This window comes from Kitasatospora sp. NPDC056273 (assembly GCF_042268845.1).
Taxonomy (GTDB): Bacteria; Actinomycetota; Actinomycetes; order Streptomycetales; family Streptomycetaceae; genus Kitasatospora.
The window spans coordinates 1-55,115 of record NZ_JBHJSJ010000056.1 but is presented as its reverse complement, the minus strand read 5'-3'; the positions used below and the strand labels follow the sequence as shown (position 1 = coordinate 55,115).

Annotated in this window: 53 protein-coding genes and 2 pseudogenes (1 of these 55 running past the window's edge); 22 read left to right on the top strand and 33 right to left on the bottom strand. The window is 72.7% G+C overall.

Annotated elements, in window-relative coordinates:
- From pstC to ACFCY1_RS34055, 5 genes are all read left to right on the top strand, one after another.
- Window positions 1-596: the 3' portion of a phosphate ABC transporter permease subunit PstC gene (pstC, locus tag ACFCY1_RS34075; RefSeq protein ID WP_049661130.1), read on the top strand. Its footprint begins 436 nt before the window's first position; 596 of the gene's 1,032 nt are visible here — the last part of the coding sequence; its start codon lies off the left edge, out of view; it ends in the stop codon at window positions 594-596.
- 64 nt (window positions 597-660) lie between these two features.
- A complete protein-coding gene (pstA, locus tag ACFCY1_RS34070; RefSeq protein WP_375877094.1) occupies window positions 661-1,881 on the top strand; it encodes a phosphate ABC transporter permease PstA in 1,221 nt (406 codons plus the stop codon).
- 38 nt (window positions 1,882-1,919) lie between these two features.
- On the top strand, window positions 1,920-3,725 hold the full coding sequence (locus ACFCY1_RS34065; RefSeq protein ID WP_079272017.1) for a phosphate ABC transporter substrate-binding protein PstS: 1,806 nt from the start codon (window positions 1,920-1,922) through the stop codon (window positions 3,723-3,725).
- The gene (locus ACFCY1_RS34060; protein WP_375877093.1) at window positions 3,722-4,645 is read left to right on the top strand and encodes a sortase; all 924 of its coding nucleotides are present in this window, start codon (window positions 3,722-3,724) and stop codon (window positions 4,643-4,645) included. Before ACFCY1_RS34065 ends, ACFCY1_RS34060 begins: the two co-directional genes overlap by 4 nt.
- Before the next feature lie 23 nt (window positions 4,646-4,668).
- Window positions 4,669-5,595 (top strand): phosphate ABC transporter ATP-binding protein, encoded by a 927-nt coding sequence (locus tag ACFCY1_RS34055; RefSeq protein WP_082346115.1) that lies wholly within the window; start codon window positions 4,669-4,671, stop codon window positions 5,593-5,595.
- A gap of 28 nt (window positions 5,596-5,623) precedes the next feature.
- Here the strand turns inward: ACFCY1_RS34055 and ACFCY1_RS34050 are convergent, their stop codons facing one another.
- Window positions 5,624-6,469: an HAD family hydrolase gene (locus ACFCY1_RS34050; protein ID WP_074002012.1), complete on the bottom strand. Its 846-nt coding sequence runs from the start codon at window positions 6,467-6,469 to the stop codon at window positions 5,624-5,626.
- Between the two features lie 161 nt (window positions 6,470-6,630).
- On the opposite strand from ACFCY1_RS34050, the gene ACFCY1_RS34045 reads away from it, so the two are divergent.
- The 3 genes from ACFCY1_RS34045 to ACFCY1_RS34035 all read left to right on the top strand — a co-directional run bounded on the left by ACFCY1_RS34045 (window position 6,631) and on the right by ACFCY1_RS34035 (window position 10,383).
- Window positions 6,631-6,837, top strand: coding sequence for a hypothetical protein (locus ACFCY1_RS34045; protein WP_117488863.1), 207 nt, complete (start codon window positions 6,631-6,633; stop codon window positions 6,835-6,837).
- A gap of 29 nt (window positions 6,838-6,866) precedes the next feature.
- Window positions 6,867-7,754 carry an LLM class flavin-dependent oxidoreductase gene (locus tag ACFCY1_RS34040; RefSeq protein ID WP_074002014.1) on the top strand — a complete coding sequence of 296 codons (888 nt, stop codon included), beginning with the start codon at window positions 6,867-6,869 and terminating at the stop codon, window positions 7,752-7,754.
- A gap of 160 nt (window positions 7,755-7,914) precedes the next feature.
- The gene (locus tag ACFCY1_RS34035) at window positions 7,915-10,383 is read left to right on the top strand and encodes a hypothetical protein (RefSeq protein WP_375877092.1); all 2,469 of its coding nucleotides are present in this window, start codon (window positions 7,915-7,917) and stop codon (window positions 10,381-10,383) included.
- Window positions 10,384-10,489: 106 nt separating this feature from the next.
- Here ACFCY1_RS34035 and ACFCY1_RS34030 read toward each other — a convergent pair whose 3' ends face one another.
- Genes ACFCY1_RS34030 through ACFCY1_RS34015 form a run of 4 tightly spaced genes read right to left on the bottom strand, consistent with a single transcriptional unit; the run spans window position 10,490 to window position 14,352 of the window.
- Window positions 10,490-11,017, bottom strand: coding sequence for a hypothetical protein (locus ACFCY1_RS34030; RefSeq protein WP_375877091.1), 528 nt, complete (start codon window positions 11,015-11,017; stop codon window positions 10,490-10,492).
- The gene (locus ACFCY1_RS34025) at window positions 11,014-11,625 is read right to left on the bottom strand and encodes a hypothetical protein (protein WP_375877090.1); all 612 of its coding nucleotides are present in this window, start codon (window positions 11,623-11,625) and stop codon (window positions 11,014-11,016) included. The genes ACFCY1_RS34030 and ACFCY1_RS34025 overlap by 4 nt, the downstream gene beginning before the upstream one ends.
- Window positions 11,622-13,904, bottom strand: coding sequence for a hypothetical protein (locus ACFCY1_RS34020; protein ID WP_375877089.1), 2,283 nt, complete (start codon window positions 13,902-13,904; stop codon window positions 11,622-11,624). Before ACFCY1_RS34020 ends, ACFCY1_RS34025 begins: the two co-directional genes overlap by 4 nt.
- Before the next feature lie 13 nt (window positions 13,905-13,917).
- The gene (locus ACFCY1_RS34015; protein ID WP_375877088.1) at window positions 13,918-14,352 is read right to left on the bottom strand and encodes a hypothetical protein; all 435 of its coding nucleotides are present in this window, start codon (window positions 14,350-14,352) and stop codon (window positions 13,918-13,920) included.
- Between the two features lie 214 nt (window positions 14,353-14,566).
- Between ACFCY1_RS34015 and ACFCY1_RS34010 the strand changes: the two genes are divergently transcribed.
- The 4 genes from ACFCY1_RS34010 (at window position 14,567) to ACFCY1_RS33995 (ending at window position 18,147) form a co-directional block, all read left to right on the top strand.
- The gene (locus ACFCY1_RS34010; protein WP_049652877.1) at window positions 14,567-15,544 is read left to right on the top strand and encodes an ABC transporter ATP-binding protein; all 978 of its coding nucleotides are present in this window, start codon (window positions 14,567-14,569) and stop codon (window positions 15,542-15,544) included.
- On the top strand, window positions 15,528-16,427 hold the full coding sequence (locus tag ACFCY1_RS34005; RefSeq protein WP_049652874.1) for an ABC transporter permease: 900 nt from the start codon (window positions 15,528-15,530) through the stop codon (window positions 16,425-16,427). The genes ACFCY1_RS34010 and ACFCY1_RS34005 overlap by 17 nt, the downstream gene beginning before the upstream one ends.
- Window positions 16,428-16,436: 9 nt before the next feature.
- Window positions 16,437-17,354, top strand: a complete 918-nt coding sequence (locus tag ACFCY1_RS34000; protein ID WP_375877086.1) for an ABC transporter ATP-binding protein — start codon at window positions 16,437-16,439, stop codon at window positions 17,352-17,354.
- Between the two features lie 76 nt (window positions 17,355-17,430).
- Window positions 17,431-18,147: an ABC transporter permease gene (locus ACFCY1_RS33995; RefSeq protein WP_049652868.1), complete on the top strand. Its 717-nt coding sequence runs from the start codon at window positions 17,431-17,433 to the stop codon at window positions 18,145-18,147.
- An 89-nt stretch (window positions 18,148-18,236) separates the two neighbouring features.
- On the opposite strand, the gene ACFCY1_RS33990 is transcribed toward ACFCY1_RS33995, so the two are convergent.
- The 11 genes from ACFCY1_RS33990 to ACFCY1_RS33940 all read right to left on the bottom strand — a co-directional run bounded on the left by ACFCY1_RS33990 (window position 18,237) and on the right by ACFCY1_RS33940 (window position 30,891).
- Complete coding sequence (locus tag ACFCY1_RS33990) at window positions 18,237-19,478, bottom strand: CynX/NimT family MFS transporter (RefSeq protein ID WP_375877084.1); 1,242 nt, start codon at window positions 19,476-19,478, stop codon at window positions 18,237-18,239.
- A 64-nt stretch (window positions 19,479-19,542) separates the two neighbouring features.
- Window positions 19,543-20,265 (bottom strand): FadR/GntR family transcriptional regulator, encoded by a 723-nt coding sequence (locus tag ACFCY1_RS33985; RefSeq protein ID WP_049652863.1) that lies wholly within the window; start codon window positions 20,263-20,265, stop codon window positions 19,543-19,545.
- A gap of 465 nt (window positions 20,266-20,730) precedes the next feature.
- Entirely contained in the window at window positions 20,731-21,576 is an 846-nt protein-coding gene (locus ACFCY1_RS33980) for an HAD family hydrolase (RefSeq protein ID WP_375877083.1), read from the bottom strand.
- 49 nt (window positions 21,577-21,625) lie between these two features.
- Entirely contained in the window at window positions 21,626-22,900 is a 1,275-nt protein-coding gene (serS, locus tag ACFCY1_RS33975; protein WP_375877082.1) for a serine--tRNA ligase, read from the bottom strand.
- A gap of 507 nt (window positions 22,901-23,407) precedes the next feature.
- Window positions 23,408-24,343: a prephenate dehydratase gene (gene pheA / locus ACFCY1_RS33970; RefSeq protein WP_049652857.1), complete on the bottom strand. Its 936-nt coding sequence runs from the start codon at window positions 24,341-24,343 to the stop codon at window positions 23,408-23,410.
- Window positions 24,344-24,503: 160 nt separating this feature from the next.
- Window positions 24,504-25,820 (bottom strand): iron uptake transporter deferrochelatase/peroxidase subunit, encoded by a 1,317-nt coding sequence (gene efeB, locus ACFCY1_RS33965; RefSeq protein WP_375877081.1) that lies wholly within the window; start codon window positions 25,818-25,820, stop codon window positions 24,504-24,506.
- Between the two features lie 14 nt (window positions 25,821-25,834).
- The gene (locus ACFCY1_RS33960) at window positions 25,835-27,871 is read right to left on the bottom strand and encodes a FixH family protein (protein WP_375877080.1); all 2,037 of its coding nucleotides are present in this window, start codon (window positions 27,869-27,871) and stop codon (window positions 25,835-25,837) included.
- Between the two features lie 13 nt (window positions 27,872-27,884).
- Window positions 27,885-28,400 (bottom strand): copper chaperone PCu(A)C, encoded by a 516-nt coding sequence (locus ACFCY1_RS33955; RefSeq protein WP_053112532.1) that lies wholly within the window; start codon window positions 28,398-28,400, stop codon window positions 27,885-27,887.
- Window positions 28,397-29,056 carry an SCO family protein gene (locus tag ACFCY1_RS33950; RefSeq protein ID WP_049660017.1) on the bottom strand — a complete coding sequence of 220 codons (660 nt, stop codon included), beginning with the start codon at window positions 29,054-29,056 and terminating at the stop codon, window positions 28,397-28,399. Before ACFCY1_RS33950 ends, ACFCY1_RS33955 begins: the two co-directional genes overlap by 4 nt.
- 78 nt (window positions 29,057-29,134) lie before the next feature.
- A complete protein-coding gene (locus tag ACFCY1_RS33945) occupies window positions 29,135-29,881 on the bottom strand; it encodes a YcnI family protein (RefSeq protein WP_375877079.1) in 747 nt (248 codons plus the stop codon).
- A 185-nt stretch (window positions 29,882-30,066) separates the two neighbouring features.
- The gene (locus tag ACFCY1_RS33940; RefSeq protein WP_375877078.1) at window positions 30,067-30,891 is read right to left on the bottom strand and encodes a hypothetical protein; all 825 of its coding nucleotides are present in this window, start codon (window positions 30,889-30,891) and stop codon (window positions 30,067-30,069) included.
- Window positions 30,892-31,120: 229 nt separating this feature from the next.
- Here ACFCY1_RS33940 and ACFCY1_RS33935 point away from each other — a divergent pair, with 229 nt between their 5' ends.
- The gene (locus ACFCY1_RS33935; protein WP_375877077.1) at window positions 31,121-31,771 is read left to right on the top strand and encodes an ATP-binding protein; all 651 of its coding nucleotides are present in this window, start codon (window positions 31,121-31,123) and stop codon (window positions 31,769-31,771) included.
- Window positions 31,772-31,802: 31 nt separating this feature from the next.
- Here the strand turns inward: ACFCY1_RS33935 and ACFCY1_RS33930 are convergent, their stop codons facing one another.
- The 7 genes from ACFCY1_RS33930 to ACFCY1_RS33900 all read right to left on the bottom strand — a co-directional run bounded on the left by ACFCY1_RS33930 (window position 31,803) and on the right by ACFCY1_RS33900 (window position 37,613).
- Complete coding sequence (locus ACFCY1_RS33930) at window positions 31,803-33,062, bottom strand: ABC transporter permease (RefSeq protein WP_375877076.1); 1,260 nt, start codon at window positions 33,060-33,062, stop codon at window positions 31,803-31,805.
- Window positions 33,059-33,787, bottom strand: coding sequence for an ABC transporter ATP-binding protein (locus ACFCY1_RS33925; protein WP_049657146.1), 729 nt, complete (start codon window positions 33,785-33,787; stop codon window positions 33,059-33,061). The genes ACFCY1_RS33930 and ACFCY1_RS33925 overlap by 4 nt, the downstream gene beginning before the upstream one ends.
- Window positions 33,784-35,331, bottom strand: a complete 1,548-nt coding sequence (locus tag ACFCY1_RS33920) for a peptidoglycan-binding protein (RefSeq protein WP_375877075.1) — start codon at window positions 35,329-35,331, stop codon at window positions 33,784-33,786. The genes ACFCY1_RS33925 and ACFCY1_RS33920 overlap by 4 nt, the downstream gene beginning before the upstream one ends.
- A gap of 39 nt (window positions 35,332-35,370) precedes the next feature.
- The gene (locus ACFCY1_RS33915) at window positions 35,371-35,946 is read right to left on the bottom strand and encodes a hypothetical protein (protein WP_375877074.1); all 576 of its coding nucleotides are present in this window, start codon (window positions 35,944-35,946) and stop codon (window positions 35,371-35,373) included.
- Complete coding sequence (locus tag ACFCY1_RS33910) at window positions 35,943-36,866, bottom strand: hypothetical protein (RefSeq protein ID WP_074002027.1); 924 nt, start codon at window positions 36,864-36,866, stop codon at window positions 35,943-35,945. Before ACFCY1_RS33910 ends, ACFCY1_RS33915 begins: the two co-directional genes overlap by 4 nt.
- A 99-nt stretch (window positions 36,867-36,965) precedes the next feature.
- The gene (locus tag ACFCY1_RS33905; RefSeq protein WP_375877073.1) at window positions 36,966-37,292 is read right to left on the bottom strand and encodes a hypothetical protein; all 327 of its coding nucleotides are present in this window, start codon (window positions 37,290-37,292) and stop codon (window positions 36,966-36,968) included.
- Window positions 37,293-37,388: 96 nt separating this feature from the next.
- The gene (locus ACFCY1_RS33900) at window positions 37,389-37,613 is read right to left on the bottom strand and encodes a response regulator transcription factor (RefSeq protein WP_049657156.1); all 225 of its coding nucleotides are present in this window, start codon (window positions 37,611-37,613) and stop codon (window positions 37,389-37,391) included.
- A 238-nt stretch (window positions 37,614-37,851) separates the two neighbouring features.
- Here ACFCY1_RS33900 and ACFCY1_RS33895 point away from each other — a divergent pair, with 238 nt between their 5' ends.
- Both ACFCY1_RS33895 and ACFCY1_RS33890 read left to right on the top strand, forming a co-directional pair.
- Window positions 37,852-38,082 (top strand): hypothetical protein, encoded by a 231-nt coding sequence (locus ACFCY1_RS33895; protein ID WP_049657159.1) that lies wholly within the window; start codon window positions 37,852-37,854, stop codon window positions 38,080-38,082.
- 20 nt (window positions 38,083-38,102) lie between these two features.
- Window positions 38,103-39,443, top strand: coding sequence for an amidase (locus ACFCY1_RS33890; protein ID WP_375877072.1), 1,341 nt, complete (start codon window positions 38,103-38,105; stop codon window positions 39,441-39,443).
- Here ACFCY1_RS33890 and ACFCY1_RS33885 read toward each other — a convergent pair.
- Window positions 39,440-40,081, bottom strand: a complete 642-nt coding sequence (locus ACFCY1_RS33885; RefSeq protein ID WP_074002030.1) for a TetR/AcrR family transcriptional regulator — start codon at window positions 40,079-40,081, stop codon at window positions 39,440-39,442. The two genes, ACFCY1_RS33890 and ACFCY1_RS33885, sit on opposite strands and share 4 nt — an antisense overlap.
- A 165-nt stretch (window positions 40,082-40,246) precedes the next feature.
- On the opposite strand from ACFCY1_RS33885, the gene ACFCY1_RS33880 reads away from it, so the two are divergent.
- Both ACFCY1_RS33880 and ACFCY1_RS33875 read left to right on the top strand, forming a co-directional pair.
- Window positions 40,247-41,113: an alpha/beta hydrolase gene (locus ACFCY1_RS33880; protein ID WP_375877071.1), complete on the top strand. Its 867-nt coding sequence runs from the start codon at window positions 40,247-40,249 to the stop codon at window positions 41,111-41,113.
- Window positions 41,110-41,718: a TIGR03086 family metal-binding protein gene (locus ACFCY1_RS33875; RefSeq protein WP_074002032.1), complete on the top strand. Its 609-nt coding sequence runs from the start codon at window positions 41,110-41,112 to the stop codon at window positions 41,716-41,718. The genes ACFCY1_RS33880 and ACFCY1_RS33875 overlap by 4 nt, the downstream gene beginning before the upstream one ends.
- 112 nt (window positions 41,719-41,830) lie before the next feature.
- Here the strand turns inward: ACFCY1_RS33875 and ACFCY1_RS33870 are convergent, their stop codons facing one another.
- The gene (locus ACFCY1_RS33870; protein WP_158077691.1) at window positions 41,831-41,974 is read right to left on the bottom strand and encodes a hypothetical protein; all 144 of its coding nucleotides are present in this window, start codon (window positions 41,972-41,974) and stop codon (window positions 41,831-41,833) included.
- A 203-nt stretch (window positions 41,975-42,177) separates the two neighbouring features.
- Between ACFCY1_RS33870 and ACFCY1_RS33865 the strand changes: the two genes are divergently transcribed.
- Window positions 42,178-42,999 carry a protein phosphatase 2C domain-containing protein gene (locus ACFCY1_RS33865; RefSeq protein WP_063780134.1) on the top strand — a complete coding sequence of 274 codons (822 nt, stop codon included), beginning with the start codon at window positions 42,178-42,180 and terminating at the stop codon, window positions 42,997-42,999.
- Between the two features lie 59 nt (window positions 43,000-43,058).
- Here ACFCY1_RS33865 and ACFCY1_RS33860 read toward each other — a convergent pair whose 3' ends face one another.
- Window positions 43,059-44,018, bottom strand: coding sequence for a pirin family protein (locus ACFCY1_RS33860; protein ID WP_049651061.1), 960 nt, complete (start codon window positions 44,016-44,018; stop codon window positions 43,059-43,061).
- Between the two features lie 124 nt (window positions 44,019-44,142).
- Complete coding sequence (locus ACFCY1_RS33855; protein WP_049651062.1) at window positions 44,143-44,646, bottom strand: SseB family protein; 504 nt, start codon at window positions 44,644-44,646, stop codon at window positions 44,143-44,145.
- A 213-nt stretch (window positions 44,647-44,859) separates the two neighbouring features.
- Between ACFCY1_RS33855 and ACFCY1_RS33850 the strand changes: the two genes are divergently transcribed.
- A complete protein-coding gene (locus ACFCY1_RS33850; RefSeq protein WP_074002033.1) occupies window positions 44,860-46,689 on the top strand; it encodes an acyl-CoA dehydrogenase in 1,830 nt (609 codons plus the stop codon).
- A gap of 326 nt (window positions 46,690-47,015) precedes the next feature.
- Window positions 47,016-48,323, top strand: a complete 1,308-nt coding sequence (locus ACFCY1_RS33845; RefSeq protein ID WP_375877070.1) for a M18 family aminopeptidase — start codon at window positions 47,016-47,018, stop codon at window positions 48,321-48,323.
- Window positions 48,324-48,397: 74 nt separating this feature from the next.
- Here the strand turns inward: ACFCY1_RS33845 and ACFCY1_RS33840 are convergent, their stop codons facing one another.
- Window positions 48,398-50,227: an NHL domain-containing thioredoxin family protein gene (locus ACFCY1_RS33840; RefSeq protein ID WP_375877069.1), complete on the bottom strand. Its 1,830-nt coding sequence runs from the start codon at window positions 50,225-50,227 to the stop codon at window positions 48,398-48,400.
- Between the two features lie 301 nt (window positions 50,228-50,528).
- Between ACFCY1_RS33840 and ACFCY1_RS33835 the strand changes: the two genes are divergently transcribed.
- Window positions 50,529-52,325, top strand: a complete 1,797-nt coding sequence (locus tag ACFCY1_RS33835) for a DUF262 domain-containing protein (RefSeq protein WP_375877068.1) — start codon at window positions 50,529-50,531, stop codon at window positions 52,323-52,325.
- Between the two features lie 16 nt (window positions 52,326-52,341).
- Here ACFCY1_RS33835 and ACFCY1_RS33830 read toward each other — a convergent pair whose 3' ends face one another.
- Both ACFCY1_RS33830 and ACFCY1_RS33825 read right to left on the bottom strand, forming a co-directional pair.
- Window positions 52,342-52,812: an NUDIX domain-containing protein gene (locus ACFCY1_RS33830; RefSeq protein ID WP_375877067.1), complete on the bottom strand. Its 471-nt coding sequence runs from the start codon at window positions 52,810-52,812 to the stop codon at window positions 52,342-52,344.
- Between the two features lie 3 nt (window positions 52,813-52,815).
- A complete protein-coding gene (locus ACFCY1_RS33825) occupies window positions 52,816-53,559 on the bottom strand; it encodes an XRE family transcriptional regulator (protein WP_375877066.1) in 744 nt (247 codons plus the stop codon).
- Window positions 53,560-53,750: 191 nt separating this feature from the next.
- On the opposite strand from ACFCY1_RS33825, the gene ACFCY1_RS33820 reads away from it, so the two are divergent.
- A complete protein-coding gene (locus ACFCY1_RS33820; RefSeq protein ID WP_375877065.1) occupies window positions 53,751-53,945 on the top strand; it encodes a hypothetical protein in 195 nt (64 codons plus the stop codon).
- Between the two features lie 525 nt (window positions 53,946-54,470).
- Here ACFCY1_RS33820 and ACFCY1_RS33815 read toward each other — a convergent pair.
- The 3 genes and pseudogenes from ACFCY1_RS33815 to ACFCY1_RS33805 all read right to left on the bottom strand — a co-directional run.
- The gene (locus ACFCY1_RS33815) at window positions 54,471-54,602 is read right to left on the bottom strand and encodes a helix-turn-helix domain-containing protein (protein ID WP_375877095.1); all 132 of its coding nucleotides are present in this window, start codon (window positions 54,600-54,602) and stop codon (window positions 54,471-54,473) included.
- A gap of 30 nt (window positions 54,603-54,632) precedes the next feature.
- Window positions 54,633-55,007, bottom strand: a pseudogene (locus ACFCY1_RS33810) (recombinase family protein); the annotation flags it as partial.
- Between the two features lie 12 nt (window positions 55,008-55,019).
- Window positions 55,020-55,115: pseudogene (locus tag ACFCY1_RS33805) on the bottom strand (IS982 family transposase); the annotation flags it as partial.

The window sequence follows — 55,115 nt, the reverse complement described above, 5'->3', positions numbered from 1 at the left end:
GCATCGTCTACGGCCTGTGGGGCCTGTTCTTCCTGCAGCCGCGGATCATCGGCTTCGTCCGCTGGCTGGCCAACCACCTGGGGGAGTACATCCCCTTCCTCAAGGTGCGGACCGGCGACATCGGCACCTCGTACACCTCGTCGACCTTCATCGCCGGCGTGGTGGTCTCCCTGATGATCATCCCGATCGTCACCTCGCTCAGCCGGGAGGTGTTCTCCCAGGCCCCGCAGGGCGAGCGGGAGGGCGCGTACGCGCTCGGCTCGACCCGGTGGGGGATGGTCCGCGCGGTCGTCCTGCCGTTCGGCAAGGGCGGGGTCATCGGCGCGGTGATGCTGGGCTTCGGCCGGGCGATGGGCGAGACGATCGCCGTCGCGCTGATCATCTCGCCGAACTTCAAGGCCATCACCCACATCCTGGAGAACGGCGCCAACTCGATCTCCGCGCTGATCGCGCTGCGCTTCGGCGAGTCGGACGCGCTGTCGCTCTCCGCGCTGATGGCCGCCGGCCTGGTGCTGTTCGCGCTCACCCTGCTGGTCAACGTGCTGGCCGGGATCGTCATCAACCGCTCGCGCTCCGGCGCCGCGACGGCGGACTGAGCATGACCGACCGTCAGTCCGCCCACAGGGCACGCAGCCGTCCGCACCGTGAAGGGACCATCCGATGACCACGCTCGACCTGCCGCCGGTCGCGGCGTCCGGGCCCGCCGGGCCCGCCGCGGCCGGGACCCCGGGCCCCGAGAAGAAGCTGCGGATCGGCGGCGTCACCCGCGACGACGTCCTCACCGTGGCGGGTGCGGCGGTCGGCTCGCTCGCGCTGGACTGGGTGCTATACGAGCGGGTGCTGCCGTTCAGCGGCGCCTTCGGCTTCCTGCTCTGCTGGTACCTGCTCTTCCTGGCCGGCTACTACCTGCTCGGCCGGCTCCAGTGGAACCCGATGATGGTGCGGGACCGGCTGGTCGCCGTGGTCGCCTGGAGCTCCGGGCTGCTGGTGGTCGCGCTGACCGCCGACCAGATCGGCTACGTCGCCAGCCGGGGCTGGGAGGCGGCCCAGCACCTCAACTTCTTCACCGAGTCGATGGAGCGCACCGGCCCGCTCGACCCGCTCACCTCCGGCGGCGCGCTCAACGCGATCGTCGGTTCGCTCGAACAGCTGGGCCTGGCCTCCCTGTTCGCCGTTCCGCTGGGCATCGCCGCGGCCGTCTTCATGTCCGAGGTCGGCGGCCGGGCGGCCCGCCCGGTGCGCACCCTGGTCGAGGCGATGACGGCGCTGCCGTCCATCGTGGCCGGCCTGTTCGTCTACGGCATCGTGATCCTCACCTTCGGCTTCGAGAAGAGCGGCTTCGCGGCCTCGCTCGCGCTCACCGTGATGATGATGCCGATCGTCACCCGGGCCGCCGAGGTGGTCATCCGGCTGGTGCCCGGCACCCTGCGGGAGGCCTCCTACGCGCTCGGCGGCAGCCAGTGGCGCACGGTGTGGAACGTGGTGCTGCCGACCGCCCGGCCCGGTCTGGTGACCGCGGTGGTGCTCGGCATGGCGCGCGGCGTCGGCGAGACCTCGCCGGTGCTGCTGACCTCCGGCTTCACCCCGCGGTTCAACGCCAGCCCGTTCGACGCGCAGCAGGTGTCGCTGCCGCTGTACATCTGGAACTACGTCAAGCAGCCGTACGACGGGATGATCGCGCGCGGCTTCGCGGCCGGCCTGACCCTGATGGCCGTGGTGCTGATCCTCTTCGTCACCGCGCGCATGCTCGGCGGCCGCCGTCCCGGGCAGCTGACCCGGGCCCAGAAGCGCCGGATCAACCGGGAGGCCCGCCGCCAGGAGGCGGCCGCCCTCGGGGGCATCGCCCGTCCGTACGCCCTCCACTCGCAGGCGAAGCACTGATGTCCAGACCAACCACCCTCCGTACCAGAGGAGTTCACATGTCCAGGGGCCTCAGTCGCTCCGTGGCCCGGCTGCTGGCGGGGACGATGTCCCTGATGCTCGCGGCGGCCTCCCCGCTGCTGGGGCAGTCCCCGGCGTTCGCGGCCTCCGTCTCGCTGAGCGCGGACGGCTCCAGTTGGGCCGGTCCTGCCATCGACCAGTGGCGGCAGGACGTCTCCCCGCAGGGCATCCAGATCAACTTCAGCCCGGTCGGCTCCGCGGCCGGTCGCACCGCCTGGTCGAACGGGCAGGACGACTTCACGGCCTCGGACGTGCCGTTCCGCTCGGGGCAGGACAGCGGGGTGGGGCAGGGCGGCCAGGCGTCCGGGACCGGAAGCGCGGAGAAGCCGACCTGGGGCTTCTCCTACGTCCCGATCACCGCGGGCGGCACCACGTTCATGTACAACCTGGTGGTCGGCGGCAAGCAGGTCCGCGACCTGCGGCTCTCCCCGCAGACCGTCGTGGACATCTTCACCAACAAGATCACCAACTGGAACGACCCGAAGATCACCAACGACTACGGCAAGCCGCTGCCCAGCCTGCCGATCACCCCGGTGGTCCGCTCCGACGGCTCCGGCGCCACCGCGCAGTTCACCCGCTGGATGGAGCACACCCACAAGGACCAGTGGGACGCCTACTGCAAGTCCGTCAACGGCGTGAGCTGCGGTGACTACACCGAGTTCTTCCCGCCCTCCGGCCGGATGACCGCGCAGAACGGCTCCGACGTGGTGGCCGGCTACATCAAGTCCCCGACCAACGTCGGCACCATCGGCTACGACGAGTACGCCTTCGCCAAGCGCAGCAACTGGCCGGTCGTGAAGGTGCTCAACCAGGCCGGCTACTACGCGCTGCCGACCGCCTCCAACGTCGCCGTCGCGCTCACCGCCGCCAAGATCCGCGGCGTGGACGACGGCACCCCCGCGAACGACCCGAACTACCTGCAGCAGAACCTCGACGGCGTCTACACCATGGACGACCCGCGCGCCTACCCGATCTCCAGCTACAGCTACCTGATCGTGCCGCGCGCCGGAGCCTCGGCACCCCCGCCGCCGCGCTTCAACAACGACAAGGGCTCCGCGCTCAGCCGCTTCCTCTCCTACGTGCTGTGCGAGGGCCAGGGCAAGGCGGACGACCTCGGCTACTCGCCGATCCCGCGCGGCCTGGTCAAGGGCGGTCTGCTGCAGACCAGGAACATCCCCGGCAACGCCAGCCCGGTCGACCCCGACACCCTCGCCAACTGCGCCAACCCGACCTTCAACTCGGCCGGGGAGCTGACCGTCCTCAAGAACGCCCCGATGCCGAGCCCCTGCGACAAGGCGGGCAGCCCGCTGGACTGCACCGTGAAGGACGGCCAGCCCGTCAAGACCGGCTCCGGCTCGGGCGGTTCCGGCGGCGCGGCCGGCGGCTCCGGCGGTGCGGCGGGCGGTTCCGGCGGCACCGGCGGGTCCGGTGGCACCGGGGGCACCGGTACCGGCGGTGCGGCGGGCGGTACCGGCGGCGCGGGTACGGCCGGCGGTGCCGGCGACCCGAACGCCGCCGGCGCGGCCGGCGGCGACCCGAACGCGCCCGGCGCCGGTGACGGCACCGAGGACGTGATCGACCCGCAGACCGGCCAGGTGGTCGCCCGCGGCCGCGGCGGCGCCGCCACCGAGGTGGCCGCCAACGTGGTCGAGATCAGCGGCAAGCCCGAGGACTGGATGCTGTCCTCCCTCACCGCGCTGGAACTGCTCGCCGTGGTGCTCGTCCCGCCGCTGCTCGGCCGCCGCCTGCTGCGCCGCCGCAACGGCTCGGGCGGCACCTCGTGACGGCCCCGGTGCTGGAGAAGCCGGTCGAGCGGAGCGCCCCGGCGCAGCCGGCCGCCCCCGACACCCCCGCCGCGTCCGACGCCCCGGTCCGGCCCGCCGTCTCCCCCGGGCGGCGGCGGTTCCTCCAGGGCGCCTGGGCGGTCAGCCTCGCGGCCGCGCTGGTGCTCGGCTTCGTCGGGTACCTGTTCACGCTGTCGCACGTCCAGCAGCGGCACTACCAGTCCACCGGGTACAAGACCTTCCGCGACCAGCTGGCCCGGGCGGTCGCCCCGACCGGCGCGGCCGCCGACGGCGCCCCGGTGGCGCTGCTGGACATCCCGGCGATCGGTCTGCACCAGGCCGTGGTGGTCGAGGGCACCACCGGCCGGGACCTGATGCGCGGCCCCGGCCACCGCCGGGACACCGCGCTGCCCGGTCAGCGCGGGGTCACCGTGCTCTTCGGCCGCGGCGCCACCTTCGGCGCGCCGTTCGCCGACCTGTCCAAGCTGCGGGTCGGCGACAAGATCGAGACCACCACCGGCCAGGGCAAGTTCAGCTACACCGTCAACGTGTACGGCGACGGCGACCACCCGATCGTCGACCCGGCGGCCGGCAACCGGATGGTGCTGGTCACCGGCGACTCCGACTGGATCCCCGGCTCCACCGTGCTGATCGGCGCCCGGCTGGACGGCGACCCGGAGCAGAACCCCGGCCGCCGGCCCGCCACCGTCCCGTACGACAAGGCGCTGGCCGCGGACAAGGGCGCGCTGGCCACCCTCCAGCTCTGGTCGCTCGGCCTGCTCGGCGCGGTGGCCGGCGCCCTGGTGCTGGCCCGGTACTGGCGGCGCTCGGCCGCCTACCTGAGCCTCGCGCCAGTGGTCGGCGCGCTGCTCTGGGCGGTCTACGAGAACGCCGCCGCCCTGCTGCCCAACCTCTACTGACGCGCGCCCGGAGGACCGTTCCGATGACCGACGCACCACTGACCGACACCCCGCAGGCCGAGTTCCCACCGACCGACCCGGTCGCCGACACCATCACCCTCCCCCCGGTCGCCCCCGACCCGTACGCGGACCAGCCGTACGGGCAGGACGCGGACGGCCACCCCGACGGCGGGCCGCTCGCCGGGCTGGAGACCCGGGAGGTCTCCGCCTGGTTCGGCAGCCGCAAGGTGCTGGAGCGGGTCTCGCTGGCGATGCCGGCCGGCGAGGTCACCGCGCTGATCGGCCCGTCCGGCTGCGGCAAGTCCACCTACCTGCGGATCCTCAACCGGATGCACGAGATGGTGCGCGGCGCCGCCCTCGCCGGCGAGGTGCTGCTGGACGGCGACGACGTCTACCGGCCCGGCCGCCGGCCCGCCGAGGTGCGGCGCCGGATCGGCATGGTGTTCCAGCGGCCCAACCCGTTCCCGGCGATGTCCATCCAGGACAACGTCTCCAGCGGGCTCAAGCTGGCCGGGATCAAGGTCTCCAAGGAGGAGCGCCAGCACCTGGTGGAGACCAGCCTGCGCCGCGCCGGGCTCTGGGACGAGGTGTCCACCCGGCTGCACACCCCGGGCGGGGCGCTCTCCGGCGGCCAGCAGCAACGCCTGTGCATCGCACGGTCGTTGGCCGTCTCGCCGGACATCCTGCTGATGGACGAGCCGTGCTCCGCGCTCGACCCGACCTCCACCCGCCGGGTCGAGGAGACCATCGCCGAACTGCGCGGGCGGCTCACCATCGTGATCGTCACCCACAACATGCAGCAGGCCCAGCGCGTCTCGCAGACCTGCGCGTTCTTCCTGGCCACCCACGACACCCCGGGGCGGATCGTCGAGGCCGGGCCGACCGGGCAGATCTTCGGCAGCCCGCGCGACCAGCGGACCTCGGACTACGTCAACGGCCGCTTCGGCTGAGCACCGACCGGCTGGAGGAGTCCCGGGTTCAGCCGAGCCCGAGCAGCTCCTCCAGCACCGCCGCGACGCCGTCCTGCTCGTTGCTCACGGTGTGCAGCGGCACCGCCGCCAGCACCTGCGGGTGCGCGTTGGCGACGGCGTACGCGGTGCCGGCCCAGGCCAGCATCTCCAGGTCGTTCGGCATGTCGCCGAAGGCCACCACCTCGCTCCGGTCGATCCCGTGCCCGGCGCACCAGCGGGCCAGCGTGCTGGCCTTGGTGACGCCGGGCGCGCTGATCTCCAGCAGCGGGATCGACGCGGAGCGGGTGATCTCGGCCAGGTGCCCGGCCGCCGCCCTGGCCTCGGCGAGGAACTTGTCCGGGTCGAGGTCCGGGTGCTTGGCCAGCAGCTTGAACAGGCCCCGGACCGACCCGCCGGCCCCCAGCAGCTCCTCCGCCGGGCCGACCTCGTGCTCCATCTCGTCGCCCCACATCGGCACCGCGTAGCCGGCCTCGCGGGCCCAGCCGCCCGGGTACTCGAAGGCGAACGCGGTGCCGGGCAGCGCGGCCCGCAGCGTCTCGACCACCGCCAGGGTGGTCTCCACCGGCAGCGGGAAGGTCTCCAGCAGCTCGCCGCGCCGCACGTCCACCACCGCGCCGCCGTTGGAGCAGATCGCCACCCCGTGGCCGCCGATGTGCGGGCTCACCTGCCGCATCCAGCGCGGCGGCCGCCCGGTCACGAACACCACCCGCACCCCGGCCGCCTCGGCCGCCGCCAGCGCCGCGGCGGTGCGGTCGGTGACGGTGCCGCCGGAGCAGAGCAGGGTGCCGTCCAGGTCGGTGGCGATGAGGCGGGGCGCGGTGCGGGATTCGGTCACCGGTCCATCTTCGCCCATCGGCGCGGCGGGGGCACCGGCCCGGGTCCGCGGCCTCCGGGCGCCCCCGCAGTGATCAAGCCCTTCATGCGCCGTTTCCGGCCGATCCGCCCGTACCCGGGGTGTTCGGCCGACCACGGCGGGCATGACTGCCCACGGCAACCCCGTCGGCAGGAAGAGCCATGCCCACACGCCAGCTCCGTGACCAGCCGCCCCCGACCGCCCGCCCCGACACCCGCGACCCGCAGGCCGCCGAAGCGCCGCGGGCACCCGAAGCCTCGCGCGACCCGGTCCTGCTCGGCGACGTCCTCTTCCACACCCTCGCCGACCTCGCCCGCCGCACCTCCGCCCCGTCCCTCCCCGCCCAGCGCACCCGCCCGCACCCGTGACCGCGCCGCGCGGACGTAGGGTCGGGGGCATGCGACTGAGCACCGTGATCCTCCCCGTCCACCGGTGGAGCGAGGGGCAGAAGACCTGGCGGCGGGCCGAGGAACTCGGCTTCCACACCGCGTACACCTACGACCACCTGTCCTGGCGGTCCTTCCAGGACGAGCCCTGGTTCGGCTCGCTGCCGACGCTGACGGCGGCCGCCTGCGCCACCGAGCGGCTGCGCCTCGGCACGCTGGTCACCTCGCCGAACTTCCGGCACCCGGTGACGCTGGCGAAGGAGCTGATCACGCTGGACGACGTGTCCGGCGGGCGGGTCACGCTGGGCATCGGGGCCGGCGGGACGGGCTTCGACGCGACGGCGCTGGGCCAGGAGGCGTGGTCGCCGAAGGAGCGGGCGGACCGGTTCGGGGAGTTCGTGCCGCTGCTGGACGAGCTGCTGACCAACGACGCCACCACCCGTGAGGGGACGTACTACTCGGCGGTCGAGGCGCGGAACATCCCGGGCTGCGTGCAGACCCCGCGGGTGCCGTTCTACGTGGCCGCCGCCGGCCCGCGCGGGATGCGGCTGGCCGCCGAGCACGGGCAGGGCTGGGTGACGTACGGCGACCCGAAGGGCCCGGCGGACGTGCCGGTGGCGGAGGCGCCCGGCGTGGTCGCCGCGCAGATCGGGAAGCTGACGGCGGCCTGCGAGGCCGTCGGGCGGGACGCCGGGACGCTGGAGAAGGTGCTGCTCCAGGGGTCGACGGCGGAGAAGCCGCTGCAGTCGGTGGACGCCTTCGTCGACTGGGCGGGCACCTACCGGGAGGTGGGCATCACCGAGCTGGTGATCCACTGGCCGATCCCGGACTCGATCTTCGAGAACGACCTCACCGTGTTCGAACGGATCGCCACCGAGGGCCTCGCCCAGCTGGGCTGAGGCCGCGGGCCCACGGAGCCGGAGCACCCCCCCGGGGAGCTCCGGCTCCGTCATGTCGTCGGCTGGCGCTAGGATCTGGCCGATTTCCCGGGGGATGGTTCTGGAGTCCGTGATTCCGCATGCCCCGGCCGCGTGTGTCGAGTCCGAGACGAAGGACAGCATGACCAGAGACATATCCCGAGGCGCTCGGCTGCGCCGGGCCACCGCGGTGGCCCTGACGGCGGTGACCGGCCTCGCGGCGGCGGGCCTCGCCGCCCCGGCGGCCTCGGCCGACGCGGGCCCGGTCCACAGCGTGATCTCCACCGGTGCGGTGTGGACCGCCGACACCCGCGTCTACCTCCAGCCCGACGGCGGGGACCGGACGTTCTGGTTCTTCGTCAAGGGGACGGGGATGACCGGCGGGAACAGCGTCACCTTCACCTCCTCGACGGACCCCTCGCAGACCGTGAAGGCGAGCTTCGGCGGCGACGGGCAGGGCGCGCCCTGCTGGACGCCCCAGGGGTCGCCGAACAGCAACTGCCGGGTGACGGTGCACTTCCCGGGCGGCAGCGCGCTCGGCCACTGGGAGATGACCCAGGTGGAGCTGGCCCAGCCCGACGGCTCGGTGTACCGGCAGACGGTGACGTCCGCCATCGGGACCCAGCTGAAGGTGCCGTCGGTGGAGCTGACGGCCGGCGCCAACCCGATCCAGGCCTCCGGGTTCACGCTGGGCGCCACCACGGCGGACAACCGGGCCCAGGCCCAGACCGTGACGATGTCGATGAAGGCCACCGACACCGCCGGCCGGATCACCCAGGTCGGCCCCGAGCTGACCGGGGACTGCTGGGGCAACGTCGGCGACCTCTCCTGGTCGGGCGACACGGTCACCATGAAGATCACGGTGCCGACCAGCGCCACGACCCCGTGCGTGGTCACCTCCGTCCGGGTGACCGACGACAGCCAGCGGAACTTCGAGGCCAAGGCCCCGGCCGGGCTGGTCATCACCCCGCTGCAAACCCCGGCCACCGCCCTGACGATCGGTGACGTGTCCTTCCAGCGCCGGCTGTCGCCGGACGGCGGCACCGTGCCGGTCTCCTTCCCGGTGTCCGACACGGTCCCGATCTCCCAGGTCGCGGTGACGGCCCACGGCCCGGTCGCCCCGGGCTGCGCGCCGACCGCCTCGACCACCGTCCCGCCCGGCACCCTCACGACGAACGTCTCGCTGTACCTGCCGTTCGCCGCGGCCGGGACGACCCCGGACGGCTCGAAGCCGACGGGCTGCCAGCCCGGCCTGTACGCGCTGGAGATCGCCGTCACCGACGCGAACGGCACCCACAGCTACGGCGCGGTCGGCACCCCGCTGGCCAAGCCGCTGGACATCTCGGTGGGCAGCGCGGGCACCTACGTGGCGATGGCGCCGCAGCGCCTGCTGGACACCCGGACCACCGGGACGCTCCGGGGCCGCGGCGTCACCCCGCTGAAGGTCGCGGGCACCGCGGGCATCCCGGCCGACGCCGTCGCCGCGGTCATGAACGTCACCGCGACCAACGCCAAGGACACCGGGTTCGTCACCGTCTACCCGGCCGGCGGGTCCGCCCCCGTCACCTCCAACCTGAACCACACCGCGGGGCAGACCGTCCCCAACGCGGTGACGGTCCAGCTCGGGGCCGGCGGCGCCGTCGAGCTGCTCAACGGCTCGGACGGCGACCTCGACCTGATCGCCGACGTCACCGGCTACTACGTCCCGGACACCACGGGCGCCGTCTACACCGGCTTCACCCCCAAGCGGGTGCTGGACACCCGGCCCACCCACGTGCCGTCCCGCGGCACGGTCACGGTGAACCTGTGCAACCAGGCCCGGATCCCGTACAACGCGACGGCGGCCGCGCTCAACGTGACCGTCACCGACCCCAAGGACGTCGGCTTCCTGACGGTCTACCCGCACGGCCAGGCGCTGCCGAACGCGTCGACCCTCAACTTCACGCCCGGGCAGACGATCTCCAACATGGCGGTCGCCCGGCTCGGCGACGGCTGCCTGGTGGACGTCTTCAGCTCGGCCTTCGCGCCGGTCGACATCGTGGTCGACACCTCGGGCTACTTCGTCCCGGACGACAGCGGCCAGACCACCGACGGCGTGCTGGTCACCGGCACCCCCGTGCGGCAGTACGACAGCCGCCAGGGCGGTGGCCCGGTCCCCGGCGGCAGCTCCCTGCTCGGCTGGGGCCTGAAGCCGCGCGACTGGGGCATCGGCTCGCTGCTGCTCAACGTGACGGTCACCAACCCGACTGCGGACAGCTTCGTCACCGTCTACCCGGACGGAGGGCCGGCGGACTCGGCCCCGACCGGCGCCGGGCTGCCGGACGCCTCGAACCTGAACTTCACCGCGGGCCAGACCATCCCCAACATGGTCAACGCCTCGGTCGGGGCCAACGGGTACGTGGACTTCTTCAACCACGTCGGCAGCACCGACCTGGTGGTCGACATGTTCGGGTACTACACCACGGGCGTCGGCGCGAAGTCGGCCGCGGCCACCGCCAGGTCGGCCGCCGTCGCGCCGTCCGCCGCGGCACCCGGGACGGTCGCGCTGCCGGAGGCGAACCCGCTGCGGCTGCCGGTCGCGGCCGCGCGGACGGCGGCTGGCCGCCCCTGATCCACCGCCCGCCCCGGGCGACCTGACGGACCGACGGGTGCCGCTCCTCGAAGGAGCGGCACCCGTCGCCGTCGCGGCGGCCGAAGGGGGCCCGGCGCCGGGCGGCTCACACCACGTCGAGCCGCTCGGCGCCGCCCGCGCAGCCGAGCTGCTGCCCGGCGGCGCGCTCGGCGAAGCCGCGGGCGGCCTCGCCCATCCGCTTGCGGCCGGGCCCGTCCGGGAGGAGCTTCCCGTCCTTGCCGGTGAGCCTGAGGACGGCGCGGTAGCCGGTGCGCCGGCCGTCCACGGTGCACTCGAAGCCCACCGCGCCGAGGCTGTCGCCGCCGGAGAGCACGCCGCCGAACGACGCCTCGGCGGTCAGCAGCCGGCCGTCCCCGCCGTTGACCGAGCAGCGCACGGAGGCCGGGGCGTCGGGGGTCGCCGCCCGGTAGGCCGTCTCCACGAAGACCCGGGGGGCGCCGCCGAGCAGCCCGGTGACGGCCGGGTCGTCGAGCAGGCCGCGGCACTCGCCGTGCGACAGGGCGACGGCCGACGGCCGGTAGGCGGTGTGGTCGAGGTAGAGGTGCCAGCCGAGCAGGCCGCCGCCGAGCAGCAGCGCGGAACCGCCCGCGATCAGGGCCCGGGGGTGCTTCACCGGCAGAGCTCCTTCGTCTTCGCCGCCAGCGCGGCGCGGGTGACCTCTTCGAGCGCCTGTCGGCCGTCCGCCCCGTCGGCGCGGGCCGCCTCCCCGGCGGTGACCCGCACCTCGATGTAGCCGCTGGGCCCGGTCACGCAGTACTGGGCCGCGGTGGCGCCGCCCGGCCAGGCCGCGGACAGGCCGGGCAGGTCGAGCGGGCGGGCGTCCGGGCGGGTGGCCTCCGCGGCGGCCAGGGCGAGTTCCCCCTCGTGCCGGACGGCGGTGAGGGTGAGCACGGCGCGGCCGTCGATCCGGACGGCGCAGCTCTGCTGGTCGGTGTCGCGGACGCCGGAGCTGGTCCGCTCCTCGGAGTCCTGGTCACCGGGCGGCAGCAGCCGTCCGAGCGGGGTGTCGGCGCCGGTGGGCAGGCGGCAGAGGTGGGCGGACCGGCCGGGGGGCTCGGACGGGCGGTGGCCCCGCCAGTCCCGGTAGCCGACGAACCCGGCGGCGGCCACCGCCACGACCAGCACGGCGGGCAGCAGCAGCGGGTCGTGCAGGCGCCCGGCCCAGCGGTCCGCGAGGAGCCGGGCCCAGCGGGCCGCGGGCCCGGCTCCGGACCCGCTCACGCGTCGCCCTTCGCGTTGGTGGACGAGTTGTTCGCCGTCCCGCGCGACATGCCCTGGAGCGCGCTGTCGCGGGCGCTGTTGGCGAGCCGGTCGATGTCCTGGCGGGCGATCCCGGTGCCGCTGCCGGCGTCCCGGACCGCCTGGTCGGCCCCCCTCGCCACCCGGCCCTCGGCCTCGGCGGTGTGGTTGCGGCTCTCCTGGCGCCCGTCCTCGGTGGTGTCCTTCTTGTTGGCCTCGATGACGCTGTCGGCGATCGAGTCGACGATCTGGTCCGCGATCTCGCCGCCGAGCGGGATCTTCTCGGTCACGCTGCCGATGACGGCGTTGAAGGCGTCCTTGCCGTAGCCGACGTTCTTCTCCAGCGCGTCGTTGAACTCCTTGTCGGAGGCGGCGTGTTCGTTGTGCACCTCGTCGATGCGGGCCTGGTTGAGGTAGCCGCTGACGACGCCGCCGGACTCGGCGTTGTGCTTGATGTCCGACTCCAGCCGGGCGAAGTCGGTCTGCCCGCTGTCCAGGTGGCCGCGGATGAGGGCGGTGGTGTACGCCTGGTTGGCGTTGGTCACCGCGCCGTAGGCGTCCGGGTCGCGGCCGAGGGCGTCGAGCAGCCCGGCCACGGAGGAGGCGTCGAGGGAGGCCGGGGAGCCGTTGACCGGCAGGTCGGTGCCGTGGGAGAGCGAGTTCTGCACGTCGCCGATGTACTCGGCGGTCATGTGCCCGAGGCTGCCCCGCATGGCGGCGAGCTTGCCGTCGCCCTTGATGTCGTCCAGTGCCCCGTCGTCGCCGTGCCGGCCGAAGGTGTCCACGACCCGCTTCATCAGGTCGGCCTGCTCGGTGGTGTGCCGGTCCGGGGGGACGGGGCCCGGCTCGTCGTACGGGTGGCCGGTGGTGGCGGCCTCCAGGGCGCGGCCGAAGGCGGCCGGACCGGCCTGCTTGCTCGCGTCCCACACCTTGGAGTCCCGGGAGGTGGTGTCCGGGATCCAGTCCTTGTCGTGGGAGTAGTAGGAGAAGTAGTCCGAGGGCTTCGGCTTGCCGCCCTGGTTGACCGTGCCGTCCTGGTTGTAGGCGGTCGGCTGCTCGGTGAAGAACCTGTTGGCCGCGTCCGGGCTGTGCGCGAGCGCCTCCAGGATCGCCGTGGTGGGGCGGAAGCCGGCGCCCGCCTCGTCGCCGCCGGTCAGGTTGAAGCCCTGGATCCTGGAGCCGGGCATCGGGGCCGGCCAGTACCGGTCCTGGGTGTCGAGCTGGGTGACGTGCTCGGCGATCGGGTTGATGAAGTGGGCGTCGTAGTTCCCGTTCATCAGGATGCCGGAGAGCACCTGGTAGCCGTACGGCACGTAGTCCAGGCCGGAGGCCCGGTACGGCTTGTCCCAGACCGGCTGGGAGCCGGCCTTGCGCAGCGCGGCGGCCCACTCGTCGGACAGGTGCGGCTCGTTGGTGCTGCGGGTGGCGGTGGCCAGGCCGAGTCCGAGGTTCTTCTGGAGGTCCTGGTAGGCCTTCCAGCGCGGGTCCTTGTCGTCACGGGGGTGCGCCGGGTCGCCGACCATGCTGTTCCAGGACTTGATCAGGCCGTCCGGGCCGAGGTCCTGGTAGAACGTGGTGGCGAACTTCGGGTCGTTGCCGTGCGAGGCCAACAGCGAGTTCAGCTCGGTCAGTTCGGGCTCGGTGATGCCCCCGCCCCGGGCCGCGAGCTGGGCGGCGCGCCGGCCGTCGGCCTCCGGGCCGCCGCCGATGGCCTTGCCGTTGAAGGACTTCTGACCGTCAGTCATGCTGTCGGCGCGCAGCGCCCAGGCGATCCGCTCGTCGGCGGCGGTGGCCTCGGCGACGGCGGAGTCGATCGCCTTGCGGGCGGCCTCCGCCTTGTCGCCCCACTCCTTCTGGTAGTCCCGGAGGGCCTCGTAGTCGTGCCGGGTGGCGTTGTCGGCCGGGGGCCAGCTCACGGTGCCGTTCTCGGTGACGGTCAGCCCGGCCGTCCGGGCGTCGGCGACCGCCTTGTCCAGCTTGGTCTTCGCGGCCTTGAACTCGGTGGACGCCTCGGTGAAGATCGAGGCGAAGGCGTTGGCCTCGGTGACGGCGGCGGTCAGCTGCTCGTTGGTGCGCTGGAGGCCGGGGCGGGCCTGGTCGGCGGCGGGGCCGCTCCAGCAGGCGGAGTCGACCTGGGCGATCACCGTGGTGTCCCAGTCGCCGTCCATCGCGTGGAGCTTCTGGGCGACGGTGGTCCAGGCGGTGGCGGCGGTGTCCAGGACGCCGAAGTCGGCGGTGCTGAGCTCGTGGAAGTCGACCATCTCGGTGGTCCTCTCAGTTGCCGAGGTCGTGCTGGACGGCCGACTCGTTCTGCCTGTAGTTGGCGGCGGTGGCGCGCAGCGCCTGGGTGGTCTGCCCGATGGTGCCGCCGAGGGCGGCGACGCACTGGTCCCAGGTGCCGGCGGCGCCCGCAGCGGCCTTGCCGGTGCTCCAATTGGCCAGCGAGGTGGACACCTTGGCGGTGGCCTCGTCGGCGCCCCGGCCCTCGGTGTTGAGGCGGGCGTGGATCTGGTCGGAGTTGTTCCCCGCGGTGGTGAGCGCGTTGGTGTCGGCGCTGAAGCCGCCCCCGCCTCCGCCGCCGGACGCCGAGGCCGAGTTGAGCTGTGTGCGGGCCGCTTCCCGGGCGCGGGCCGAGTCGGTCAGGTTCCCGTCCGCGTCGTAGGCCCAAGGGTTCATCATCCGGTCGAACGCGGTCGCCCGATCAGACATGTCGATCGTCCCCCTCCGTGCCGGGGCGCTGCTCCGGCACCCCCGTTGGCAAAGAGTCAGGCAAGTGTGTAAAGAGATCCGACAAAGGGTACAGGTGGATTCCGCTTTTTCTAACCCCTAGGGGTGAGGGGCTCCGACGTCATACCGCAGCAGCAGACGGCCTCGTCATTCCAGCTCATGACCCGTACCGCACAAGGCCGTTACGTTTGGTCCCGTGTCCACAGCTGTCATCAAGACGGACGGCCTCACCAAGAGGTATCCCCGTGTCACCGCGCTCGACCAGCTCACCGTCGAGGTGCGGCCGGGTGTGGTCGGTCTGGTCGGGGCCAACGGCGCGGGCAAGTCCACTCTCATCAAGATCCTGCTCGGGCTCGCCCCGGCGACCTCCGGCCGCGGCGAGGTCCTCGGCCTGGACGTCGCCACCCAGGGCTCCGAGATCCGCGCGCAGGTCGGCTACATGCCCGAGCACGACTGCCTGCCACCGGACGTCTCCGCGACGGAGTTCGTGGTGCACATGGCGCGGATGGCGGGCCTGCCCGCCACCGCCGCCCGTGAGCGCACCGCGGACACCCTGCGGCACGTCGGCCTGTACGAGGAGCGGTACCGCCCGATGGGCGGCTACTCGACCGGCATGAAGCAGCGGGTCAAACTCGCCCAGGCGCTGGTGCACGACCCGAAACTGGTGCTGCTGGACGAGCCGACCAACGGCCTCGACCCGGCCGGCCGGGACGAGATGCTGGCGCTGATCCGCCGGGTGCACACCGACTTCGGCATCTCGGTGCTGGTCACCACCCACCTGCTCGGCGAGCTGGAGCGGACCTGCGACCACCTGGTCGTGATCGACGGCGGCAAGCTGCTGCGCTCCTCCTCCACCGCCTCCTTCACCGAGGCGACGGCCGTGCTCGCGGTCGAGGTCGGCGACTTCCCGGAGGACCACGGCCGCGAGCCGGGTCCGGCGGTCCGCGAGCGGCTCGCCGCGGCCGGACTGTCCGTCCAGCCCGAGGGCTCGCACCTGCTGCTGGTCCGGCTGGCCGACGAGTCGACGTACGACACCATCCGCGACGCCGTCGCCGGACTCGGCCTCGGCCTGGTCCGGCTGGAGCAGCGCCGGCACCGGGTCGCCGAGCTCTTCACCGACGCCCAGGACACCGAGCAGAGCAAGGGAGGGACGAACGATGCCGCTGCCTCCTGAGACCAGGTCCGCCGACACCGGCGTCATCCACGACATCGGCTACCGCGGCTACACCGGCCCCCGGCTCGGCCGCACCTACGCCACCCGCGCGCTCTTCACCCAGAGCCTGCGCGCCGCGTACGGCCTCGGCCGCTCCGGCAAGTCCAAGGTGCTGCCGATGCTGGTGCTGGGCGTGATCACCGTGCCCGCGCTGATCTTCGTGGCGGTCTCGGTCGTGATGAAGCGCGACGAGCTGCCGGTCGAGTACGCGGGCTACCTCTCCATCTTCAGCCTGGTGATCTCGGTCTTCCTCGCCTCCCAGGCGCCGGTCCTGCTCTCCCGGGACCTGCGCTACCAGACCGTCCCGCTGTACTTCTCCCGCCCGATCACCCGCACCGACTACGTCCGGGCCAAGTTCGGCGCCATGGTCTGCGCCCAACTGCTGCTGATGGCATCCCCGTTGCTGGTGCTGTACATCGGCGCGCTGCTCGCCGGGATGGACTTCGGGCACAACACCGCGCACTTCCTGTACGGCCTGGTCGCGGCCGTGCTGTACGCCCTGGTGCCGACCTCGGTGGCCGTGGTGATCGCGGCCGCCACCCCGCGCCGCGGCTTCGGCGTGGCCGCCATCATGGGCTACCTGGCGGTCAGCGCCGCGCTGGGAGCGGCCGCGGTCGGGATCAGCAACCGCAGCACGACCGGCTCCGACGCCCCGCAGTGGATGTCGCTGATCTCGCCCACCGACCTGGTGGAGTCCCTGGTCAACGAGCTGTTCGGGCTCGGCGACGGCTTCGACCGCCGGCACGCCCCGGGCGGCCTCGGTCTGGCGGTGTTCGCGCTCGTCGCGGTGGCCATGGTGGTCGGCTCGTACCGGCTGCTGCTGCGCCGCTACCGGAACGTCTGAGAGGGCGGCATGGCCACCATCAGCATCGACAAGGTCTCCCGCTGGTTCGGGAACGTGGTCGCGGTCAACGACATCACCATGACCATCGGCCCCGGCATCACCGGCCTGCTCGGTCCCAACGGGGCGGGCAAGTCCACCCTCATCCACATGATGAGCGGCTTCCTGGCCCCCTCCAGCGGCTCCGTCACCCTGGACGGCGCGCCGATCTGGCGCAACCAGCAGGTGTACAAGCAGATCGGCCTGGTGCCCGAGCGGGAGTCGATGTACGACTACCTGACCGGCTGGGAGTTCGTCCTCGCCAACGCCGAACTGCACGGCCTGCCCCAGCCGGGCGCCGCCGCCCGCCGGGCGCTGGACCTGGTGGAGATGGAGTACGCCAAGGACCGCCGCACCGGCACCTACTCCAAGGGCATGAAGCAGCGGGTCAAGATGGCCTCCGCGCTGGTCCACGACCCGTCCGTCCTGCTGCTCGACGAGCCCTTCAACGGCATGGACCCGCGCCAGCGGCTCCAGTTGATGGACCTGCTGCGCCGCTTCGGCGCCGACGGCCGGACGGTGCTGTTCTCCTCCCACATCCTGGAGGAGGTCGAGCAGCTGGCCCGGCACATCGAGGTGGTGGTCGCCGGACGGCACGCCGCCTCGGGCGACTTCCGCAAGATCCGCCGGCTGATGACCGACCGCCCGCACCGCTACCTGGTCCGCTCCAGCGACGACCGCCGGCTCGCCGCCGCGCTGATCGCCGACGGCTCGACCAGCGGCATCGAGGTGGACGAACGGGAGCGGGCGCTGCGGATCGAAGCGGTGAACTTCCAGGGCTTCACCACCCTGCTGCCCAGGGTCGCCCGGGAGGCCGGCATCCGGCTGTACACCGTCTCCCCGGCGGACGAATCGCTGGAGAGCGTCTTCTCCTACCTGGTCTCCGCGTGAGCGCCGTCGGCAGGACCACTGTCGGCGGGACCGCTGCCGCCAGGACCGTTGTTGCCCAGGAAGGGGCCGACCGACCATGAACCCCACCGTCGCCAGGCTGACCCTGCGCGGGCTGCTGGGGCGCCGCCGCGGCCTGCTGCTGCTGGTGGCCCCCGCCCTGCTGCTGGTCGTCGCGGCCGTCGCGAGCGTGTCCAGCGCCGACCCGCACGACATGGCCAACAACATCCTCGGCGCCCTCGGCCTCGGCACCCTGATCCCGATCCTCGGACTGGTGGTCGGCACCGGGGTGATCGCCAACGAGATCGACGACGGCTCGATCGTCTACCTGCTCGCCAAGCCGCTGCCCCGGTGGCGGATCGTGACCACCAAGCTGGTCGTCGCGATCGGCGTCACCTGGCTGTTCTCGGTCGTCCCGACGCTGCTGGCCGGGCTGCTGCTGGTCGGCACCCAGGACGGCGTGGCGCTCGGCTACACCGTGGCCGTGCTGGTCGCCGGGGCCGCGTACAGCGCGCTGTTCCTGCTGCTCGGCGTGGTCACCCGGCACGCGGTCGTGGCCGGTCTGGCGTACGCCCTGATCTGGGAGTCGACGGTCGGCAACTTCGTCGAGGGCGCCCGGACGCTGAGCATCCAGCAGTGGGGCCGCTCGGTGGCCGAGGCGGTCGCGGGACAGAACGCGATCAGCTCGGACGTCTCGCTCGGAGCGGCCGTGCCGCTGCTGCTGGTGGTCACCGTCGCGGCGACGGTGCTCGCCTCGGTGAAGCTGGCCGGGATGACCCTCGCCGGCGAGGAGTGAACCCCGTACGGCACAAGCGGTGAGCCCCGGACACCTGTGAGGGTGTCCGGGGCTCACCGCCGTCCGGAGCTGTAGTGCGCGCGCTCGGCTCAGAGGGTGCGGTTGCGGCCCGCGCCCCAGCCGGCCGCGCCGACCACCAGGACCAGCACCAGCATCAGCACCAGGGGGGTCTCCCAGCCGCCGGTCAGCTGGCGCAGCGCACCCGCGCCGACCGGGCCGGCCGCCGCGACCAGATAGCCGATCGCCTGCGACATCCCGCCCAGCTGGGCGGCACCGGCCGCGGTGTTCGTGCGCAGCACGATGAACGCCAGGCCCAGGCCCAGCGAACCGCCCTGGGCCACACCCAGGATCGTCGCCGACACCCACGCGGCGGAGACCGGCGCGACCAGCAGCATCGCGATGCCCAGCCCGTTCAGGGCGACCATGACCACCGCCAGCGCGCGCTGGCTGGTCATCCGGCCGGCCATCAGCGGCACCAGGAAGGCGCCCGCCACCTGCACCAGGTTGGAGAAGGCGAAGACCAGACCGGCCTGGCCGCGGTCCATGCCGTGCTCGGCCAGGATCGTCGGCATCCACGCGACCAGGGTGTAGACCAGCAGCGACGAGATGCCCATGAAGAGGCTGATCTGCCAGGCCAGCGCGGACTTCCAGATGCCCTCGATCGGCTTGGCCGGCGCGGCGGCCGCGGCCACCGCCCCCTGCCGCTCCTGGCGGGAGCGCAGCACCTGCGGCAGCCAGGCCACCGCCGCGACCAGCGCGAGCAGCGACCAGGCGCCGAGCGAGGCCCGCCAGCCGCCGCCGAGCGCGTGCTCCAGCGGGACGGAGGTGCCGGCCGCGAGCGTGGCGCCGACCAGCATGGTGGTCGAGTAGACGCCGGTCATGGTGGCCGCGCGGTCCGGGAACTCGCGCTTGACCAGGCCCGGCATCGACACGTTCAGCACCGCGATCGCCACGCCGATCACCACGCAGCCCGCGTACAGGGCCGCCACCGAGGGCAGCACCCGCAGCAGCACGCCCGCACCCAGCACCAGCACCGCGCCGAGCACCACCCGCTCGGCGCCGAAACGGCGGGTCAGCCGGGGGGTGAGCGGGGCGCCGACGCCCTGGAACAGCACCGGGACTGTGGTGATCAGACCGCTCGCGGTGGCGGAGAGGCCGAAGGTCCGCTGGATCTCGCCGACCATCGGGGAGACCGCGGCCAGACAGGCGCGCATGTTCAGCGCGACCAGCACGATGCCGGTCAGCAGCAGCAGCGGATGGGCCAGCCGGGCGCGGCCGGGGAGCGGGGCAGGAGCGGTGACAACCGGCTGCTGGGCACGGGTGACGGCCATGGGTGTGCTGTTCTTTCGTGAATGTGCGGGGGAAGCGGACGGCGGAAGGGAGGCTCGCGCCGTCCTACTTCCGGGCCGCGATGGCCGCGAGCAGCTGCTCGACGGCCGCGGTCGGGCCGGCGAGCAGCGCACGACACGCCGCCTCGGCCCGGTCCGGGTCACCGCTCTCGATCGCGTCGACCAGCGCCTCGTGGGTGGCCACGACCGCCTCGGGCATGTCGTGGTCGCCGAAGGCGGAGGTCATCGCCTCGCGGACGGAGGCACCGAAGTAGCGGTACACCTCGGCCAGCGCGGGGTTGTGCGCGGCCTCGACGACGGCGGTGTGGAACTCCAGGTCGTGCTCGACGGTGGCCTCGCGGCTCGCCCGCTCGGGGTGCGCCGCGAACACCTCGGCCTCACGGGCCAGGGCGGCGCGCATCCGCCGGACGTCCTCGGGGGTGTGCCGCAGCGCGGCCAGCCGGGCGCCCTCGGTCTCCAGCGCCGCACGGACCTCCAGGACGTCCCGGATGCCGGAGCGCTGGACGCCGCGCAGCACGGACGCCGGGTCGCTGGTGGAGCGGACGAACGTCCCCTCGCCCTGCCGGGAGACCAGCATCCCGGCGTGCACCAGCACCCGGATCGCCTCCCGCACGGTGTTCCGCCCGACGCGCAGCTGCTCGGCCAGCTCGTGCTCGGTGGGAATCCGCGACCCCACCGGCCACGCCCCACCCGCCAGCTGCTCCCGCAACTGCTCGATCGCGGTGTCCACCAGGGAACGCCGCCCGGCCGCCTGCAGACCGCCGCTCATGCCGGACCTCCCTTCCCACCGCACACGCCGAAACCAGTCGTCGGTCATCCTACAACCGCTTGCCCGGTCATCCTACAACCCACCCCTGACCAGCCCCTGAACCCCCCGATCAGCCTCACCCCACCCGCCGCCGACAGCCCCTCCGGCCCCGAACCCGGGCCCAGGGCCCATGGGCGGGTCCGCCCCGCGCCCTGCGTCCCCGCCTTGGGCCCCGCCCCGGACCCCCGGGCGCGTCTCCTCCGCAGACACCAAATCCCCGCGCCTCACCCCCGCGTCCCCACCTCGGACCCCCGGGCGCGTCTCCTCCCCAGACACCGAATCCCCGCGCCCCAGCAGGGGCGCGGGGAACTGCGCGGGGCGGAAGGCCGCAGCGGATGGCCCGAGCGCCGGCGGTTCTCCGGCCTCGGGCGGGGTTACGGGGTGTGCGAGCCCGGGGCACGGCGCACAAGGGCCGCGCCGGAGGCGTCAGCGCTGCGGGTAGAGGTGCTCCAGGACCGCGGCGACGCCGTCCTCGTCGTTGCTGGTGGTGACGGTGTCGGCGACGGCGAGGAGTTCCTCGTGGGCGTTGGCCATGGCGACGCCGTGGGCGGCCCAGCCGAACATCGGGACGTCGTTGGGCATGTCGCCGAAGGCGATGGTGTCGGCGGCGCGGACGCCCAGGCGGCGGGCGGCGACGGCCAGGCCGGTGGCCTTGGAGAGGCCGAGCGGGAGCAGCTCGACCACGCCGGCGCCGGCCATCACCACGCCGACCAGGTCGCCGGCGGCGCGGCGGGCGGCCTCGGCGAGGGCGTCGTCGGTGAGGGCGTGGTGCTGGATGTACAGCTTGCTGAGCGGGGAGTCGTACAGCCCGCCGCGGTCGACCCGGACGACCGGCAGGTCGGAGCCGATCAGCAGCTCGTAGCCGGGGCCGGCCAGCACCTGGCCGTCGAGGCCGTCCTGGTTGGCGGCGATGGCCAGCGGGCCGGTCTCGGCCTCGATCTTCTCGATCGCGAGCGCGGCGAGCCGCCGGTCCAGGGTGAGCGAGGTGAGCAGCTTGTGCGCGCCGGCGTCGTACACCTGGGCGCCCTGGCCGCAGACCGCTATCCCGGTGTAGCCGATCTCGTCGAAGACCGGGCGGGCCCAGACCGCGGAGCGCCCGGTGACGATGATGTGCAGCGCGCCCGCGCCGGTGGCCGCGGCCAGGGCGGCGCGGGTGCGCTCGGAGACGGTCTCCCCGCTGGTGAGCAGGGTGCCGTCGAGGTCGGTGGCGACCAGCCGGTAGGGCAGGTCGCCACCGTCGAGGGAGACGGGGCTGGGGCTGGTGGTGCTCATGGGCCGTACGTCTCCCGGGAGTGTCGCAGGTGGTGCTGGGCGGGCCGGCTTACTTGACCGGCTCGAGGACGGTCCGTCCGCCGAGGTACGGCCGCAGCGCCTCGGGCACGACGACCGAGCCGTCGGCCTGCTGGTGGTTCTCCAGGATCGCCACGATGGTGCGCGGGACGGCGACCAGGGTGCCGTTCAGGGTGGCGAGCGGGCGGGTCTTGCCCTCCTCGCGCATCCGGATCGACAGCCGGCGGGCCTGGTACTCGGTGGTGTTGGAGGTCGAGGTGACCTCGCGGTACTTGCCCTGGGTGGGGATCCACGCCTCGATGTCGAACTTGCGCGCGGCCGAGGCGCCGAGGTCGCCGGAGGCGACGTCGATCACCCGGTACGGCAGCTCCAGCGCGTTGAGGAAGTCCTTCTCCCACTGGAGCAGGCGCCGGTGCTCGTTCTCCGCGTCCTCGGGAGTGGTGTAGACGAACATCTCCACCTTCTCGAACTGGTGGACGCGGATGATGCCGCGGGTGTCCTTGCCGTAGGTGCCGGCCTCGCGGCGGAAGCAGGACGAGTAGCCGGCGTAGCGCAGCGGCAGCTTGTCGGCGTCGAGGATCTCGTCCATGTGGTACGCCGCGAGCGGGACCTCGCTGGTGCCGACCAGGTACCGGTCGTCCTCGGCGAGGTGGTACACGTTCTCGGCGGCCTGGCCGAGGAAGCCGGTGCCGTCCATGGCGGCCGGGCGGACCAGGGTCGGGGTGATCATCGGGATGAAGCCGGCCGCGGTGGCCTGGGTGATCGCCATGTTGACCAGGGCGAGCTCCAGCAGCGCGCCGACGCCGGTCAGGTAGTAGGAGCGGGCACCGGCGACCTTGGCGCCGCGCTCGGTGTCGATCGCGCCGAGGATCTGGCCGAGCTCGACGTGGTCGCGGGGCTCGAAGCCCTCGGCGGCGAAGTCGCGCGGGGTGCCGATCTCCTCGAGGGTGACGAAGTCCTCCTCGCCGCCGACCGGGGCGGCCGGGTCGATGAGGTTCGCCAGGGAGCGGAGCAGGCGGTCGGCCTCCTCCTTGGCCGCTCCCTGCTCGGCGTCGGCGGCCTTGACCTCGGCGGCCAGGTCCTTGGTGCGCTGGAGCAGGGCGGCCTTCTCGTCGCCCTTGGCCTGGGCGACCTGCTTGCCGAGCACCCGCTGCTCGCTGCGCAGTTCGTCGAAGCGGCTGCCCGAGGACCGGCGCCGCTCATCGGCGGAGAGGAGGGCGTCGACCAGGTCGACGTCCTCGCCACGGACGCGCTGCGAGGCGCGCACTCGGTCAGGGTCCTCACGGAGCAGGCGAAGGTCAATCACAGGCCCAAGCGTACCGGGAGACCGTTCCTCCACCGGTACGGCTTTTTCCCTGGGGATAACTCGTCCGCGCCTGTGGATAACTCCTGTGGGGAACTTCCCGTCGCCGGGTTATCCACAGGCCTGGCCCCGGACCTGTGGATCAAAGGGGAGGATTGCCTTCCGCGTGAACGAACCAGGGAATTGAGGTTTCAAACCTCAATCAACCTTCTCGGGTGAGGGAATTGAAGCACTCGGACGGGTGATTTGCTGGCAACCGGGTGACTCTGGTCCGATTGGTCATCTCTGCGACGCAAACCGATGGTCCGACCGGGTCTGGGCAATGGCTATACCGGTTTGTCGACTCGTCCCCAGGCCTGTGGATAACTCCTGGCTGTGGACAGCGGGGAGCCCTGTGGACAGCGGTCTCCGGCCCCGACGGCCCCTGTGGACGACGGTGCGGTCACCCGCCCGGGCCGCCCGGGCCGGGCGAAAACAGTCGGAAAAGTCCGGAAGGACTCGAGGCGAAGCTCAGATGTCCCCGCGGCCGTCGAGCGCGCGGGAGAGCCAGTCCGCCGCCGAGGTGAAATCCCCGTCCGAGGTCCCCGGCCGGCGGTGGGTGGACTCCTGCCGGTCGGCGCGCGGATAGGAGCCGAGGTACCGCACCTGCGGGCAGATCCGCTTGAGCCCCATCATCGCCTCGCCGACCCGGCGCTCGGACAGGTGGCCCTCGCAGTCGATCAGGAAGCAGTAGCTGCCCATGCCCTCGCCGGTCGGGCGGGACTCGATCCGCATCAGGTTGACCCCGCGCACCGCGAACTCCTGGAGCAGTTCCAGCAGCGCGCCCGGGTGGTCGTCCGGCAGCCAGACCACCATCGAGGTCTTGTCCGCGCCGGTCGGCGAGGAGACCCGCCCCGGGCGGCCGACCAGGACGAACCGGGTGGCCGCGCTCTTCGCGTCCGCGATCTCCTTGACCAGCGGCTCCAGCCCGTAGATCGGCGCCGCGAACTCGCCCGCGAACGCGCCGTCGTAGCGGCCCTCGGCGACCAGCCGGGCGCCGTCCGCGTTGGAGGCCGCCGACTCCCAGTCCGCCTCCGGCAGATTGGCCGCCAGCCAGCGCCGCACCTGCGGCTGGGCCACCGGGTGGCTGGTCACCGTCTTGATCCCGGACAGCTCGGTGCCCGGCCGCACCAGCAGCGCGAAGGTGATCGGCAGCAGCACCTCACGGTAGATCATCAGCGGTGTGCCGGAGGCGAGTTCGTCGTTGGTCGCGGTGACCGCGCCCTCCACCGAGTTCTCGATCGGGACGAACGCCCCGGCCGCCTCCCCGCCGCGCACCGCGTCCAGCGCCAGCGCCACCGAGGACAGCGGCACCAGCTCCCGGGTCGCCGCCTCGGGCAGGGTGTGCAGGGCCGCCTCGGTGAACGTGCCGGCCGGTCCGAGGTAGGTGTAGCGGGTGGCCGACATGACGCCTCCGTGGGGTTCCGGGGTACTGCGCGGGCAGGGTGTGCCGAAGCAGTCACCCTAACGATTCAACGGCCCCGGCGGCCAAGCGTTCCAGTGGCCGGGACCGCGGCGGTGGATCCCGGGGGTCCGCCGTCGGACCCCCGGGGAACCGTCCGGGGAACTACCCCTCCAGCAGCTGCCGGCCGAGGTAGCCGCCGGGCGGCGCGCCCGGCGGCAGCGCGTACAGGCCGCTCGCCTCGTGCCGCAGGAAGCGGGAGAGGCCGTCGCCCCGGGAGAGCTTGCGCTGCACGGGGGTGAAGCCCTTGCCCGGGTCGTTCTGGAAGGCGAGGAAGAGCAGCCCGGCGTCCGGTGAGCCGTCCGGCAGCAGCCCGTCGTGGTACGAGAAGCCGCGCCGCAGCATCGCCGCCCCGCCGTTGGCCGCCGGGGCGGCGACCCGGATGTGCGCGTCGGCGGGGATCGCCAGGGTGCCGTCCGGGCCCTGCGCTGCGAGGTCGACCGGGGAGCGCTCGCCGGCCCCGGCGGGCGCGCCGAGCGGGGCGCCGTCCGACTTGCGCCGCCCGATCACCCGCTCCTGCCGGTCCACCGGCAGCGCCTCCCAGTTGTCCAGCAGCATCCGGATCCGCCGGAACACCAGGTACGAGCCGCCGGCCAGCCAGGCCGGCTGGTCGCCATCGGCGGCGCAGAACACCTTGGCGGCGAAGCCGTCCTCGTCCGGCCGGGGGTTGTTGGTGCCGTCGATCTGGCCCATCAGGTTGCGCCCGGTCACCGGCTGGGCGGCGGCGCCGGGGGTGCGGGCGAAGCCGGCCGACTGCCAGCGCAGCGCCGCCGTACCGGCCGCCAGCCGCTGGAGCACCCGCAGGGCGTGCACCGCGACCAGGGCGTCGTCCGCGCCGATCTGGACGAACAGGTCGCCGTCGCCGCGGGCCGGGTCGAGCGCGTCGCCGGGGAAGGCGGGCAGCGGTGCGAGCCCGGGCGGGCGGCGGTCGGCCAGCCCGGCCTTGTCGAACAGCGTGGCGCCGAAGCCGACCGTGACGGTGAGCGAGCAGGGTCCGGCGTCCAGCGCGACCTGGTTGTCGAACTCCTCGGACGGCTCCCCGGCGGTCAGCCGGTCGGCCGCCTTCGTCCAGCGCTGGAGCAGGGTGCGCAGCCCGTCCCGGCCGACGCCCTCGGCCAGGTCGAAGGCGGCCAGCTGGACCCTGGCCTGCGGCGGGTCGGTGATCCCGGCCTGGTGCTCGCCGCGGAACGGCACCCGGGCCGCGCCCAGCGCGCCGCCCGGGCCGGCCGCGGCCCGGCCGCTCCGGTCGGGGCGGTCGTAGGCGACCGCCCCGGCGACGCCCGCGCCGGCCCCGACCAGCAGCCCGGCCCCGGCGGTGCCGAGCAGCGCCCGCCGGGTGAAGCCCGCGGGCCCCGCCGAAGCGTGGTCCGCCGGGCCGTGGCCCGCCGGGTTGCGGCCCGTCGAAGCGTGGTCCGTCGACATGTCGGTCACCCCGCTCACCCGATCTTGAACTGCTGGGTCGGGGTGGTCTGGTCGATGTCGGAGGAGCGGATCTGCACCGACACCACCCAGGTGCCCGCCAGCGGCAGCTGCGCGGTGCCGCTCCAGCGGCCGGTGCCCTCCGGGGTGAGCGCGACCGGCAGCGGGCCGAGGTCGCGGTCCGGCAGGGTGAAGGCGAGCTCCACCTCGGGGACGTCCACCGGCTGCCCGTCCGCGCCGTCCAGCGCGAGCTTCACCTCGTTCGGCCCGGTCCGGGCCGGGTTGAGGGTGACGGTCGCGGTGCCCTTGGCGTTCGGCGTCCGGCCCTTGGTGTCGTACGGGAGCTTGAGGTCGACGGTGCGGCCCGGCTCGGTCTGCGGCGCCGCGGCGGCCCCGCCGGCGGCCGGAGCGGCGGCCGCCCCGGCCTTGACCTCGCCCGCCACCCGCCCGGGCGGGGAGTTGGTGAGCATCGTCGTGACCACCAGCACCGCCACCGCGACCAGCGCCTCGACCAGCACCGAGCGGCGCAGCCCGGCCCGGGTCGGGGTCAGCCCGCGGTCGCGTCCGGCGCTCCGCAGCGCGGCCCGCTGGCGCTCCAGCTGCGCCTGCCGGGCCGGGTCCTCGCTGTGCGCCGCCACGGCGACCGGCTCCGGCAGCTCGGCCGGTGCGACCTCGACCGCCTCGGCCGGGGCCGAGCGCAGCCTGGCCAGCCAGGAGCGGGAGATCCAGGCGACGCCCAGCATCGCGGCCACGCAGCCGCTCTTCACCAGCAGCAGCCGCCCGTACTCGGTGCCGGTCAGCGCGCCCCAGCTGCCCAGGCCCCGCCAGGACTGGTAGATCCCGGTCCCGGCCAGGACGGCCACCGAGCCGAAGGCGAGCTTCGAGAAGCGGTCCACCACCTCGGCGCCGACGCCCTCGCGCAGCGCGACCAGCAGCGCGGCCAGCCCGCCCAGCCAGAGCGCCATCGCGATCAGGTGCAGGATGCCGAGCGGCAGCGCCAGCCAGACCTGGATGCCCACCGAGGCGTGGTCGGCGCCGACCCAGGTCGCCGAGAGGGCGACGGCCAGCACCAGTCCGGCCACGCCGAGGCCGAGCCGGGCCTCGCGCTGCGGCCGTTCGGCGGCCCGCCGCTCCAGCTCGCGCAGCTCGGCGGCCTCGGCGTCGTCCTCGGAGGCCGCGCCGCGCGCGAGGCCGTCGGAGCCGGCCTCCTCCTCGTCCCGCGGCTTCGGCACGACCGGCCGCGGCGGCTGCCCCAGCTGCCCGACCAGCAGCGACAGGAACACCCCGCCCGCCGCGAGCAGCAGCAGCCGGGCGGCCAGCGCGGTGCCGATCCGCTCGTCCAGCGTGGCGCGCACCAGCGACAGGTCGAAGGCCTGCCCGATCCCGGAGCCGCGCTCGTACGGGCCGCGCAGCATCAGCACCGCGACGGTGGAGACCAGCAGCGCCGTCCAGCCGGTCATCAGCAGCCGCTGCACCCGGCGCCGGGCGGTGCCGGCCGGCCAGCAGAGCAGCACGAAGGCGGCGACGCCGACCAGCAGCGCGAAGGCGGCGTACGCGACGGTGCGCCCGGTGCCGTACAGGGCGGCGACCAGGCCGTCGGCCTCGGCGCCCTGGAGCGCGGTGGCCGACACCGAGGTGTCCGAGGGCGCGCCGATGGAGAAGGTGAACGCCCCTCCGACCGGGTGGGAGTCGTCCGAGACGGCCCGCCAGGCCACCGTGTAGGTGCCGTTGGCGAGTCCGTCGCGCAGCCCGACCCGGGCGGTGTTGCCCTTGCCGTCGGCGTGCGCCGGGTTGCCGGTGTCCACGGCCTTGCCGGCCGGGTCGAGCACCCGGACGGAGTCGTTGGAGAGCGAGACGGACTCGCTGAAGGTCAGCGTCACCGCCTGCGGGGCGGTGGCGACCACCGAGTTCTGCCGGGGGTCGGTGGAATCCAGGGTGGCGTGCGCGGAGGCCGGCCCGGCGCCCGCGAGCATCAGCGCGAGCAACGCGCCGAGCACTCCGAGCACCCCGGCGATCCGGCGGTGGGTGGCCTTCTCCAGGCCGGCCGACTGCATGGTGGCGGTCCCCTTAACTCTGGCCGGGGCGGTAGGTGAGCTCCTTGACCGGCACCTTGACCGAGATGGTGCCGGACTTGGCGAAGGTGAGGTCCAGCTCCAGCTCGTCGCCGAGGACCGGGGCCTTCTGCCACCCCATGATCATGAGGTGGTTGCCGCCCCGGGCGAGCTGCAGCGCGCCGTGCGCGGGGACGTCGAGGCTGTCCACCTGCTCCATGGTCGACGCGCTCGAGCGGTGCATGGTGACCGACTCGGCGGCCGGGCTGCTCACCTTGAGCAGCTGGTCCTGGCCGCCGTCGTTGCGGACGGTCAGGTAGCCGGCCGCCATGCCGCCGGCCGGGGGGAGCGGGATGTAGGAGTCGGCGACGCTGAGCCGGGCCGGCCCGGCGGCGGCACCGTCCTGGCCGCCCGCGCCGCCGCCCGTCCCGCAGGCGGCCAGGATGGCGCCGCCGCCCAGGGCCGTGGCGACGACGGCGCCGAGCAGGGCGCTGCGGCGGAAGCGGCCGGTCCCGGTCTGCGCCGGGGTCACGCCGCGACCCCCTTGGCGAGCAGCGGCAGGTCGTGCTCGTAGGTCTTCTCCTCGGTGCCGCTCATGTAGAGCACGTGCGCCTTGTCGTCCGAGGGGAGGAAGGCCAGCACCTGCGCGCCGTGGGTGGAGGTGACCGTGCCGTCCGCGTTGACGACCGGGTCCTCGATCATGATGCCGAGCGACCTGGCGGCGGTCTTCACCTTGGCCAGGTCCCCGGTGAGGCCTATGAAGTCGCTGCCCATCGAGTCCAGCCAGGTGCGCAGCACCTGGGGGGTGTCGCGCTGCGGGTCGGTGGAGACGAAGACGACGTTGACCTTCTGCCGCTCCTCCGCGGGGAGCGCCTTCATCGCGACGCCGATGTCGCCCATGGTGGTCGGGCAGACGTCCGGGCAGCTGGTGTACCCGAAGAACAGCAGGGTGGCCTTGCCGTTGGTCTGCTGGCGCAGGTCGAAGGGCTGGCCGGCGGTGTCGGTCAGCTGGAGGTCCGGCTTCTCGAAGTTCTTGGCGAGCTTGGTGCCCTGGTACGGGGTGTCCTCCTTCTGCCGGGTGACCTTGGCGGCGGTGGAGCCGCCGCCGGAGGAGCCGCAGGCGGAGAGGGTCAGGGCGGCGGCCAGCGCGAGGGCGGCCGCGCCGGCCAGGCGGGTGGTGCGGGGCATGGGAGTTCCGATCGTGCGGGGTGGGCCACCGGTGGGGCCCGTACCCGTGGTCCGGGTACGGGCCCCGCCGGCGTGGGGTCAGGAGGCGGAGTTGCCGCTCTTGCGGCGCAGGCCGAGCACACCGACGGCGGTGCCGATCACACCGACGACGATGCCGACCACGCCCAGGGTGCGGGCGGTGGAGTCGCTGGACTTGGCGTCGCCGGCGGCGGCCTGGTCGGAGCTGCCCCCGTGGGCGCCCGCGGCCGGGGAGGCGGTGACGCCGTGGCCGTCACCCTCGGCGGCCTTGGTGAGCTTCAGGACGGGCGCGGGCTTGGCCGGCTCGGGCTGGCCGTCCTTGGTCTCGTCGATCCAGCGGGCGATGTCGCCGTTGTCGTAGGTCTGGAGGGTCTTGAAGACCAGGTTGTCGGTGTCGGTCGGCAGCGGGCCGAGCGAGACCCGGAACTCCTGGAACTGGCCGGGGGCGATCTTGGTGCCGGCGTCGGCGGTCCAGGTGATCTTGGAGACGGCCTCGGTGACGTCGTTGCCGTGCACCTTGATCGGCTTGTCGAGCTTGGCCTTCTCGACCGCGGCGGTCCAGCCCGGCAGCGGCAGGGTCCGGACCGAGGCCAGCGGGTGGTCCAGCGGGAGGTTGACCTCCAGCTTCACCGTGCCCGCCGTGTCGCTCTCGTTCGGCACCCGGAAGTCGACGGCCGTGTAGCCGCCCTGGGCGGCCGCACCCGGGTTCACGGTGACGTGCGCGAAGGCGGGGCCGGCCAGCGCCACCACGGACGCGGCGGCGGTGAGGGCGACGGCGGCGAGACGGCGGGCGGGAAGGGAACGCATGATGCGGGTCTCCGATCGGAGCTCGGCGGCAGCCGGAACCGGCGACGGACGGGAGCCGTGCCGCGGGGGCCGCGGGGGTGGGGACGCGGGGGTGGAGCCTCGGGCCGCCCCCGTGGTCGGGGGAACGGCCGGACGGTACGCACGCCGGGCACCCGGGACGGCCGAGGGCCGCCAGGAAACGCCGGTCAGTACGCGAGGGCCCCGCACGGCGGGCCGCGCCGCACCACGCTGTGCCGCAGCACGGCACCCGCCGGGAGCGGGCTCTCCCCGCCCCGGGCACCGAACCGGCGGGCCGGGCCGGCCGTCCCGAACAGACCGCGCAGCAACGCGGCCACCAGCGCGAACGCCGTACGCAGCGGCGCCGCCCAGTGCTCCCGGGCGGCTGTGGCGGCCACCCGCAGCAGCTGCCACAGGGCCGCCTCGCCGCGCCGCAGCCACCAGCCCGCGACCAGCGCGGCGCCGAGGTGCCCGGCCAGCATCGACGGCGTCATGCCGAAGACCCCGGCCTGCCACCAGGGCGCGGCGGCGAACGCGTGCGGGTCCAGGCCCGCGGAGGAGACCAGCTGCTCCGGGGACGGGCTGCCCGGCAGGCCGAGCAGCGTGCCGGGGCGGGCCTCGTTGCAGATCAGCCGGCCGGCCACCTGCGGCACCGTCAGCGGACCGGAGCCCCCGTGGTGCATGCCGGCCATGGAGCCGCCGAAACCGTTGAAACCGTGGAAGAGGCAGTGCAGTCCGAGCTGCCCGGCACCGAGCGCCCCGGCGATGGCCGCCAGCGAACGCTCCCGCCCGCCGCAGACCACCGCGAACGCCAGCACCGCGGCGAAGCCCAGCGCCAGCGCGGCTGGCGGCACGTTCCCGCCACCCGCCAGGGCGTGCCCGGCGGCGGCTATCAGGGTGCACACCAGCGCGAACGGGACCGCCCGGGCAAGCCGCAGGTCCCAGGCGGCGGACCCCACCGGCTGGGCCGGTCCGGGGGCGCCCGGGAGCGGGGCGGCGGCGAGGGCAGTCATGGCCGGGCCATCCTCTCATTGCGTACGCCGCCGACACGGGCAGGGTGGGAAATCCCTACGAATGCCCCTTTCGGCGGCGCGTGCGAGGGGGCGTACGCGTCGCCCGGCACAGACCCCGGCCCCCGGTCCATCCGCCGAACGGGCGGTAGCGGCCCCCGGGCACGGTTCGCCGGGGAATCGCCCGGAGATACCTAGTTGTATGTGGAGCCGCAGCCAGGAGGGACCTCCCGTGGACATCTGGTGGACTCTGCACCTCAAGCGCGACCCGGCCAGCGTTCCGCTGGCCCGGCGCATCCTGCTCGGTGCGATGGCGACCGCGGGCGTCGACCCGCAGATCGCGGACGACCTCGGCGTCGCCCTCACCGAGGCCTGCGCCAACGCCGTCGAGCACGGCGCCACCGGGCGGCCCGACGACGGCTTCCAGGTCACCGCCTCGATCTGCGGCGACCGGCTGCGGATCGAGGTCACCGACTCGGGCCCCGGCCTGCCGGCCCCCGCCCCCGCCGGGGCCGCTGCCGCCGTCCGCCGCACCCCCGCGCCGGACCAGGCCCGTCCGGCGGCGGCCGGCCGGGCGCCCCGCCGCACCCGCCGCGGCCGCGCCACCGTCCCGGCCCGCGTCCTCGCCGCGTACGGCCCCCGCCGCGACGGCCACCCGTACGACACCCACGTCCTGCCCTGTCGCCCCAGCGTCCCCACCCTGCGCCCGGTCGACCTGGACACCCTCCCCGACCTCACCGCCGAGTCCGGCCGCGGCCTCTTCCTCATCCACGCCCTCACCGACCACGTCCAGCTGCGCAACCACCCGCTGCGCGGGGCGATCGTCAGCTTCGACAAGATCCTCAAGTGGCAGGACGACGCGCTGCTGCGGGCGGCTTCGTAGTTGTAGGGGACGGCGGGGGAGCCGGGGTCGGTCAGTGGCGCAGGGCTTCGGCCGGTTCGACGGCGGCGGCCCGGAGGGCCGGGTAGAGGCCGGCCAGTAGGCCCACCAGGCTGCCGGCCAGGGGTGCGGGCAGGACCGTCCAGGGCTGGAGCAGGGCGGTCCAGTCGCGGGCCAGCGCGACCAGTACCACGACGGCCACGCCGATCGCGGTGCCGATCAGCCCGCCGAGGGTGCCGAGCACGGTGGACTCGGTGAGGAACTGGGCCGCGATGTGCCGGGGCCGGGCGCCGAGGGCGCGCCGCAGGCCGATCTCGCCGGTGCGCTCCAGGACGGCGACCAGCGTGGTGTTGGCGATGCCGACCGCGCCGATCACCAGGCAGATGGCGGCCAGCAGCAGGAACAGCCCGGTGAGGTCGGTGGAGACGGAGTCCCGCAGGGTGTGCGGGTCAGGCGGGGCGAGGGCCTCGAAGTCCTTGGGGGCCTCCGGGCGCAGGGCGGTCGGGGCCTGGGAGGCGACCAGGGCGGCCGCGCCGGTCCGGGTGCGGACCACCATCCGGGCCCGGCCGTTCTCCCCGGGCGGCGGGTTGCCCCAGAGCGTCCGCGCGGTGGTGGTGGGCACCATGACGTCGAGCGCGGTCTCGGGCAGCCGGGCGCTGCCGTCGATGATGCCGATGACGGTGAAGCCGACGCCGTTGACGAACACCGCGGGGTGGGCGTCGAGGCGGCTGATGCCGAGCCGTCCGGCGGCGGCCGAGCCCAGGACCGCGACGCGCAGGCCGCGTTCGCTGTGGAAGGCGTTGTAGACGGTGCCGGCGGAGACCCGGGCCTCGATCGCGTCGAAGCCGCCGGGGGAGAGCGCCAGGACGTTGAGCCCGGCGCCGGAGCCGGTGCCGGGCACCGGGGAGGTGGAGATCTTCGGCTCGGTCAGCGGCGCGCTCCAGTAGACCCCGGCCGCGACCGCGCCGTTGAGCCGGCCCACCCGGCGGTCGGCGTCCTCGGGGAAGTCCATGGCGGCCCGGCGCTGGCCGTTGCCGAGGACCACCTCCGCTCCGCGGCCGACCAGGGTGACCGTGGTGTTCTGCAGCGCCGAGAAGCGCTTGCCGATCTGGCCGGTGGCGCTGGAGGTGAGCCCGAGGACGGCGACGAAGGCGCCGACGCCGAGGACGGTGCCCAGCAGGGTGAGCACCGACCGGCCGGGCCGCTGCACCATGCCGGACAGCGCCTCGCTCAGCAGGTCGGTCAACCCGAGCCGGGAGAGCGGGACTTCGGTGGACGTGGCGCGCCTCCTCACCGTTCGACCGCCGCCCCGGTCGCGCTCAGCCGGCCGTCCCGGATGGTGATGGTCCGCCGGGCCCGTTCGGCGACCTCGCGGTCATGGGTGATGACCAGCAGGGTCAGGCCGCTCCCGTGCAGTTCCTCGAACAGCTCCATGACCCGCAGGGCCGTCGCCGAGTCGAGGTTCCCGGTCGGTTCGTCGCACAGCAGGAGCGACGGCCGGTTCACCAACGCCCGTGCCACCGCGACGCGTTGGCGTTCACCGCCGGACATCCTGGAGGGCAGGGCCTCGGCGCGGTGGCCGAGGCCGACCTGGTCCAGGACCCGTCGGGCGGCGTCGGCCCGGCCCGCCCTGGCCGATCCGTTGTAGACCTGGGCGAGCATCACGTTCTCCAGTGCGGTCCGGTACGGCAGCAGGTGGAAGGACTGGAAGACGAAGCCGATCCGGCGCCCGCGGAGCGCGGTGCGGCGGGCCTCGGAGAGCGCGCCGGTGTCGATGCCGTCGAGTTCGTACGTGCCGCCGCTGGGCCGGTCGAGCAGGCCGAGCAGGTTGAGGAAGGTCGACTTGCCGGAGCCCGAGGGGCCGATCACGGCGGCGTACTCGCCGCGGGCGACCTCCAGGTCGAGGGGGTGCAGGGCGGTGACCGGCGGTGGGCCGGGGAAGGTGCGGAACGCCCCGCGCAGCCGGATCACCGGGGTGTCGCGGTCGGCTCCGGCGCGGTCTGTCCCGGCCCCGCTCACCGGCCGACCACGACCTGCTCGCCGGGCTTGAGCTCGGCTCCGGCGGCGGGCTTGACCTCGACGAAGCCGTCCGCGGCGACGCCCGCCGTCACCTCCACGGTGCGCCGGGTGCCGTCGGTGCCCGCGACGGACACCGAGGTCCGGCCGTCGACGCCCGAGCTGATGGCCGAGGAGGGTACGGCGAGCACCTCGCCCTGGGTGGAGGCGGCGACCACGGTGATCCGGACGTCCTGGCCCTCCAGGGCCGGGTCCCAGGGGGCGTCGGGGGTGACGACGAGCGGGACGTAGGGGTCGGTGCCGGCGCCCGGGGCCGCCGGTGCCGCGCTGGCGGCGCCGCCTCCACCCCCGCCACCCCCGCCGCCACCGGGGCTTCCCGGGGTGACGAGCGCGCCCACCGAGCCGACCTTGGCGGCGAGTTGGACGCCCGTGGTCTCGGACAGCACGGTGACGTCCATGCCGGGCTTGACCAGCGGGGCGTCGCCGGGGAGCAGGTGGCCGGTCAGGTTGAGGCCGCCGGCGGTGAGGGTGAGGACCGGGGCCGTCACCTTGTCGCCGACCCTGGCGCCGACGGCGCCCACCCGGGCCGGCAGTGCGGGCAGGAAGACCACCTCGGCGGCGGGCAGTTGGGGGCCGTCCTTGGCCTGGGCGCGGGCCAGGTCCTGCTGCTTGGCGGTGAGATCGGCGCGGGCCCGGGCGAGCGCGGCGGCACCTCCAGTGGTACCCCCGGCGGGTGCGCCGGTCCCGGTGGCTCCCGGGGCCGGCGCGCCGTTCTTGCCGGCCGCCGGGGCCGTGGTGGCCGGAGTGGCCGCCGCGGTCGGCTCGCCGCCGCCGCGGGCGGGCTGGCTCTCCAGGTCCCGGACGGCCTGTTTGGCCTGGTCCACGGCCTGCTGGGCGGTCCGGACGGCGGTGGCGGTCTGGTCGCCGGTGGTGGCCGCCGGGTAGCCGAGCTTCTGGTAGAGCCTGGCCACGGCGGCCTTGGTGGCGGCCCCGAAGTACCCCTTGTCGTCGCCGCCCGGGTAGTACCCCATGTCCCGGAGCACGTCCTGCAGTTGGCCGATGTCGCCGCCGGACTCGCCCGGTGCCATGTCGCGGTAGGCGGGTGTCGAGCCGGGCAGGGCGATCACCGGCCGTCCGGACACCTCGGCCAGCACCTGCCCGGAGTCCACCGCGTCCCCGCTGTTGACCTTCAGCGCCGTCACGATCGGGGTGCCGCCGCCCGGGCCGCCGGCGCTGGCCGAGACCGCGCCCGGCTGCACCGGGAAGGACTGGCCGGCCGTGAACACCCCGCGCAGGACGGTGGTGTTGGAGAGCACCCGCTGCACCACTGGTGCCGTGAGCACCGAGGCGGGCGGCGCCTTGGCGTCGGCGGCGGCCTGCTCCGGCGAGCGGATCAGGGTGGCGGCCCACATCCCGCCCCCGGCGGTGACCGCCGCGACCAGGGCGATCACGACGATCAGCCGCCGCCGTCGACGCGGGGTGGACCCGGCCGGGGTGGCGGGTTCCGCTGCGGTGGCCTCGGGCTCGGGTGTTTCCACGGCTTCCATTTCCGGTACGTCTTCCGGTGCTTCGCGCTCGGACGGGGGTCAGCTGCTGCGGGGCGGGGCGGCGGTGCCCCCGGGGCACGGCAGCGGGTTCTGGATGTCCGTGACCTTCCACACCCCGTCGATCAGACGCATCGTCATGATGCTGAGCTGCTCGGGTCGTCGGCCGACCTGGCTGATCTCCTGGCCGGTGCCCGCGTCCACGATCCGCCAGGCGTTCAGGTCGACGCAGTCGTACAGCCGGCGGGCCTCCCCGTCGGTCCGCACGCCGAGCAGCCGGTGCTTCACCTCGCCGCTCATGTGCTGCCCCTCCTGGCGCAGTTGGTCCACCGAGGCGCGAAGGATGGAGAGGTTGGGCTCGTCGGCGTGGGCGTCCAGCGGCGCGGCGGCGACGTCGCCGGCCCGGGCGACCTTCGTCCACTCGTCCCAGTAGGCGAGGTACGGCTGCCGCAGGTCGTCCCCGACCGCGGTCAGCCGCTCGCCGTTCGGGCCGGTGGCGGTGGTGCGGTCCGGGGCGGCCGAGGAGGTGCCGGAGCAGCCCGCGGCGGCCAGGATGGCGGCGCAGGCCAGGGCGGCGGCGGCCGTCCGCGCCGGGCGGCCGGGCCGGGCGCGGCTCACTGGCCGTGCTCCCGCAGCACCGTCGCCGCCTGGTCGAGCTGGGACTGGATGGCGGCGCGGTAGGCCTTCAGCTCGTTGTCGTGCTGCTCGATCAGCTGTTTCTGGATGGCGCTCTGGACGCCGAAGGCGATGCCGGAGAGGTTGGTCTGTCGGGTGCAGGCGACGTCGGCCTTGGCGGTGTCGATCTCCCGCTGGGTCACCGTGGGGCCCCAGGACTCGGTGCTGAGGCTCTCGGGGTTGCCGTAGGCGTAGCCCCGCTGCTTCATGCAGGACGCCCATTCGGTGGTGGCGGCGACCACCCGGGCGTCCGCCTTGGTGCGGTTCATCGACTGGCCGGTGAGGTCCCCGTAGACGTCGGCGGCGGGCGGCTTGTCGCCCTTGAGCTTGCGGTCGGCCTCGCCGGTGCAGCCGCCGGGCGGGGTGCTGCCGCCGGCCGGTTCGCCGCCGGTGGGGGACTTCAGCCCGGACAGCGCGGTGAACTCGGCGGGGTTCATCGGACTGCCGCTGCCGACCTTGGCTCCTCCGGCGGTGCCGGGCTGGTGGAACCCGTACTGGGCGGCCTGCGCCTCGTTGAGGAACCCGTACGGCGTGGGCATGTCGTCCTTGCCGGCCTTGGTGAGGTCGGCGTTGTTCGGCTGCCAGGAGGCGAAGCCGAGCCGCTTCATGCAGTCCTGGGTGAGCAGGCCCTGCGCCTTCGCGATGCCGGTCAGCTCCTGGGGGCTCGCCGCGAAGGCCCGCAGCGGGAGCTGCTGGGTGTCGGCCACGGTCGTCGGGGTGGGCGTCGCGGTCAGGGCGGGCGCGGCGGCCTGGCCGCCGGTTCCGCCGGTGGTCGGGGCGGCGCTCCCGCCGGAGGAGCAGCCGGTGAGCAGGGCGAGCCCGGTGGCGGCGACGACCAGGGCGGTGCGGCGGTGGGACCTCACGAGTGGACCTCATCGGGTGGGCGGGCCGGTAGTCTCGGGCGGAGCCCTCTTCGCCCCATTAGCGGTGGGGCGAAGAGGGCCGTGGTGCGGTGGGGCGGATCAGCAGCGAGTCGTCTGGCCCGTGCGGGCTCCGGAGATGTAGTCCTCGTGGGTGTAGCCCCAGACGCCGGTGTTCCGGTCGGTGTTGCTGTCCCAGTAGGACCAGCCGTTGACGGTCGAGCCGTTGGTGAAGCACCAGTCGTTGGTGCCGTGGCCCGGGTAGCCGATGCCGTTGATGGAGGAGTTGGTGTACGGGCCGCTGCGGATGTTGGCGGCGGTGGTGTAGTCGCTGACGTAGAGGGCGTTGGCGGCCCCGGTGCCGAGGGTCAGCGCGGCGACGGCGGCGGCCGCCACGGTGGCCACGCGGCCCATGCGGTTCTTGAGCATGGTGAGTCCCATCTCTCTTGGTGCGGAGGGTAGTTGCCGATGCCCCGAGTGGGGCCAGGACATCTCAGCACCGGGCCGGACGGTCCACCAGTGTCCTCAGGTACAGTCCTCCAGCCGGAACAGCAGGGCCGCCTGGGCCAGTTGGATGCGCGAGCACACGCCGAGCTGCTCGAACAGGGCGGCGGTGTGCGCCTTGACGGTCCGCTCCTCGATCCGCAGTTCGGCGGCGATCTCCTGGTTGGACAGGTCGGTTCCGATGAGTTCGAGGACTTGGGCGCGGCGCTGGGAGAGCCCCCTGACCCGGTCGGCCGCCGCGCGCATTCTCGAAAGATGATCGATCGTCAAAAGCTGTGCATCGCCCATCGGTTCCCCCCGTAGCCGAGTGTGGAGCGTACGCACGACAAGTCTCGGCCGGGCGGTAGGCCCAGTCAACGTGGATGTTACGGAGAGAGACGCTCCGGATGTCCGCGGTGATCCGGCCGGGGGTGGGCCGTACGGGCCGCCGACCGGCGGTTCCGCTCCGGTTGCCGGGTGCGCGCGGCGGTCGGACGATGGGGGCATGATGCACCAGATGCGGGCCGAGTACGGCGCCGGCGGCGAGGCCGGCGGGGTGCGGCTGTGGCACATGGTCCGGGGCGAGGAGAGTGTGGCGATGTGCGGCCGCGAGCTCGACCCGGCCGCGCGGGTGCGGGAGGCGGTGGACTGGGGGAAGACCCCGGAGCTGTGCTGCCACACCTGCGGGGCGTACTTCCTGCGCGAGGCGCCGTACCTGGCGGCCGAGCACCCGTAAACGGCGCTACCGTGCTCGGCATGGAGGAATCCCTCGTCCGGCCGTCGCCGTTGACCGATGAGGCCGCCGGGCTGCGCGCCGGTGTGCCGGAACTCCCCGAGTACGTGGACCGGTTGTGCGCGCTGGTCGAGCGGGTGGACCCGCTGATCCACGCGTTCGTGCCGGAGCCCGGGCGGTACGACCGGCTGCGGTCGCGGGCGCGCGGGCTGGCCGCGCGGTACCCGGAGCCCGACCGGCGGCCGCCGCTGTACGGGGTGGCGGTGGGCGTCAAGGACATCGTGCACGTGGACGGGCTGCCCACGCACGGCGGTTCGGCGCTGCCGCCCGGGGTGCTGGCCGGGCCGCAGGCCGTGGTGGTGGACCGGCTGCTGGCGGCGGGGGCGATGGTCGCGGGCAAGACGGTGACCGCCGAGTTCGCCGCGAGCGCCCCCGGTCCGACCCGCAATCCGCACCGTCCGGGGCACACCCCGGGCGGCTCCAGCAGCGGTTCGGCGGCGGCGGTCGCGGCCGGGCTGGTGCCGCTGGCGATCGGCACCCAGACGGTCGGCTCGGTGATCCGCCCGGCCGCGTACTGCGGGGTGGTGGGCTTCCGGCCGACGTACGGGCGGATCCCGATCGCGGGGGTGATCCCGAACGCGCCGAGCCTCGACACCCTGGGGACCTTCACCGCCGACCTGGCGGGCGCGGCCCTGGCGGCCCCGCTGCTCTGCGACGACTGGCGGGGCGACGGCCGGCTTCCCTCCCCGGACCGGATCGGCGCCGGGGAGGTCCGGCCGCCCGTGCTCGGGGTGCCGGACGGGACGTACCTGGAGTGCGCCGAGCCGGCCGCGCTGCGCGCCTTCGAGGAGCAGCTGGCCCGGCTGGCGCGGGCCGGGCTCACGGTGCGCCGGGTCGAGCTGTTCCCGGACTTCGCCGAGGTCGTCCGGCAGCTGCAGACGGTCAACCGCTTCGAGCTGGCCCGCGGCCACGCAGACTGGTTCGCCCGCTTCGGCGGGCTCTACCGGCCGGAGACGGCGGCGGGCATCCGGGTCGGCCGGGGCGTCGCGGCCGAGGACCGGGAGGCCGCCCTGCGGTTCCGGGAGCGGCTGCGCGAGCGGGTGGCCGCGGCGGGCGCGGCGGCCGGGGTGGACCTGTGGCTGGCGCCCTCGGCGACCGGCGGGGCGCCGGAGGGCCTGCACAGCACGGGGGACGCGGTGATGTCGCTGCCGTGGAGCTTCCTCGGGCGCCCGGCGCTGAGCCTGCCGGCCGGGCGGACCGGGGACGGGCTGCCGCTGGGCCTCCAGGTGGTCGGCGCGCCCGGCGGGGACGAGCTTCTGCTGGCCCAAGCAGCCTTCGTTGAAAGGGTGCTGACGGAGCGTTAGGCGAGCGCCGGGTCGGCCGGGTCGGCGGCCTCGGCGCGCAGCAGGCGCAGCAGCAGGCGGCCGGCCCGCTCGTACGGGGTGTCCTCGTCGTGCAGCACGGCCTGGGAGTTGGCCGTCTCCAGGACGGCGATCAGGGCGAAGGCGAGGTCCCCGAGGTCGGTGTCGGGGCGCAGGGCGCCGGCCGCCCGGGCGGCGGCGAGGGTCTCGACGACGGTGTCGGACCACTCCCGGGCGCAGCCGGCCAGGGCGTCCCGGACGGCGCCGGGGCGGGCGTCGAACTCGGCGGTGACCTCGTAGAAGAAGCAGCCGCCGGGGAACACCCGGGCGCGGGAGTAGGCCAGCCAGCTCTCGCAGAGGGCGCGGGCCCTGGCGAGGCCGGGCGGGGTGTCGGCGACCGGGGCGACGACGGCGTCGGCGAAGATCCGGCGGGCGGCGCGGACGGTGGCCAGCTGCAGCTCCTCCTTGGAGCCGAAGCCGGCGAAGACGCCGCTCTTGCTGAGTCCGAGGTCGGTGGCGAGGCGGCCGATGGAGAGCGCGTCCAGGCCCTCGACGGAGGCGATCCCGACGGCGCGGCGCAGCACCGCGCGGCGGGTCTCCTCGCCGCGCAGGACCCGTCCGTCCGTGGTCGTTCCGGCCATCGTCCGCGCCCCTGTTCCGCTCGTCTGTTCCGCTCGCCCTGCGTGCCGCCCAGGGTAGTGGGTGCACCGGGGCGGCCTCGGAGAACCCTAAAACTGCACGAACGGTCGTGCTAATATCTCGCCGCGAACGAGGCAGGACAAGGAGCGCGAGAGCAGGGAGACCCGATGGACCCGACCCGCGGACTGATCCGTACGACCCTCAACCCCACCGCCCGGATCGCCCCCGGCCTGGCCGGGCGGGCCGCCTTCGAGCTGTTCACGCACCCGGTCCGGCGCAGCCGGGTGCGCGCGTCGGAGCGGGAGGTGCACGGGCGGGCGGCCACCGAGCGGCTCGCCGTGAACGGCAAGGCGGTGGTCGGCTACCGCTGGGGCAGCGGCGAGCGGCCGGTCCTGCTGCTGCACGGCTGGCGCTCCCGGGCCTCCCGGTTCGCCCCGTACGTGCCCCGGCTGCGGGCGCTCGGGCTGAGCGTCGTCGCCTTCGACGCGCCGGGCCACGGCGACTCCGGCGGCCGGACCACCGGCGTGCCGGAGTACCGCGAGCTCGCGCTGAGCCTCCAGGAGCGGTACGGGCCGTTCGAGGCCGTGCTGGCGCACTCGCTGGGCGTCTGCGCGGCCTTCGGGGCGCTGGCCGACGGCCTGCGGGCGGGCCGGCTGGCGGCCGTCTCCGGGGTGTCCCGGGTGGGCTTCTTCCCGGCCGCCTTCTGTGCCGGGCTCGGGTTGGACGCCGAGGTCGAGCGGGCGCTGCGGGAGCGGATCGAGCGGGAGCTGTTCGGCGGGGACGCCGGGGGCTGGGAGCGCTTCGACGCGGCCCGCCGGGTCGGGGCGGTCGACGGGCCGGTCCTGGTCGTGCACGACGAGGGCGACACCGTCGTCCCGCCGAGCGAGGCGTACCGGCTGCGCGAGGCGTACGGGGAGCGGCTGGAGCTGACCATCACTCAGGGCCTGGGCCACAGCAGGATTATCGCGGAGCCGACCGTTGTTGATCAGGTGATCGGATTCATCTCTGCCGGCCGGGAGGTCGCTGTCGTATGAGGATCGTCGAACTGCACGCACAGGCCATGGAGTTGGCCGTCCAGGTGGTGGACGGCCTACGGCCGGACCAGCTCGACCTGCCCACCCCCTGCGCGGGGTGGACGCTGCGCAAGCTGCTGGAGCACTGCGTCGGCCAGCACCAGGGCTTCGCCGCGGCCGCCCGCGGCGCCGGGCCGGACCTGGCGCTGTTCGCGGACGCCCCGCTCGGCGCCGACCCGGCGGGCGCCTTCCGGCGCACCGGGACCGACCTCACCGAGGCCTTCCGGGAGGCGGCCACCGCGGACCGGCCGATCTGGCTGGCCGAGATCCGCGACGGCGGCCCCTTCCCGCTCACCCAGGCGGTGGGCTTCCACCTGCTGGACACCCTGGTGCACGGCTGGGACGTCGCCGCCGCGCTCGGCACCCAGGACGCGCTGGTCGCCGCGGTGGACGGCGACGACGCGCTGGCCACCGCGCTGCTGACGGTGACCGAGGCCGTCCCGAACACCGAGGAACACCGGGCGCCCGGCCGGGCCTTCGCCCCGGGGCTCGAACCCGGCGGCGGCACCGGCCGGTTCGACCGCGCCCTGGCACTGCTCGGCCGCGACCCGGCCTGGAAGCCGTAACGGCCCTGTCCGCCCCGGGGCTTCCGAAACACAGCCCCGGGGTTTCCGGAACACAGGGGATTCCGGAACCCCCGGGGCCTGCCTTCGGCCCGCGTCCGCGGTCGGGCAGGCCCTACGGGCGGCGGGCGGCCCCGGCGCCCCGGCTCTCGGGGCCGCGCTGCTCGTCGGGGAAGCGCGGGCCGCCGATCAGGAAGAGCAGTGCGGCGGTCGGGAAGCCGAGCGAGGCGGCCAGCAACACGATGAACTCCCAGAACATCTTCCGCTCCTCGTCAGTCGCGGGCCGCCCGGACACCCGAAGGTGATCCCAAACCCGACCCGCTCCGATTGGCCGAATCGTCCGGTCACTGTCCGACGGTATGGCCGAATCACCCCGGCTGCCACCGGGCGCCGGCCCCCGGCCCGCGCCACACCGGCGCACGGGTCTGGGCGCGGGCCGGGGGCGGCGGCCACACTGTCGGGATGCAGCTACAGCTCGCAGGGGAAGCACGGCGGCCCGACCGCGAGAGCGAGGACTTCGCGGTGGCCTCGCCGGAGGCGCTGGTCCTGCTGGACGGCGCGAGCTCGCCGGTCGGCCTGGAGTCCGGGTGCCGGCACGGGACGGCCTGGTACGTGCGCCGGCTGGGCGTTCACCTGCTCGCCCGGCTCACCGACCGGGCGGACCGCTCGATCGCCGACTGCCTGGCCGACGCCATCGTGGAGACGGCCGCGCTGCACGGCGGCCGCTGCGACCTGGCCCACCCGAACACCCCCGCCGCGATGGTCGTCGCGGCCCGGCGGCACGGCGAGGCGCTGGAGTACCTGGTGCTCGGCGACTCCCTGCTGGTGCTGGAGTTCAAGGACGGCCCGCCGAAGGTGATCGGGGACAACCAGCGCTTCCCCGGCGGCGAGGAGCTGCGCCGGCAGGTCTGGGAGACCGTCCCCGGCTCGGCCGAGCGGGCCGCGCTGCACCTGGAGTACGTGCTGGCCGTGCGCGCCGCCCGCAACCGGGGCAACGGCCCGTGGATCGCCGCCGCCAGCCCGCGGGCGGCCGAGCACGCCGAGACCGGCTCCGTCCGGCTGGACCGGCTGCACGCGCTGGCCGCCCTCACCGACGGCGCCTCGCGCTACACCGAGCGCTTCGGGCTGGGCAGTTGGGGCGACGTGCTGCGGCTGCTCGCCGAGTCCGGGCCGGGCGAGCTGATCGCCCAGGTCCGGGCGGTGGAGCGGGCGGACGCCGGCTGCGAGCGCTGGCCGCGCGGCAAGACGCACGACGACGCCTCGGCCCTGTACGCGCTGCTGTAGGCGGTGGACGCGCGAGGGCCCGGACCGGGTGCGGTCCGGGCCCTCGCGAGCGGGCGGGCTCAGTGGCCGTCGGCGGGGATGGTGCCGAGGCGGCCGGCCTGGAAGTCCTCCATGGCCTGCTGGAGCTCGCGGTGGCTGTTCATCACGAACGGGCCGTAGTGGGCGACGGGTTCGCGGATCGGGAGGCCGCCGAGGAGGACGACCTCGAAGTTGTTGTCGCGGGAGTCCTGCTTCTCGTCGGCGCGCAGGGTGATGGAGTCGCCGTCGCCGAAGACGACGGCCTGGCCCCGGTGGAAGGGGCGGTGCTCGGTGCCGGCCGAGCCGTTGCCGGCGAGGCCGTAGGCGAGGGCGTTGAAGTCGGCGCGCCAGGGCAGGGTGATCTGGGCGCCGGGGTTGATCGAGGCGTGGATCATGGTGATCGGGGTGAAGGTGGTGCCCGGGCCCTGGTGGCCGTCCAGCTCGCCGGCGATGACGCGCAGGAGCGCGCCGCCGTCCTCGGTGCTGAGCAGCTTGACGCTGCCGCCGCGGATGTCCTGGTACTTCGGGGTGATCATCTTGTCCGAGGCGGGCAGGTTGACCCACAGCTGGAGGCCGTGGAACAGGCCGCCGGACTGCACCAGGGACTCCGGCGGGGTCTCGATGTGCAGCAGGCCGGAGCCGGCCGTCATCCACTGGGTGTCGCCGTCGGTGATGGTGCCGCCACCGCCGTGCGAGTCCCGGTGGATGAACGTTCCGTCGATGATGTACGTGACGGTCTCGAAGCCGCGGTGCGGGTGCCAGGGGGTGCCCTTGGGCTCGCCGGCCGCGTAGTCCACCTCGCCCATCTGGTCCATCATGATGAACGGGTCGAGGTACTTCTGGTTGATCCTGGCGAAGGCGCGGCGGACGGGGAAGCCCTCGCCCTCGTAGCCCTCGGGGGCGGTCGCCACGGTGAGGACCGGCCGTGCGCTCGTGACGGCGGGGTCCGGCGTGGTGACGCGCGGGAGGGTCAGCGGGTTGTCGACGGTCACGGCGGGCATGTCGGCCTCCTTCGGGGGGTGTCTGGCCTACATCCATGAGGTTAGTTCAATCCTCAACAACAAGCAAGTTGAAAGTTGAACTATGTAGTGACAGAGGAGCGCGGGGCTCCTCGTCCAGCATGGGTCAGCCGTACATCCGGCGCATCGTGAAGTCGACCATCTGCTCGACGGCCTTGGCGTCGAACACCATCCGGTGCTCGCCCTCCATGTCCAGCGCGAAGCCGTAGCCGGTCGGCAGCAGGTCCAGGACCTCGGCGCCGGTGACGGTGAAGTGCTTGGAGTCCTTGCCGGCGTAGCGGCGCAGCTCCTTCAGCGAGCTGAACATCGGGATCACCGGCGTCGGGGTGTTGTGCAGCGCCAGGAAGCCGGGGCGGTCGCCGCGGGGGCAGTGCACCTTCGAGGTGATGAAGATCGCCTGGAAGTCCTCGACCGCCATCGAGCCGGTGGTGAAGGCCCGGACGGCGTCCGCGAGTGAGGGCGGCGAGGGTTCGGGGTACAGGGACTGCTGGGGGGCCTGCGACTGCCCGCCGTAGGCGTCGGGTCCGGGCATGCCGTTCATGCCCTGCTGCGGTCCCGCCTGCTGCTGGTAGGGGTCGCCCGGGTATGTGTTCTGGTCATATCCGTACACACGGACAGGCTAGCGGGAGCGCACCCCTCTCCGCTGGCACCGATCCTGACAAGGAGTGGCCGCGTCGGCTGTGGGACGTGACCACGTTCATAGCGGATTCGCCGGCGGGGGCTTGCCCAAGTTACCGCTGGGTAGCATCATGATGCCTACTGGTGGGTACGGGACGCCGGAACGCGGCGGTCTCCCGGAAGCGACGAACCGGAGATAACGGCCATGGGTCACTACAAGTCCAACCTGCGGGACGTGGAGTTCAACCTCTTCGAGGTGTTCGGCCGCGAGCAGGTGTACGGCACCGGACCGTTCGCGGACATGGACGTCGAGACCGCGAAGAACATCCTCAGCGAGATCGCGCGCCTCGCCGAGAACGACCTCGCGGCGTCCTACGCCGACACCGACCGCAACCCGCCGGTCTTCGACCCGGAGACCAGCACCGCGCCGATCCCGGCCACCTTCAAGAAGAGCTACCAGACCTTCATGGACGCCGAGTGGTGGCGCCTGGGCATCCCGGAGTCGATCGGCGGCCAGGTCACCCCGAACTCGCTGATCTGGGCCTTCGCCGAGCAGATCCTGGGCTCCAACCCGGCCATCTGGATGTACTCCTCCGGCCCGGCCTTCGCCGGCGTCATCGCCGAGGAGGGCACCGAGGAGCAGCTCGAGGTCGCCAAGCGGATGACCGACCGCCTGTGGGGCTCCACCATGGTCCTCACCGAGCCCGACGCGGGCTCCGACGTGGGCGCCGGCCGCACCAAGGCGATCCAGCAGGAGGACGGCTCCTGGCACATCGAGGGCGTCAAGCGCTTCATCACCTCGGGCGAGCACGACATGTCCGAGAACATCATCCACATGGTGCTGGCCCGCCCCGAGGGCGGCAAGCCGGGCACCAAGGGCCTGGGCCTGTTCATCGTCCCCAAGTTCGACTTCGACTGGGAGACCGGCGAGCTGGGCGAGCGCAACGGCGTCTACGCCACCAACGTCGAGCACAAGATGGGCCTCAAGGCCTCGAACACCTGCGAGATGACCTTCGGCGCCAAGCACCCGGCCAAGGGCTGGCTGCTCGGCGACAAGGTCGACGGCATCCGCCAGATGTTCAAGATCATCGAGTTCGCCCGGATGATGGTCGGCACGAAGGCCATCGCCACCCTCTCCACCGGCTACCTGAACGCCCTGGAGTACGCCAAGGAGCGCGTGCAGGGCGCCGACATCTCGCAGTTCCTGGACAAGACCGCCCCGCGCGTCACCATCACCCACCACCCGGACGTGCGCCGCTCGCTGCTGACCCAGAAGGCCTACGCCGAGGGCATGCGCGCGCTGGTGCTGTTCACCGCGTCCACCCAGGACGACATGATGGCCGCCAAGCTGCGCGGCGAGCACGACGAGGCCGCCGAGCGCCTCAACGACCTGCTGCTGCCGATCGTCAAGGGCTACGGCTCGGAGAAGTCCTACGAGCAGCTCGCCCAGTCGCTGCAGACCTTCGGCGGCTCCGGGTACCTCCAGGAGTACCCGATCGAGCAGTACATCCGGGACGCCAAGATCGACACCCTGTACGAGGGCACCACGGCGATCCAGGGCCAGGACTTCTTCTTCCGCAAGATCGTCAAGGACGGCGGCCAGGCGCTGACCGCGCTGTCCGAGCAGATCCAGAAGTTCGTCGACTCGGCCGCCGGCGGCGACGCCCTGGCCGCCGAGCGCAAGCTGCTCGGCAAGGCCGCCGAGGACCTGGCGGCCATCGTCGGCAAGCTGATCGCCGACCTGACCTCGGTCGAGCAGGACGTCAAGAACATGTACAAGGTGGGCCTGAACACCACCCGCCTGCTGATGGTCTCCGGCGACGTCGTGGTCGGCTGGCTGCTGCTGCGCCAGGCCGTGGTGGCCCTGGCCAAGCTGGAGGCCGGCGCCTCCGAGAAGGACGTCCCGTTCTACCAGGGCAAGGTCGCGGCGGCCCGCTTCTTCGCCAAGAACGTCCTGCCGACCGTCACCCCGCAGCGCCTGATCGCCGAGGGCATCGACAACGAGATCATGGACCTGGCGGAGGAGGCCTTCTAGGCCCGTCCGGGACCGCCGGGCCCTTCCGGGCCCGCGCACCCCTCGAACCGCCTGACACACCCTCGCACCGAAGGGCCCGGCTGCCACCGGGCCCTTCGGTGCGTCCGGGACCGTGGCCGGGGCGTGCGTCCGGGGCCGTGGTCCGGGTGTGCGTCCGGGCGGGCGTCCGGCGGCGGAAAGCTCCGACCGTGCGCGGCGGTTCACGGTCGTGTCCGGGTCGTGCACCGAACCAGGTGTTCCGAATGCCCTGTCCGTGTACGGGCATATGCTCAGGTGCGAAGCCGACTCCCCATCCGGCTTCGGCCCTCACTCGACCCAGGAGCAGCATGTCGACCGCCGCCCGCCAGGCATTCTTCGACCGGACGCACAGCGACGACCTGATCGCGTTCCTCGGCACCTCACCCTCCCCGTACCACGCGGTGGCGAGCGCCGCGGAGCGGCTGGAGAAGGCGGGCTTCCGGCAGGTCGCCGAGACGGACGCGTGGGACGACGCGGCCGGCGGGCGCTACCTGATCCGCGGGGGCGCGCTGATCGCCTGGTACCTGCCGGAGGGGGCGGGCCCCGAGACGCCGTTCCGGATCGTCGGCACCCACACCGACTCGCCCAACCTGCGGGTCAAGCCCGTGCCGGACACCGGCTCGGAGGGCTGGCGGCAGGTCGCCGTGGAGATCTACGGCGGCGTCCCGCTGAACACCTGGCTGGACCGCGACCTCGGCCTCTCCGGCCGGCTCGCGCTCAAGGACGGCACCGCCCGGCTGGTCCAGCTGGACGAGCCGCTGCTGCGCGTGCCGCAGCTCGCCATCCACCTGGACCGCCAGGTCAACGAGGGCATGAAGCTCGACAAGCAGCGCCACCTCACCCCGATCTGGGGCCTCGGCCCGGTCGACGAGGGCGCGCTGATCTCCTACGTCGCCCAGCGGGCCGGTCTGGACGCCGCCGACGTGGTCGGCTGGGACCTCATGACCCACGACGTCCAGCCCGCCTCCTACCTGGGCCGCGACCGCGAACTGCTGGCCGCCCCGCGCCTGGACAACCTGCTCTCGGTGCACGCGGCCACCGCCGCGCTCGCAGCCGTCGCCACCGCCGAGGGCGCCGCCAGCCTGCCGTACATCCCGGTGCTGGCCGCCTTCGACCACGAGGAGACCGGCAGCGAGTCCGACACCGGCGCGCAGAGCCCGCTGCTCGGCACCGTGCTGGACCGGACGGTCCACGCGCGCGGCGGCACCACCGAGGACCGCGCCCGGGCCCTCGCCGGCACCGTCTGCCTCTCCTCGGACATGGGCCACGCCGTCCACCCGAACTACAGCGAGCGGCACGAGCCGGGCCACCACCCGATGCCGAACGGCGGGCCGATCCTCAAGGTCAACGTCAACAACCGCTACGCGACCGACGGCGTCGGGCGGGCGGTGTTCGCGGCCGCCTGCGAGAAGGCGGGCGTGCCGTGGCAGACCTTCGTCTCCAACAACGCCATGCCCTGCGGTACGACGATCGGCCCGATCACGGCGGCGCGGCTGGGCATCAAGACGGTGGACTGCGGCATCGCGGCGCTCTCCATGCACTCGGCGCGCGAGCTGTGCGGCGCGGAGGACCCGTACCTGCTGGCGAGCGCGCTCAAGGCCTTCCTGGAGGGCTGACGGCGGACGCGGAAGGGGCCCGGCGGTCGTCCGCCGGGCCCCTTCCGCGTTGTTCGGGTGCGGGTCGTTCCGGGTTACTCCATCCCGGCCAGGACCAGCGGGAGGCGGCGGGCGCCGTCGGCGACCAGCTTCACCGGCACGCCCCAGTCCTGCTGGTGCACGTGGCAGGCCGGGTACTCGATCTCCGGGTCGTCGTCGCAGGAGGCGGCCATCGCCGAGACGTGCAGCACGCCCTCGGCGACCTCGGCGGAGAGCACCAGCTCACGGGAGAGGTCGGTGTCCGCGCCCGCGCCGGAGACCAGCAGCTCGGGCGGGGTCGAGCTGACCAGCAGCCGGGTGGACGGGCCGTAGCGCTCGTCCAGCTTCTGGCCGTTCGGCGCCTCGAAGACCACGTCCAGCCGGAGGGCGCCCGGGGCGACCTCGGTGGCCGCGCGCCGGGTGCGGTGCGCCACCGACTCGACCCGCACCGCCTCCTCCGGCAGCCGCAGCCTGGTCAGCCGGTGCCGGGCCGACTCGACCACCACGATGTCGCCGTCCACCAGCACCGCCCCGGAGGGCTCGCGCAGGTCGGTGGCCAGCGTGCTGACCTCACCGCTGGCCGGGTCGTAGCGGCGCAGCGCGTGGTTGTAGGTGTCGGCGACGGCCACCGAGCCGTCCGGCAGCACGGTGACGCCCAGCGGGTGCTGGAACAGCGCCTGGTCGGCCGCGCCGTCGCGGTGGCCGAAGTCGAACAGGCCGGTGCCGACGGCGGTCCGGACCGCCCCTGTTTCACGTGAAACCCAGCGCAGCGCGGAGGTCTCGGAGTCGGCGACCCAGAGCCGCTCGCCGTCCGCGGAGACCGCGAGGCCGGACGGCTGGGCGAACCAGGCCTCGGCGGCGGGCCCGTCCACCAGGCCCTCGTTGGTGGTGCCGGCCGCGACCGCGACCGTGCCGGCGGCCGGGTCGAACGACCACAGCTGGTGCACGCCGGCCATCGCGATCCACACCCGGCCGTCGAACCAGGCGACGTCCCACGGCGAGGAGAGGTCCACCTCGCGGGCCGGGCCCTCGGTGGCCGAGCCCTGCCACCACTGGCGGCCGGTGCCGGCCAGGGTGGTCACCAGGCCGTCGGCGAGGCGCACGCCGCGCAGGGCGTGGTTGACGGTGTCGGCGACGACCACGTCGTACGCCGAGCCCTCCGGCAGCAGCGCGAGGCCCTGCGGCTCGCTGAACCGCGGGCCCTCGCCGTCCGAGCCGTCGCCGTCCACCAGCCCGCGCTGCCCGTCGCCGATCCGGCGCACCACCGTCTCGCCGTCCTCGGCCAGCTCGACCAGCGAGTGGTGGCCGGAGTCGGCGACCAGGAAGTGGCCGTTCGGCAGCCGGACCGCCTTGCCGGGGAACTTCAGGCTCCCCGCGGTCGGCTCCGGCGCCACGTACGGGCCGTCGCCGCGGCGCAGCGTGCCCTTCGCGGCGTGCTCGGCCTCCAGCTCCTCGACCAGCCGGGCGAGCGCGTGGGCATGCCCCTCGCCGGCGTGCTGGGCGACCACGTAGCCCTCCGGGTCGATCACCACCAGCGTCGGCCAGGCCCGGACGGCGTACTGCTTCCAGGTGGCCAGCGCCGGGTCGTCCAGCACCGGGTGGTGCACCTCGTAGCGGGCGACGGCGTCGACCACGGCCTGGTGGTCGGCCTCGTGCACGAACTTCGGCGAGTGCACCCCGACGATCACCACGGTGTCGCGGTGCGCCTCCTCCAGCTCCCGCAGCTCGTCCAGGACGTGCAGGCAGTTGATGCAGCAGAAGGTCCAGAAGTCTAGTACGACACACTTACCTCGCAGGTCGGCAAGCTTGAGTTCCTTGCCGCCTGTGTTGAGCCATCCACCAGCGCCTACCAGTTCGGGGGCGCGGACACGTGCACGAGAAGCCATGCCCCAATCAAACCCCACCATGGCCGTCCGTGTTCCGGACGGGTGTTGTCCGTTCGCGAGCTGGAGGGCCGTCTCGTCCAGGTCGCGACAGCGGACGGACGTCGGTGGTGCGTCTTACAACCACGGCCGGCGAATGCGAAGGCCGTCGTTGCCAGTAGGCGATATGTACTAATGCTGATATTTCGCCCATTTATTGATTTGCGCTTAGCGCCGGATCTACCTCGCTGGAAGTGCCGGCGGCAGGCAGCCCCCTTGGAAAAATATCGCACTGGCAGTGTGGCGCAGGTATAGGCTGACCATCGTGGAGGGTTCCGAGTTTTCCGTACAGGCGCAGAGTCTTCAGGCGCTATACAGTCTCTATTGCAATCAGGGCCTGGCTGTTAATCGAAGCTATCAGCGAAAGCTGGTGTGGAGTGTCGATGAAAAGGTCAAATTGATCGACTCGGTGGTCAATGGACTGCCAATCTCGATGATCCTTCTTGCTCAGCGCAAGAAGGGCGGCGCGGATACCTATGAGATCATTGACGGCCTTCAGCGTTTGAACGCCTTCTTTTCCTTCGTGGAAAACCAGTTCTCGTACAATGGCGAGTACTTTGACCTGGATGTCGTAGAAGAGGCCAAGGCGCGCCTTGACATGGGTATGATTTCCCCTGGCGATGTCAAGATGTCCAGGGCCTTGTCGCTGGGTATAGCAAAATATCAGATCCCGGTCGCTGTGTACCTGGACTCCGCCACACCTGCCGTTAATGAGATATTCCGTCGAATTAACAGTGGTGGTCGCCAGCTAAGCCCTCAGGAAGTTCGACAGGCGGGTGCTGTCGGCCCGCTTGCGGATCTCGTCCGCCGGGCTAGTGCGTCAATTCGGGGGGACGGAACGTTCTCTGAATCGATCTCCCTTGACGAGATGGAGAAGCTGAGTACCTCTCGAAGAGGTGTAGAGGGCGGCCTCTCAATCGAGGAAGTTTTCTGGGTGCGTCATGGCATCGTGACACAAGAGGAGATCAGGTCTTCTGTCGACGAGGAGGTAATTCTGGACCTCGTGCTGGATGCCGTGGTGCGGCCGTGGCCTGCAAGCGGTTGGCAGGCCCGAAACATAGCCTACGGCCTGCCGCAGAAGATCAGTGCCGCGAGATTGGATGAGGTCAATGCTGCGGTGGCTGATATCGAAATCGAAGTTCTTCATCAGCGAATCCTGTCGGTTATCGAACTAATTGATGACTTGATGCGTGGTCATGGTTCGCTCGCTTGCTACATGGCGACCTTGGGGAATCGCGAGAAGAGTGCTCGCTGGCACTTCCAGGCGATCTTTTACGCGTTTTACTCGCTGATGTTCGAGGTTGAAATGGCGCCTAGGTCGCATGAGGCGATCCGCAGCGTCCTTGGCGGCTTTTGGGATCAGCGGACGCCAATCTCAACTCGCGAAACAGCGTGGGGGGCGTCGGAAAAAGGGAAGCTGTATCCGCATGTACTGAAGCGCCTCAGGGAGGCCTTCTATCATCCGGAGGCTACTCAGGGCGCGGTTCGGCTCAACTCTAGGCTCTACATCGAAAGAATCCTTCAGGGTCCGGTTTCTGAAGATCCCCTGATTGAGCTTAAGCAGGGCTTCTGCTCCCTTTCTGATGTGCCGAAAGAGGATGTGGAGATATTTGAAAAGATCCTCCAGACTGCCGTGGCTATGGCGAACTTCAGCAAGAACAGTGAGGGTCTTATCCTGATCGGTGTGGCCGACAAGCCATCGGCGGCAGATCGGGCTAGTCGCGTTTTTGGACTGGACCCACTCCAGGTTTCTGGGCAGCTCGTCATTGGCACCTCTGAGCAGATCCAGCATCTTGGGTATGATGTGGATTCATGGTGGCGGAAATGGCAGGCCATGATCCGGTCATCAAAGCTTGCTTTGGAGTTTTCTAATAAGCTCGCAGAGAGTTTTAAGCCGGTTCTTTGTGACGATAAACTGCTTTGGGAGATGAGGCCTAAGTCTATTGGCCGGCCGATCGCCTATGGCGGTAGATTCTTCGTTCGCATCGGCTCGTCCACCGAAGAGTTGGGCGCGGATGACTTCCTGGCGCACATGAAGTTGCACTTCTCTGGCGCCGGCTGAGGTTCGGGCTGTCGGTCTAGCCGAGGTGGGGAGCGGTCCGCTGCTCAAGGAAGTGCCGGAGCCGTAGCTGCTGGGTGTGGTGCATCGGCAGATCGGCGATCTCCTCGGGGAGGACGAAGCGGAGGTCGGTGGACTCGTCGGAGATGCGCAGCGTGCCGCCGGTCACCCGGGCGGTGAAGCAGATGTTGAACTGCTGCCTCACCTCGCCGTCCGAGTACGCGATGACGTGGCGCGGGTCGGTGTACGTGCCGACGAGGCCGGTGATCTCGACTTCCAGGCCGGTCTCCTCGAAGACCTCCCGCACGGCCGTGCCCGGAAGCGACTCGCCCAGATCCATCGTCCCGCCGGGCAGGGCGTACAGGCCGTTGTCGACCCGTCGCTGGAGCAGGATGCGCCCGGCCTCGTCCGTCACGATTGCGGAGGCGGCGACCACCAGCCGGTTGGGCTTGGGGGCGTCGGGATCGTCGTAGTACTCGGTCCGTGCCACGGATCAGCTCTCCTCGACCGGTCGGGCGGTGCTCCACACCGCATCGAAGCTCGAAGCGTAGGTGTCGAAGAGGGTTCCCGCAGCTGTTCGACGAAGGTGCCAGACCGGTGCTCCGAAGGCGTTCACGCCCCATACGTGGGCGTTCACCAGCAACTGGTCGTCGGCCCGGTAGAGGCTGTTGTAGAGCGTGGTCCCGTGCGTGCGGATCTCGATGCCGGGCGTGCCGACGAGCGGCCGGTAGTGCATGAGGGCGAGCCTGCACCGGGATTCGATGCCATGACCGAACTTCTCCTCCTCCTCGCGCTGCCGCACGTTCTCGCTGTCGGGGTCGCCGATGGCGATCCGGACCGCACAGCTCTCGGCGGCGCGCTCCCGGAGCAGGTCGTTGAGCCGTGGGTAGGCTTCGTGGAGGAAGACAGCGGCGTAGACCAGCACGTCGATGCGATCAGCGGCCTTCTCCAGCAAGTCCACGATGACGGACACCGGTAGATCGGCCCGCTGCTCGTACAGGGCCACCAGTTCGGGGCTTATCGCCCGCGCGGCACGCGGCTGCCGCAGGCTCGGCCAGAGTGCGAACATGTCTTCTCCCAGCAGTTCGGCAGCCACGCGGGCCGTCCCCAACCGGGGCGTCCGATTCTGATTGGCCCAGCGCTCAACCGACTTGGTGTCGACGCCGGCCTTGTCCGCCAGGGCTGCGCACGTCCAACCACCTGACGCCATGACGGCTTTCAGTCTCTCGTTCGGCATCTCGCGTGTCTCCCCGCAAAGTCCGGACTCCTGTAGGGACGTTGTATCGCGCGAGGGACGTTCTGAAGTGTCCTTTGCCTGAGGTTTCACCGTCCCGGGGACTGTCAGATCTTGGTGACAGCTCAATGGGAGGAGGCCGATGAAGGCGAAGAACCGGGATGTGGCGGTGCCCTGTGGTGGACGTTAGCCGCATGACGCTGATCGGACGCATCCTGCCGATCACGGCCGAGGTGGCCCCGGATGCCGGCCAATGTCCTGGGTGCGAACTCTTCGACGGGATGGAGACGCAGTACTCGGACATGCCCACGATCCTGCGCAAGGTGTCCAAGTGGCGTTCCCAGCACGTGGACGACGGAGAGTGCCTGGCGGTGCGCGACGATGGATGACGTTCAGGGGGCAGCACAGGAGCCCGTGGAGGGCCCTTGTGAGGATGGTGCCCCCGTGGACCCGTTCGGCTGGATGAAGGCCCATCCTTGGCCCCCTGGGAGGGCCGTTGGGCCCCGACCCGTTCTCTCCCCGGAAGAATTCAGCGAACCCCCGTTGACGCCAGAGGAACGCGACCGGCGGGCGGATCTGCTCGCCAGATTGCGGGAAGCCAACCACCCGTGGTGCTGACGTGCCTCATGGACTCGCTTTGAGTGTCTTGAGCACCTGCTAACGACGGCCAGAGGTGTCTTCGCAACCCCGCTTCCCTATGGCGATCAAGACGAAATCTCTTGCAGAAATGGCTAGTTGGCCACCTTGGGGGAAGGAAATCGGCAATACACCCAGGGTGCGCGTGGAGAACTGGGACCGGGATCGCCAGCGGCCACACGTCGTGAACTTCAACAACGCCCTGCCCCGAGCTCCCGAGACGGCAAAGAGCCGCCCACCCGCAACGGGCGGACGGCTCTGACGACAGGGCGCAGCGGCTACGACGCGGAGTCCTCAAGGTGCCGGTAGAGCGTCGCCCGGCTGATCCCGAGGGCTTTCGCGATGCTACTCACGCTCTCCCCCCTGGCACGGCGGGCGCGGGCAATGGTCAGCTTGTCCTCACTGATCACGGACGGCCGCCCACCGGTTCGCCCCTGAGCCTTGGCCGCCTCCAGTCCGGCGCGGGTGCGGTCCTTGATCAACGAACGCTCGAACTCCGCCATTGCGCCAACAACCTGGAGCATGAGCCGCCCGTCCGGAGTGTTCGGGTCGATGCTCGCCAGCGCGCCCGTCAGGACCTTGAAGCCGATCCCGCGCGCCGACAGGGCGTCCACCATCGTCACCAGGTCGATGAGCGAGCGGGCGAAGCGGTCCAGCTTCCACACGCACAGGGTGTCGCCGGGGCGGAGGTAGTCCAGGACGGCCGACAGTTCTGGGCGGTAGGTGTTCTTCCCGCTGGCCTTGTCGGTGAAGATCCGGGCGCAACCCGCTTCGGTCAGCGCGTCGTGCTGGAGCTGCGCCTCCTGGTCGTCGGAGGAAACTCGGGCCTGGCGGACGCGGGCGAGCCTGCCGAATCGGGCAGGCTCGCCCTTGCGGTCGGGCCGGACCAGGTGCGCGCCGAGCCCGTCGGTGACGAAGGCCTC

Bases quoted from the DNA above. Each gene is read 5' to 3' on its own strand.
- ACFCY1_RS33860 (WP_049651061.1), bottom strand. From the start codon at position 44,018: ATGCCCGCCGTGACCGTCGACAACCCGCTGACCCTCCCGCGCGTCACC.
- pheA (WP_049652857.1), bottom strand. From the start codon at position 24,343: ATGTCGGCCACCCGCTACACCTACCTCGGACCGGCCGGCACGTTCACC.
- ACFCY1_RS33870 (WP_158077691.1), bottom strand. From the start codon at position 41,974: ATGTTCTGGGAGTTCATCGTGTTGCTGGCCGCCTCGCTCGGCTTCCCG.
- ACFCY1_RS33890 (WP_375877072.1), top strand. From the start codon at position 38,103: ATGGAGGAATCCCTCGTCCGGCCGTCGCCGTTGACCGATGAGGCCGCC.
- ACFCY1_RS33980 (WP_375877083.1), bottom strand. From the start codon at position 21,576: ATGAGCACCACCAGCCCCAGCCCCGTCTCCCTCGACGGTGGCGACCTG.
- ACFCY1_RS33995 (WP_049652868.1), top strand. From the start codon at position 17,431: ATGAACCCCACCGTCGCCAGGCTGACCCTGCGCGGGCTGCTGGGGCGC.
- ACFCY1_RS34045 (WP_117488863.1), top strand. From the start codon at position 6,631: ATGCCCACACGCCAGCTCCGTGACCAGCCGCCCCCGACCGCCCGCCCC.
- ACFCY1_RS34005 (WP_049652874.1), top strand. From the start codon at position 15,528: ATGCCGCTGCCTCCTGAGACCAGGTCCGCCGACACCGGCGTCATCCAC.
- ACFCY1_RS33845 (WP_375877070.1), top strand. From the start codon at position 47,016: ATGTCGACCGCCGCCCGCCAGGCATTCTTCGACCGGACGCACAGCGAC.
- efeB (WP_375877081.1), bottom strand. From the start codon at position 25,820: ATGTCGACGGACCACGCTTCGACGGGCCGCAACCCGGCGGGCCACGGC.
- ACFCY1_RS33880 (WP_375877071.1), top strand. From the start codon at position 40,247: ATGGACCCGACCCGCGGACTGATCCGTACGACCCTCAACCCCACCGCC.
- ACFCY1_RS33905 (WP_375877073.1), bottom strand. From the start codon at position 37,292: ATGCTCAAGAACCGCATGGGCCGCGTGGCCACCGTGGCGGCCGCCGCC.
- ACFCY1_RS34020 (WP_375877089.1), bottom strand. From the start codon at position 13,904: ATGGTCGACTTCCACGAGCTCAGCACCGCCGACTTCGGCGTCCTGGAC.
- ACFCY1_RS33820 (WP_375877065.1), top strand. From the start codon at position 53,751: ATGACGCTGATCGGACGCATCCTGCCGATCACGGCCGAGGTGGCCCCG.
- ACFCY1_RS34000 (WP_375877086.1), top strand. From the start codon at position 16,437: ATGGCCACCATCAGCATCGACAAGGTCTCCCGCTGGTTCGGGAACGTG.
- ACFCY1_RS34035 (WP_375877092.1), top strand. From the start codon at position 7,915: ATGACCAGAGACATATCCCGAGGCGCTCGGCTGCGCCGGGCCACCGCG.
- ACFCY1_RS34055 (WP_082346115.1), top strand. From the start codon at position 4,669: ATGACCGACGCACCACTGACCGACACCCCGCAGGCCGAGTTCCCACCG.
- ACFCY1_RS34015 (WP_375877088.1), bottom strand. From the start codon at position 14,352: ATGTCTGATCGGGCGACCGCGTTCGACCGGATGATGAACCCTTGGGCC.
- ACFCY1_RS33990 (WP_375877084.1), bottom strand. From the start codon at position 19,478: ATGGCCGTCACCCGTGCCCAGCAGCCGGTTGTCACCGCTCCTGCCCCG.
- ACFCY1_RS34065 (WP_079272017.1), top strand. From the start codon at position 1,920: ATGTCCAGGGGCCTCAGTCGCTCCGTGGCCCGGCTGCTGGCGGGGACG.
- pstA (WP_375877094.1), top strand. From the start codon at position 661: ATGACCACGCTCGACCTGCCGCCGGTCGCGGCGTCCGGGCCCGCCGGG.
- ACFCY1_RS33950 (WP_049660017.1), bottom strand. From the start codon at position 29,056: ATGCCCCGCACCACCCGCCTGGCCGGCGCGGCCGCCCTCGCGCTGGCC.
- ACFCY1_RS33885 (WP_074002030.1), bottom strand. From the start codon at position 40,081: ATGGCCGGAACGACCACGGACGGACGGGTCCTGCGCGGCGAGGAGACC.
- ACFCY1_RS33895 (WP_049657159.1), top strand. From the start codon at position 37,852: ATGATGCACCAGATGCGGGCCGAGTACGGCGCCGGCGGCGAGGCCGGC.
- ACFCY1_RS33940 (WP_375877078.1), bottom strand. From the start codon at position 30,891: ATGACTGCCCTCGCCGCCGCCCCGCTCCCGGGCGCCCCCGGACCGGCC.
- ACFCY1_RS33850 (WP_074002033.1), top strand. From the start codon at position 44,860: ATGGGTCACTACAAGTCCAACCTGCGGGACGTGGAGTTCAACCTCTTC.
- ACFCY1_RS34040 (WP_074002014.1), top strand. From the start codon at position 6,867: ATGCGACTGAGCACCGTGATCCTCCCCGTCCACCGGTGGAGCGAGGGG.
- ACFCY1_RS33960 (WP_375877080.1), bottom strand. From the start codon at position 27,871: ATGCAGTCGGCCGGCCTGGAGAAGGCCACCCACCGCCGGATCGCCGGG.
- ACFCY1_RS33920 (WP_375877075.1), bottom strand. From the start codon at position 35,331: ATGGAAGCCGTGGAAACACCCGAGCCCGAGGCCACCGCAGCGGAACCC.
- ACFCY1_RS33865 (WP_063780134.1), top strand. From the start codon at position 42,178: ATGCAGCTACAGCTCGCAGGGGAAGCACGGCGGCCCGACCGCGAGAGC.
- ACFCY1_RS33825 (WP_375877066.1), bottom strand. From the start codon at position 53,559: ATGCCGAACGAGAGACTGAAAGCCGTCATGGCGTCAGGTGGTTGGACG.
- ACFCY1_RS33875 (WP_074002032.1), top strand. From the start codon at position 41,110: ATGAGGATCGTCGAACTGCACGCACAGGCCATGGAGTTGGCCGTCCAG.
- ACFCY1_RS33985 (WP_049652863.1), bottom strand. From the start codon at position 20,265: ATGAGCGGCGGTCTGCAGGCGGCCGGGCGGCGTTCCCTGGTGGACACC.
- ACFCY1_RS34050 (WP_074002012.1), bottom strand. From the start codon at position 6,469: ATGGGCGAAGATGGACCGGTGACCGAATCCCGCACCGCGCCCCGCCTC.
- ACFCY1_RS33900 (WP_049657156.1), bottom strand. From the start codon at position 37,613: ATGCGCGCGGCGGCCGACCGGGTCAGGGGGCTCTCCCAGCGCCGCGCC.
- ACFCY1_RS33945 (WP_375877079.1), bottom strand. From the start codon at position 29,881: ATGCGTTCCCTTCCCGCCCGCCGTCTCGCCGCCGTCGCCCTCACCGCC.
- ACFCY1_RS33840 (WP_375877069.1), bottom strand. From the start codon at position 50,227: ATGGCTTCTCGTGCACGTGTCCGCGCCCCCGAACTGGTAGGCGCTGGT.